Source organism: Streptomyces sp. NPDC088706 (genome assembly GCF_044752765.1).
Taxonomy (GTDB): domain Bacteria; phylum Actinomycetota; class Actinomycetes; order Streptomycetales; family Streptomycetaceae; genus Streptomyces.
Genome location: NZ_JBIVLW010000003.1, coordinates 226,386 through 282,311, shown reverse-complemented (window position 1 = coordinate 282,311; position 55,926 = coordinate 226,386). Strand labels below are relative to the sequence as shown.

The following is a 55,926-nucleotide window of genomic DNA, read 5'->3' as shown; positions in this document are numbered from 1 at the left end:
GGCCGACCGGGCCCTGCGCACGGCGCTCGGGCCACGGCGGGCCCTGGTCGGCTTCGTCCGCGTACCGGTCTTCCTCTCCGGGCTGCTCCTGCTGGTCTGGTTCCCGCTGATCACCCGGCGGACCGCACGGCGGTACGAGGCCGCCTCCGGCACCACCCCGGACGTCTACCTCTCCAACTGGCTGCTGATCACCGGCGTGCTGTTCGCGCTCTCCGCGCTCTGGCTGCTGGTCCGCGCGCTCCGCTCCCGTACGGGAGGTCGCGGGCGGCGCAGCGAGACGAAGGCGCGGCCCTCCACGCTCCACTGATCGGCCGGGGACCAGCCGCACGCGCGGGCGTACCGCAGCAGCGCCGGGGTGCCGATCCGGGCCCAGGGGAACGGCTGGGTCTCCTCCGGGCCGGGCGCGGCCTCCCGGGCCGGTGCGCCCCGGCCGTCGTCCAGGCGGACCTGGACGCGTTCGTCGATGTCGAGCGGTGAGGTCTCCGCGATCAGCAGTCCGCCGGTGGAGAGGAGGTCGGCCGCCCGGCCCAGCAGGGCGGCCGGGTCGCCGCCGATGCCGATATTGCCGTCGACGAGGAGCAGGGTGCCCCAGCGGCCCTCCTCCGGCAGCGGATCGAAGACGCTGCGGAGCAGGGCGGAGCCGCCGATCCGCCGGGTGCGGGCGACGGCGGCCTCGCTGACGTCGATACCGAGCGCCCGGTGGCCCAGCGCGGTCAGCTCCGCGACCAGCCGCCCCGGCCCGCATCCGATGTCCAGCACCGGCCCCTCGCACCGGTGCAGGGCCGACAGGTCGGCGGCGCCGGCCTCGGAGCACCAGCGTTCGACTTCCAGGGGCAGCAGCCAGCCGTCGCTGCGGCGCAGGAAGAGCGGGCCGCGGCCGTTGCGCAGGGCGTTGGCGTACGGGTCGGTGCCCCAGGGGGCGGTACGGGCTTCCGCGCCGCGGGCTTCGGTGGCTTCGCAGGACTGGGGGGCCTCGGTCGGCTCCCGGGATTCCCGCGCCGCGTCGGCGGTCTCCCGGCGGCTGCGCGTGGTGGTCCCGGACGACGACGGGGGCAGCGTCGTGCTCATCGCACCACCGCCCCGGTCAGCCGGCCGAGCGCCGCGGCGAACCGGCTCCCGGGGGCGTCGGACGCGACCCGGTGGGCGTCGGCCGCGGTGTCCACGTCGGGCAGGACCGGAAGGTCCCGTACCGCGAGATGGGCCGCCACCAGCCGGCGCCGCTGCACCGCGCCGGTCTCCGGGACGGACATGGGCACCCCGCGCAGCAGCGCGGGATCGGGGTGTGCGAGGCCCAGGGCCCAGAACCCGCCGTCCTCGGCGGGGCCGAACCAGGCGTCGCAGCGCTCCCAGGCGTCCGGGGCGAGCGCGGGGGCGAGCAGGGCGGGGGTGATCTGCGGGGTGTCCATGCCGACCAGGAGGGCCGGCCCGGTACACCTCCCGAAGGCCGCCGCGAGCCGTTCGTCCAGGCCGCCCGCGCACTGCGGGACCACCTCGAAGCCCGGCGGCACCCAGGGGCCGGGGACCCCGTCGAGGACGAGGACGCGGCGCCGGGCGGGGAGGGCGAGCACGGTCTGCAGGGTGTCCGCGAGGGCGGCGGCGGCGAGGGCGGCGGCCTCGGCGGGGGAGAAGGGCGGGCAGAGCCGGGTCTTGACCCGGCCGGGGACCGGCTCCTTGGCGATGACCAGCAACTCCGTGGGGCCGGTGGGCCCGTACGCGCTCATCGGGCGGCCTCCGTTCCGGTCGGCACGGCGGGCGGGGCCGCCGGGCGGTCCACCGGCGGCTCCCGCAGGACGCCGCGCATGTCGCGTACCGCGTGCCAGGTGCCGCGCCAGGTGCCGGTCACCTTCGACCTGCCCGTGCGCGGCCGGTAGGGGACGTCGCTCTCGGCGACCCGCAGCCCGGCGTCCGAGGCCCGGACCACCATCTGGAGCGGGTAGCCGCTGCGCCGGTCGGTGAGGTCCAGGGCCAGCAGGTCGCTGCGGCGGGCCGCCCGCAGCGGGCCGAGGTCGTGCAGGCGCAGGCCGGTGCGGCGGCGGAGCATCCGGGCGAGCGCGACGTTCCCGGCGCGCGCGTGCGGTGGCCAGGCACCGAGGCCCTCGGGGCGGCGGCGGCCCAGCAGCAGGTCGCACTCGCCGTCCGCGATCCGCCGGACGAAGCCGGCCAGCAGTGCGGGGTCCAGCGAGCCGTCGCAGTCGCAGAAGCAGACGAACTCGGCCTCCGAGGCGAGCAGTCCGGCATGGCAGGCCGCGCCGAACCCGCGCCGCTCCTCCGTGACGACGTGCGCGCCGAGGGAGCGGGCGAGCTCGGCCGAACCGTCGGTCGAGCCGTTGTCGACGACGATCGCGCGCCAGCCTTCGGGAACGCGGTCGAGCACCCAGGGCAGGGCGGCCGCCTCGTCCAGGCAGGGCAGGACGATGTCGGCCCTCGGGGCGGCTCCGCGGGCAGCGGTGTGCGGGGTGGTGGCTTCGGGAAGGGCGGCAGAGGAATCGTTCACGCGCCTTACCCTACGGAGACAACTCCGGCATTTCGGCCTATAGGTTCTTCTGAACCATCGGCGTCGGCCGGATGGCGGTGGGGTACGCCCGCGCCGCGCTGACGGGCTGGGGCGCCCCCACGGCCCTGGCCGACCCCGCGACCCGAGGGGTCTCCGCAAGGTGGGCCGCCCCCGCTCCCCGCAGCTCGGCCCGGGCGAACTCCGCCATCCCCGCCGCGAAGGCGACCCGGGGCCGCCAGCCCAGCTCCTCGCGCAGCCGCCGCGAGTCCGCCGTGACATGGCGTACGTCGCCGAGGCGGTACTCGCCGGTCACCACCGGGTCCGGCCCGCCGTGCGCGGCGGCCAGCGCGGTGGCCATCTCCCCGATGGTGTGCGGCTCCCCGCTGCCGGTGTTGTACGCGGCGAAGGAGGCGGCCCGGCGCTCGCGGACCGCCTCCAGGGCCACCGCGTTGGCCGCCGCGACATCGTGGACGTGGACGAAGTCCCGGCGCTGGCGCCCGTCCTCGTAGACCCGGGGCGCCTCGCCGCGCGCCAGGGCCGAACGGAAGAACGAGGCGACCCCGGCGTACGGGGTGTCGCGCGGCATCCCCGGCCCGTACACGTTGTGGTAGCGCAGCGACACCGCCCGGCCGCCCGTGGCCCGAGCCCACGCGGCGGCCAGGTGCTCCTGGGCCAGCTTGGTGGCCGCGTAGACGTTGCGCGGGTCGGCGGGCGCGTCCTCGGAGACCAGGCCCGGCACCAACTCCGTACCGCACTGCGGGCAGTGGGGCTCGAAGCTCCCCGCCCGCAGCCCGGCCTCCGGGCGCGGGCCGGGGCGGACCGCGCCGTGGTGCGGGCAGTCGTAGCGGCCCTCGCCGTAGACCACCATCGACCCGGCCAGCACCAGGTCCCGCACCCCGGCGGCGGCCATCTCGGCCAGCAGCACCGCCGTACCGAGGTCGTTGCACCCCACGTACAGCGGCGCGTCCGCGAAGTCCTTGCCCAGGCCCACCATCGCCGCCTGGTGGCACACCGCGTCGACCCCGGCGAGCGCCCCCGCCACCGCCTCCCGGTCCCGGACGTCCCCGACGACCAGCCGGTCGCCGGGGGCCTCGGGGGCCGTGGCGCCGGGGTGCGCCGAGGGCAGCAGGGCGTCGAGCACCACGCACTCGTGCCCGGCCGCGGTGAGCGCGGCGACGACATGTGACCCGATGAACCCGGCTCCGCCGGTGACCAGTACGCGCATGGCGGCCACGGTAGGGGCGGGGGGCCGGGCGGCGGGGGCACGCCGCACCGGCGGGGGACGAGGCCGTCCGAACGGGTGCCGGAGCCCCGGTGGCCGTGCGTCAGCCCCCGAACGCGTACGCCAGCGTCGTCGCCGCCCCCAGCGCCGCGCCCGCCACGGTCTGGGCGACCGTGTGGTAGCCGAGGGCCACCCGTGACCAGCAGACGGCCACCGTCAGCGCGTACGCGGCCAGCCACCAGGGGGAGTGCACGACCGCGAGCAGGGCCACCACCGCCGAGGCCACCGCCGAGTCGACCGAGATCTTCCACACCGTGTTGACGGCCAGCAGCCCGATCGTCATCACCCAGAGCGCGAGCATCGCCACCAGGATGCCGCCCGGCGCGTTCCCGAGGACCATCACCACCGAACCGGCCCCGATCGAACCGAGGATGACGAAGAAGATCGGGGCCCGCTTGGTGCGGTCCACGACATGGCGGTCGCCCCAGGTGCCGCGCCCGCGCTCCCACTCGATGTACCCGGCCGGGACCAGCCCGGCGCAGAGCGCCCCGAGGAACCCCCAGAGCAGCCCGGTCCAGTCGCCCGCGGCGGCGAGCCCGATGGCGAGCATCCCGGCCAGCAGGACGTTGCGGGGCTGGAGGACTTCGGTGACGGTGCGGGCGACGGAGGTGCGGGCGGTGGTCGCCGGGGCCGTGGAGGCCGCGTCCTCGGTGGTCGCCGGGGCCATGGAGGCCGCGTCCTCGGTGGTCGCCGGGGCCATGGAGGCCGCGTCCTCGGTGGTGCCGGTGCTCATGAGGTCTTCTCCGTCGTCCCGGCCGTCGTCCCGGCCGTCGTCCCGGCCGTCGTCGCCGCCGTCCTCGCCGCGGTCGCCGCCGCGAGGACGGCGCGGGCGCGCTCCCCCGTGACCGTCCGGTACGCGGCGGCTACCCGCTCCAGCCGGGCCACCTCGCCGTCCTGGTCGGCGGCCTGCTGGGCGGCCACCTCGGCGGCCCGGCCGGCGGGTGCGCCGGAGTCCTTGGCCAGCAGGGCGGCCCTGATCCAGTACGCGTCACCGAGTGCGGCAGCCCGGTGGGTGCCGGTGGTGTCCTGGGCGGCGGCGCGCTCCGAGGCGGCGACCAGCTCGTCGGGGACGTAGTGGCGCAGCTTCTCGACCGCGTCCGCGATGTCGGCGGCCCAGCGGTCGATCCGCAGGTCGGCCGGGGCGTTGAACCGGGTCAGCTCCCGGGTCAGGGAGGCGGGCGGGTCGAAGGGCTGGTCGGGGAAGGACGCCATCAGCTCGGACCACAGGGCGTGCAACCGGACCTGGGCCCGCCACAGTCGGACCCGGCGTGCGCCGGTGCTGAAGGCGGGGATGGACGCGCCGAGGGCGAAGAGGGCGAAGAGGACCAGTTGCGCGGCCTCGGTCACCTGGTCGAAGCGCAGGGCGAACGCCTCGCTCGACTCGTCCACCACGCTGACCCAGAGGAACAGCGTCCTGCTGACGGTGTAGCCGACGCCGATGAACATCGCCGACGTCATCATCCCGAGCCCGATGCGCAGATGGCGCCGCCGGGCGTCGGCGGTGGCCAGCGCCCACTGGAAGGCGCAGACGGCCGAGGCGGCGCCGAGGTAGAGGTAGAAGACGCTCATGTAGAGCGTGGCGCCCCACTCGCCGGCGTGGTCGGAGACGAAGCGGTCCGAGGGGACGGAGCGGTCGACCACGGTGAAGAACAGGACGGTCAGCAGGATCAGCGTCGCCACCGAGGCCTTCGCGGCGACCTGCTGGACGAGCCGGGCGAACCGTACGTGGCGGGGGACGGACCCCGCCTCCGGGTAGCAGCCGTAGATGGCCACGATGTAACTGAGGATGGCCAGAATCGCCACCGTCGCGGTGTAGTGCTTGATGAGTACGGCGAGGTCGGTGACGACGCTGTTGTTGAGCCCGGTGCGCACCGCCTCGGTCTTGGTCCACAGGGCGACCGCGAATCCGGCGTAACAGCCCCACAGGGCGCGCCGTCTGCGGTCCTCCTCATCCCCCCACAGGGCAGCGGGCATACGCCACAGGGCAACGGCTGTCATCAGGCCGGCTATCAGGTATCCGGCGAGATCGAGGGGGGTCACAGCGGTCTTCGTCCTCGGGTGTCGGGGGCGCGGGAAGGGCTCGCGGCGGTGAAGGTGATGGCACGTGTCAGCTGTGGTCCGCCACGTCGCCCCGCACGTCGTCCGGCCGCCTCCACGGGAACGGTCCGCGCCTGCGGTGGGCCACCGGGCGGGACAGGGAGTCGGTCAGCCGCCCCACCATGTCATCGGTGGTGAGGTCCCGCGCCATCCGGGGGATCAGGGAGGCACCGAATTCGGCCATGCGTTCGTCGTGGGTCGCGTACTGCGCGCGGGCCTGTACGGCGGCCGAGCCGGAGGCGAAGGACTCGGCCGCCTCGGGGGAGATCATCCGGGCGATCAGCGAGGTGTCGAACACCGGGAGCAGCGTGCGCAGTTGCTCCGCGTCGAGCGTCGTCCCGTGGTCGAACCACTCGTGGCAGAGCTCGTGCAGGATGACGTGCTCGGTCTGGTACGCGGTCGGCCTGCGGCGGTAGAGGACCAGGCTGGTGGAACCGGCTTTCAGGCGCAGCCCGCAGGCGGCGTTGACGCGGGCGAGCCGGTCGGGCATCTCATGCAGCCGGATGACGCGACCGCGCGCCGCCTCCATGTTGGCGACCAGGCCGGTCAGCGAGAACGGGGCCGGGATGGGCAGATCGGCGAGCTGTGCCTCGCACTCTTTGCGCAGCTTCCGCAGGGACATGACACCGACGCTACGCCTCCGGCGGGCTGTCCCGCGCGGCGTCCTCCAGCAGGGAGAGCGCGAACCGCAGCAGCTCCGGCGGCAGCCCCTCGTCGTCCAGACCCCGCCCTGCCACCCCGCTGATCTCCCCGGTCCGCCGCTTGACCAGGAACTGCAGTCCCGCGACGACGTCGTCGACGACCTCGGACTCCTCCTTGAAGAACCGCCAGTCCACGCCGAACCCCAGCCCGAGGGCCTTGAGGATCTCCTCCGAGGGCTGGGTGACCTTGCCGGCGAGGATGTTGGAGAAGTAGCTGTGCGAGAGGGAGCCGCCACGCTGCCGCACCAGCTCCGCGAAGACCCGGCCCGAGACCTTCTGGCCGGGGAAGGTCCTCTCGACCATGTACTCGACTTTTTCCCGCAGCGAATTCAGCGGAGGAGGACCGGTGGGTGCGGGTGGTTCGTTCTGGTCCGCACCGGTTTCGTCACCGTCGTCCATGGCCATCCGGGCCTCCACGCTCACCTCGGAGTCGGAACTGAGCTTGCGCAAACACTCTACGTCACTGTTAACTCGAAAAAACACGGTCAGGGGACCACGAGGGGAGTCCCCTGCCCGTGATGACCAGGGTGCCCGCACCTGCCCGGGCCGGCCCCACCGCGGCGCGCTTCCGGTGCCGGACAGGGGTGTAGCCCTTCACGACGGGGGATGCGTGAAGGGCTACGCGAGCATTATGGCCCCGCGGTCCGCCCCACGACAACTGACCAGTCGGTCAGTCCCACCGGCGCGTCGGCCACCGCCCCGCCGCCGGTGGCCGAAACCTGTTACGGCCGCGATAGACATGTCCTTCCCGGGCGATTAGGGTTTCTTGTGCAGTCAGCTGAAACAGCGGTACGCGGCAGAGGGGCACCCCGCAGGCGTACGGCGCCCCGGGCCCTCCGTCACGCGTGACAGAAGAGGTGCAGATGCCCCCGGAGACCCCCTCGCACGCCATCGACCGGCTCGACGACGACGACTACCCCGCCTACACGATGGGGCGCGCCGCCGAGATGATCGGGGCGACGCCGGGTTTCCTGCGGGCGATCGGTGAGGCCCGGCTGATCACCCCGCTGCGGTCCGAGGGCGGCCACCGCCGTTACTCCCGCTACCAGTTGCGCATCGCCGCCCGCGCCCGCGAGCTGGTCGACGCCGGCACGCCTGTCGAGGCCGCCTGCCGCATCGTCATCCTGGAGGACCAGCTCGAAGAGGCGCTCCGCCTCAACGATGAGCTGCGCGGCGGCACGGCCCCCTGACCGCGGCGGCCGGCGGCCGGCGGACGCCCGGGCGGCGCCCCGCCCGACGCCCGGGAACATATCTGCATTCGCCAGCACAGAATTTCACGCAAAGTGCGATGAGGCTTTTCCTTCCGCCGTTTTGTTCCGCCATGCCGAGTGATATTCCGTTCAGTCCCTCCCGGCGCTCCCGTGCTACTGTTGATCTCAGTTGCAGTTGTGGTTCCCAAAAACTTCAAGTGCATCAGCCGACTCGATGTCGGTGGATGCGCTTTTGTATTTCCGGTGTTCTTCCGGACGGGGTAATCATCGCGGCGACGTGGGGTCCGCACAGTGTGGGCCCGCGGGCACTGCCCCTCCCCTAAGGAGATATGACATGGCTACTGGCACTGTGAAGTGGTTCAACGCGGAAAAGGGCTTCGGCTTCATCGAGCAGGACGGCGGCGGCGCCGACGTCTTCGCCCACTACTCCAACATCGCCGCCTCCGGCTTCCGTGAGCTGCAGGAGGGCCAGAAGGTGAACTTCGACGTCACGCAGGGCCAGAAGGGCCCGCAGGCCGAGAACATCACCCCCGCCTGATCACTCAGGTAGTACTGCGCAGCTGGGGCCCGCACCTTGGGGTGCGGGCCCCAGCTCGTTGCTGTTTCCGGGGCCCGTTGAGCGGGCCCCCTGCCGAAGCCGCGTCCGGTGCCCTGATTCCCGGCGGCCGGGCTTCGCTCCCCTTTGTCATTTCATCGGCTCGTTCTTGCGATTCTGGGTGCCGTTCACGGCCGCTCCCCGAAAAAGAATCCCTCGATACGTGCCCCATCGAGGAAAGGTTCTGCATGAACCGCGAACGTACCCCCCGCTCGAACGACCGATTCGCCCGCAGCCGCTCCGGCGGCCCCTCCGGCGCCCGGAGCGGCGGCGCCACCCGCTACTCCGGCGGTGGTGAGCGCCGCGCCGCCGGGTTCGGTGGCGGACCCAAGCGCTCCGGCGGCGCCGCCCGTCGCAGCTCCGCGCTGAAGGGCGAGTTCGCCCTGCCGGTGACCATCACCCCGGCGCTGCCCGCCGCCGAGACCTTCGGCGAGCTGGAGATGCCCGCAACCCTCAAGGCGGCGCTCGTCGCCGAGGGCATGACCGTCCCGTTCCCGATCCAGGCGGCCACCCTGCCGAACTCGCTGGCCGGCCGGGACGTCCTTGGCCGCGGTCGCACCGGCTCGGGCAAGACCCTCGCCTTCGGCCTGGCGCTGCTGGCCCGCACCGAGGGCCGCCGCGCCGACGCCAAGCGTCCGCTCGCCCTGGTCCTCGTCCCCACCCGGGAGCTGGCCCAGCAGGTCACCGACGCGCTCACCCCGTACGCCCGGTCGCTCAAGCTGCGCATCGCCACCGTCGTGGGCGGCATGTCCATCGGCCGGCAGGCCAGCGCGCTGCGCGGCGGCGCCGAAGTCGTCGTCGCCACCCCGGGCCGGCTCAAGGACCTCATCGAGCGCGGCGACTGCCGGCTGGACCGGGTCACCATCACCGTCCTCGACGAGGCCGACCAGATGGCCGACATGGGCTTCATGCCGCAGGTCACCGAACTGCTCGACCAGGTGAACCCGGAGGGGCAGCGGATGCTCTTCTCGGCGACGCTCGACCGCAACGTCGACCTGCTGGTCAAGCGCTACCTCAACGACCCGGTCGTCCACTCCGTCGACCCGGCCGCCGGTGCCGTCACGACGATGGAGCACCACGTGCTCTACGTCCAGGGCGCCGACAAGTACGCCACCACCACGGAGATCGCCGCCCGCGACGGGCGCGTGATCATGTTCCTGGACACCAAGCACGCGGTGGACAAGCTCACCGACCACCTGCTGCACAGCGGGGTCCGGGCGGCGGCGCTGCACGGCGGCAAGTCCCAGCCCCAGCGCACCCGCACCCTGGAGCGGTTCAAGACCGGGCACGTCACGGTCCTCGTCGCCACCAACGTCGCGGCCCGCGGCATCCACGTGGACAACCTGGACCTCGTCGTCAACGTCGACCCGCCCAGCGACCACAAGGACTACCTGCACCGCGGCGGCCGTACCGCCCGGGCCGGGGAGTCCGGCAGCGTCGTCACGCTGGTGCTGCCGGGCCAGCGCCGTGAGATGACCCGCCTGATGGCGGACGCCGGGATCACCCCGCAGATCGCCCAGGTCCGCTCCGGCGAGGCCGAGCTGAGCCGGATCACCGGTGCCCAGGCGCCCTCGGGCGTCCCGGTGGTCATCACCGCCCCGCCCAAGGAGCGCTCCGGCCGCAGCGGTGGCGGCGCGTTCATGGGGCGCGGCACCAAGCGCGGCGGCGGGGCCCCGGCCCGTGGCCGCCGCCCGGGTGTGCCGACGCCGGAGGCGCGTGCGGCCGCCTCGCAGCGCCGGGCCAACCGCGCCGCGTAGCCCGCGCGGGGCGGCGGTGCGCCGCCGCCCTCCCCGTACGGCTCCGCCGTGCGGCCCTCCGAGCCACTCGACCCTGTTGAGGACCCATGCGCTGTGTCATCGCCCGCTTCCCCTTCGATCTGTTCAAGAACGAGGTGGAGGACTCGATGAAGGGCATCAAGCCCGAACCCGTCACCGGTGACGCGGTGGTCATCAGCCGCCGTGTCTATCCGGTCAAGCAGGTCGGCGAGGTGATCACCCGGCAGGAGCGGCGTGACTTCTCCTCCGCCGAGGTCGTCCGGGCGCTCTCCAAGCTCGGCTTCACCTGCCGTACGGCCGAGACGGCCGCCGCCCCGGCCGCCGCTGCCGCGCGCACCCCGCTGGAGACGGCCTCCGCGCTCCTGGGGACTCCGGCGGGCACCGAGGGACGCTCAGGCGACTCTCTGTAACAACTGACCGGGCGCCCGGCGTCGATCCCCGCCGTGGCGCCCGGAGCGGGCGAAGATCCCCAGCATGATGAGGAAGCTCACCGCGCTGGGCGTGACGGTGGCGGCGGCCGTGCTGCCCGCCGCCACCGCCCACGCCGACGAGACCCACACCGATGCCCACAACGGCCCGCAGGTGGCCCTGATCGCCACGGGCCAGGTCGACGATCCGCTGGAGGACGTCCTGGAGCACGTCACGGTCATCGGCCGGACCGTCGTGGTGGATCACTGACCCCCCTCGCCGCCCGGCCCTTCAGGGCGTCCGGGCGGCCGGCGGCCTCTGCCTGGCCCACTCCAGGCGCGGCTCGACCAGCGGGCGCAGCAGAGTCCGCACGTACGGGGTGCACAGCAGGGTCACCATGACCGCCGCGCCCACCGTGACGGCGACCGTGCCCGGCGTGGTCGTGAAGAACGGCCGGTCGTAGAAGCCCCCGTAGCGCAGGCCCCGGACGACGAAGCCCTGCAGCAGGTACCCGTACAGCGTGCACGTGCCGAGCGCCGTCATCCAGCTGCGGCCCCTGGGCACCCAGGCGAGGAAGCACGCACCGAGCACGACGGCCGCCCCGAACAGCAGGAGCGTCGCCGTCGGTCCGGTCCAGTCCGGCATGTCCAGCTCCTCGGCGCTGCTCTTCCGGAAGAACCACGAGGTGGAGGTCCGGGGCACCAGCCAGTACGCCACCAGCAGCCCGAGCGCGAAGACCGGTACCGAGACGACGCGTACCCATGTACGCCGGACGAACGCGAAGTGGTGCGGCCCCAGGCGCAGACCCAGGACGTAGAACGGCAGGAACTGCAGCGTCCGCTGGATGGGCAGGTACCCGTCGGCGGCCGGTGACAGCGTCGCCACCGCCGCGACGGCCAGGGAGACCAGCACCGGGGCGCGGACCGCCTGCCAGACCGGGGTGGAGAGCCGCCAGAAGAACAGGGCGGGCAGGAACCACAGCAGCCAGTAGGGAGAGAGCAGGGACAGGGGGTGGTCCGGGTGCTCCATGGCCCGCTGGAAGAGCGTGTAGAGGACCTCGAAGATGACGTAGGGCGCCAGCAGACCGGTGACCAGCTTCCACACTCGCTCCGGCCGCAGCTCGAGACCGCGGGAGAAGTAGCCCGCGATCAGGATGAACACCGGCATGTGGAAGGTGTAGATCAGGGTGTACGCGGCTTCCACCAGCCGGCCGCCACCGGGCAGCGGCTCCCACGCGTGTCCGATCGCCACCAGCACGATCGCCAGGTACTTCGCGTTGTCGAAGAAGTGGTCCCGGCCGCCCGCCGGCGGCTTGCCGGTCTCCGGGACGGTGGCGGCGGGGCGCGGCTGCTCCGAGGTGAGGGGGGAAGGCATCCTGACACCCTAGAGCGCGGAGGCGTTCCTTCCGGTCGCCGTGTCCCCCGTCACTCCGGTCCCCGGCTCGGCGCGGGAGAACCGGGGGCGGGCGACGGGTGCGTCCCGGAGGGCGGGTCCGGGGGGTGGCCCCACCCTCGTTCACCGGCCATCCGGATGGGCAGCTCAGTCCGGGTCGACCAGGCTTGTCGCATGACGCATTGGACCCGCAAGGCCCTCCCGCTCACCCTCTCCGCGACCGCCGTGGCGCTCACGCTGACCGCCGCCGTGACGCCCGCCGCCGTGACACCCGCCGCGCACAGCCGTCCGGTGGGCGCCGCCGCACCTCCGCTCGCCTGGCGCCCCTGCGAGCCGCCCGCCGGGACGCCGTTCCCCGCCGGGCAGGAGTGCGCGGAGCTGCGGGTCCCGCTGGACTACGCCGATCCCGGCGGCCGGACGGTCGAGGTGGCCGTCACCCGGCTGCGCACCGACCGGCCGGACGCCCGGCGGGGCACGCTGCTCGTGATCCCCGGCGGGCCCGGCTCCTCCGGGGTGCAGCGCCTGGCGCAGAAGGGTGCGGCGCTGCGGGCGGCGACCGCTGGGGCGTACGACCTGGTCAGTCTGGATCCACGCGGGGTCGGCGCCTCCACCCGGGCGAGCTGCCGGATCCCCGAGGCCGACCGGCACCTGGTGACGCTCCGGTCCTGGCCCGCGCCGGACGGCTCGATCGCGGCGAACACCGAGCGCTCCCGCCGCACCGCCGAGCTCTGCGCCCGCAACGGGGGTCCGGTGCTGCGGTCCTTCACCACGCGCAACGAGGTCCGTGACCTCGACCGGCTGCGCGGCGCACTGGGCGAGCGGAAGGTGTCCATCTGGGGTACGTCGTACGGGAGTTACGTCGGCGCGGTGTACGCGCAGGAGCACCCCGGCCGCGTCGACCGCCTGGTCCTGGACAGCACCGGCGATCCGGACCCGGGGCGGGTCGCGTACGGCTGGCTGGCGAACATGGCGCCGGGCGCCGCCGCGCGCTTCCCCGACTTCGCGGCCTGGGCGACGGACCCGGCCCGGGAGGACGAGGGGCTGCGGCTGGCCCGCCGCCCCGGGGACGTGCAGCCGCTGTTCCTGGCGCTGGCAGAGGAGTTGGACCGCGCCCCGAAGGCGTCGGACGTGCCGGGCACCCCGCTCACCGGGAACCGGCTGCGGCAGGCGCTCCAGAACGCCCTGTACAGCGATGCGGCGTTCGCCCAGCTGGCCCGGCTGGTGCAGGCCGCCCAGGATCCGCGGGGCCGCCCGGCGCTCAGCCCGGACCTCGCGCGGGCGATGCCGGACGAGGACGCGTCGATGATGCTCGCGGCGATCTGCAACGACGTGCGCTGGCCGGGTCCGGACACCGGGTACGCCCGCCGGGTCGCCGCCGACCGGGTGCGCCACCCGCTGACGGCCGGGATGCCCGCCAACATCACGCCGTGCGCCTTCTGGGAGTACGGCCAGGAGCCGGAGCCCACCCGGATAACCGACGAGGGCCCGTCGAACGTCCTGATGATCCAGAGCCTGCGCGACCCCGCCACCCCGTATGCCGGGGCTCTGAAGATGCGCTCCGCGCTCGGCGCGCGGGCCAGGATGGTCACCGTCGAGCAGGGCGGGCACGGGGTGTACCTGGGCAACGGCAACGCCTGCGGGGACCGGGTGGTGAGCCGCTTCCTCGTCACCGGGCAGCGGCCCGGCCAGGACACTCACTGCCCGGACGGCCCGGTGTCCCAGCAACGTCAAAGCGGGTGATTCCAGGGCGCGCTCCTTGCTGCACACGAGCGATGGAGCCCTCTGGGACCCCCGTCCTGATCATGGCCCCGGCTCCCCGGCTCCCCGGCTCCCCGGCTCCCCGGCTCCCCGGCTCCCCGGCTCCCCGGCTCCCCGGCTCCCCGGCTCCCCGGCTCCCCGGCTCCCCGGACCGCGGCGGAGAGCGACGAGGCGTGGTGAGGGAGGGGGGAGGGATAAGGCGTGGTGAGGGGGCGGGGGCCGGGCGGCTACGTTTCCTCGCCGTCCTCCGTCGGGACGCACAGCACCGGGATCGGGGACATGTGCAGGAGCTTGTGCGGGGTCGAGCCGAGGAGGGCTCCGCGCATCGGGCTCTCGCCCCAGGTGCCGACCACGATCACCCGTGCCCCGTGGCGCTCGGCGGCCTCCAGGAGGGCCTGCGCCGGATTCTCGTCGAGCACTTCCACGGTCGCCGGCACGCCCGCCTCCTCGGCCGCCGTGAGCGCGTGCTCCAGGCCGGTGCGGCCGGCCTGGCGGATCGCGTCGTAGTGGCTGCGGTACTCGGCCCCGTCGCGCAGGCCCGGGGCGGCGGCGCCGTAGACGAGGACCAGCTCCTCGCCGTACGCCGCCGCCACCTCGATGGCGATGCGCAGGGCGCGGGCGGCGCCGGGGGACTCGTCGTAACCGAGGACGACCGACATCTCAGCGCTCCTTACGGCCGGGGGCGTGCACCAGCTCCGGGTCGGCGACCGACGGCCGCTCCTGCCAGAACACCGCGTCCCGCAGCCGCCACACCACCATGAGGACCACGCCGACCAGGGAGATCACGATGCCGATGACGAGCGGTGGGCCGAGCCCGAACCACGAGGTGCCGCTGTAGGAGTTGGCCGGGTCGGACATGTCGATGACCGACCGCACCAGCAGCCAGGCCAGCAGCCCGGCGCCGACCACCGGGCCGAGCCCGATGAGGACGAAGTTGCGCACGCTCTCGGTGAGATGGCGCCGGTAGTAGACCGCGCACGCCACCCCGGTGAGCGCGTAGTAGAAGGCGATCAGCAGGGAGAGGGCGGTGAGCGAGTCGAAGAGGGCATTGGTGGAGATCTGGTTGACCACGACGTACCAGGCGATGGCGATCGCGGCGACCCACCACGTACTGACGTCCGGGGTACGGAACCGGGGACTGATGTGCCCGAAGTGCCGCGGCAGCGCCTGACGGCGGGCCATCGACAGGGCGGTCCGGGACGCGGGGATGATCGTGGTCTGGGTGGAGGCGATCGCGGAGGTGGCGACGGCGAGCAGCAGGATCCAGTCCCAGCCGCCCAGCACGTCCCCGGCGAGCTGCGCGAAGATGAACTCCTCCTCGCCCGCGTTCTCCGCCAGGAACCCCGTACCGGCGAACGCGACCACCGCGATGGCCACCGACAGATACGTCACCAGGAGCACCACCGTGGACCACAGGCCCGCCCGGCCGGGCGCGCTCGCCGAGTCCTGGGTCTCCTCCGTGAGGTTGACCGCCGACTCCCAGCCCCAGTAGATGAACACCCCGAGCAGCAGCCCGCCGGTCAGCGCGGCCCCGCCCGCCCCGAACGGGTCCAGCCAGCTCAGGGACGGCTCGATCGAGTCGGAGCCGGTGGTCCCGGCGTACACCCGGTAGAGCGCCACCACCACGAAGACCAGCAGGAACGCGACCTGCGCCAGGATCAGCGCGTTCTGGACCTTGGCCGACAGCTCGGTGCCGATCACGCAGAGCCCGGTCATCACGATGATCAGCAGCACGGTGAGCAGCTGCCGTACGAAGTCGTTGGCGACCCAGCCGTCCAGCCCCACCGCCAGCAGGGTGAAGCTCACCGCCACATCGGCCAGCGAACCGACCACCAGCACCCCGGTCATGGTGATCGCCCAGCCGCCGAGCCACCCGGCCCACGGGCCCATCGCCCGGGTCACCCAGGAGAACGTCGTGCCGCAGTCCTGGTCGACCTTGTTGAGGTAGTAGAACGCCGAGGCGATCAGCAGCATCGGGACGAAGGAGGCGAACATGACGCCCGGGGCGTAGATCCCCACCAGGGCCACGATCGGGCCGATCACCGCGGCCAGCGAGTAGGCGGGGGACGTGGCGTTGAGGCCGATGACGAGGGCGTCGACGAACCCGATGGCGTTCGGCTTCAGGCTGACCGCCGGGTCGTTCCGCCCGTCCTGCACACGGTCGTGAGCCATGGTTCCTCGATCCGGCCGGGCAGCCCGCCGAAAGCGGGCGATGATCCGGATCTCATCGATCCGGATCTCATCGTAAGAACACCCGCTCCGGTGCGCATTCCGGGCGAAACGCACCGCTGCCCACTCCGTCACCCGGTTGGCGCGCTCTCCTGCGAAGGCCGAGGTCAGGGCGCAGGGTGGAGTCCATGTGGTCCCGCCGAACCGTCCTGGGCGCCTTGCTGCTGCCTCTGGTCCTCCTGGTGTTCCGGGACGGCCCGGCGCTGCACGAGCAGCGGGAGGCGGCCACGGGCCCGAGGCCGCCGCGCGGACTGCCGCAGCCCGCCGTCGTCAGCCGCCAGGAGTGGCGGGCTGACGAGGGCCTGGTCCGGGAACACCCGCACTACACGGGCGCGGCGAAAGCGGTCTTCATCCACCACACCGGCAACCCCAACGACTACGACTGCGCGGACGCCCCCGAGCTGATCCGGGCCGTCCAGACCGATCACGTCGAGCAGGACGGCTGGGACGACATCGGCTACAACTTCCTCGTCGACCGCTGCGGCACCATCTACGAGGGCCGGGCGGGCGGCGTCGGGCGTTCGGTGCTCGGCGCCCACACCAAGGGGTTCAACGCCGACACGGTCGGCATCGCCGCGATCGGCACGTTCGGCGAGGGGACCGAGGTGCCGAAGCCGATGATGGACGCGCTGGTGGAGCTGGCCGCCTGGAAGCTGCGCCCCGGCGTCGACCCGCTCGCCACGGTCGAGCTGGTCTCCACGAACGCCGAGAGCCGCTTCGACGAGGGCCAGGTGGCCCGGCTGAACGTCATCGCGGGCCACCGCGACAGCTACGAGACCCGCTGCCCGGGCGATGTGCTGTACGGGCTGCTGCCCGAGCTGCGGGAGCGGGTGGCCAGGATGCGGGACTCCACCCCGGGCCACGCGGCGGCCTCGCGGCTGCGGCCGTACTTCTGAGGTCCTCCCGGGCCGGGCACCGCGCCGCGACCGGCGTCGTCCGGGCCGGGCCGGGCTCAGAGCGGGACGACGGTCACCTCGGTCGCCTTCACGCCCGTCCAGACCTCCGTGCCGTCCGCGATGGACAGCTCGGCCGCCGCCTGCGGGGTGATCTCCGCGACCAGGTCGGGGGCCCGGTCGGAGGTGATGAGCAGCCGCAGCCGGCTACCGCCCGAGGTGATCTCGCGGACCGTGCCGGGCCAGACGTTGCGGGGGGAGCCGGTGGGCCTCTCGCGGTGTACGGAGACGGCTTCGGGGGCGATGACCGCGAGGGCCTCCGTGCCCGGCGTGAGGGGCTCGGCGACCACGAGGTGGCCGTCACCCGGCAGGGCCAGGCCGTCGGCGGTGGCGGTGCCGGGCCAGGCGTTGCGGCCGAGCATCCGGGCCACCCAGGGCGAGCGGGGGTGGCGGGTCACCTCGGCGGGCGGCTCGTCCTGGAGGACCCGGCCGCCGTCCAGGACGAGGACCCGGTCGGCCAGCGAGAGGGCCTCGACCGGGTCGTGCGTGACGATCAGACAGACCCCGCCGAACTCCGCGAGGTGCCGGCGCAGGGTGTGCCGGACGTGGGCCCGGGTCGTCTGGTCGAGGGCGGCGAGCGGTTCGTCCAGCAGCAGCAGGCGCGGCCGGGCCGCCAGCGCGCGGGCGAGGGCTACGCGTTGGGCCTGGCCACCCGAGAGCTGGCCGGGCTTGCGGTGGGCCAGGTGCCCGACGCCGAGCCGGTCCAGCCAGGACTGCGCCTCGCGCCGGGCCTCCGCCCGGGGGACGCCATGGGTGCGGAGCCCGTACGCCGTGTTGGTCAGGGCGCTCAGGTGCGGGAAGAGCGCCCCGTCCTGGGGGACCCAGGCGACGCCCCGGCGGTGCGGGGGAAGGGCCGTCACGTCGCTGTCGCCCAGGCGCAGTTGGGCGTGGGCGCGGGGGGTGAGACCGAGGAGGGCGCGCAGCAGGGTGGTCTTGCCCGCGCCGTTGGGGCCGACGACCGCGACGGTGGTGCCGGGGTCCGCGTCCAGGGTGAGGCGGGTGAAGCCGGTGACGTCGGCGTGCAGGGGCCAGCGGTCCTGGGGTGCCTTATCCCGTACGTACGCGGGCGGTTCGGGCAGGAGGACGTCCGGTGCGGCGCCCGTCGGCTCCTCCGGGCGCCGGGCGGACCGCTCGCGGTGGTCGCCCGGGGTGCCGGTCCAGCGGCCGCGCAGCGCGATGAGCACGACCATGGCGATGGCCAGGAGCAGCAGCGACACGGAGGTGGCGGCCTCCGGCGACTCCTGGAGCAGCAGATAGACCTGGAGCGGCAGGGTCTGGGTGGTGCCGGGGAGGTTCCCGGCGAAGGTGATGGTGGCGCCGAACTCACCGAGCGCCCGCGCCCAGGTGAGGGCCGCTCCGGCGATCAGCCCGGGAGCGACCATCGGCAGGGTCACGGTGAGGAACACCCGTACCGGCGAGGCTCCGAGCGAGGCGGCGGTCTCCTCGTACCGGGGGCGCAGCCCGCCGAGCGCGCCCTCCAGCGAGATGACCAGGAACGGCATGGCGACGAACGTCGCCGCCAGGACCGCCCCGGAGGTGTGGAAGGGCAGCGTGATGCCGAAGGTGTCCTCCAGCCACGGGCCGAGCAGGCCGCGCCGCCCGAAGGCCAGCAGCAGCGCGACCCCGCCGACCGTGGGCGGCAGCACCATCGGCAGCAGCACCAGCGAGCGGACGAACGCCTTGCCGGGGAAAGGCACCCGGGCCAGCAGCCAGGCCAGCGGCACCCCGAACAGCAGGGAGAGCCCGAGCGACCAGAGCGAGACCAGCAGGGAGAGCCGGAGCGCCTGGGTGGTGGGTGCGGCGGTGAGGTGCGCGCCGAGGTCGCCCCAGGAGGTACGGGCCAGGATGCCGACGAGCGGCAGCATCAGGAACGCCACCGCCAGCAGCGCGGGCACCGTCAGCAGGAGCGGGGCGCGGCCCCCTCGCGTACGGCGGGGTGCTGGACGTTTCATGGGCGACCTCGTCGGGCTGCGGGAAGTGCGGTGCCCGGCGGGCCCGTCGGACGGTACGGGCCTGCCGGGACGTGCGGGATGTCCTACGGCTGCTGGAAGCCGGCGCCCTGGAGGATCTGCTGCGCGGCGGGCGTGGAGAGCCAGGCCACGAACGCGGCGGCGGCCTCGCTGTGCTTCGACGTCTTCAGCGTGGCGGCCGGGTAGGAGGCGATGGCGTTCTGCGCGTCCGGGATCTCGATCGCGTCGACCTTGTCGGGGGCGGTCTCGGCGTCGGTCTTGTAGACGAGCCCCGCGTCCGCCTCGCCGAGCTCGACCTTGCTGAGGACCGCGCGGACGTTGGGCTCCTGGGAGACCGGCTTCACCTCGGTCTTCTGCGCGTCGAGGACCTGCTTGCTGTAGCGGCCCACCGGCACCTCGGGGGCGGCCAGGACGACCTTCAGCTCGGTGTCGGCGAGGTCCTTGAGGTTTTCGACCTTCTCCGGGTTGCCCTCGCCGACGGCGATGACGAGGCGGTTCTTGGCGATGACCTTCGGGGCGCCGGTCTCGCCGATGAGGCCGTCCATCGTCTTGGTGTCGGCGGTGACCAGGGCGTCGGCCGGGGCGCCCTGCTTGACCTGGGCGGCCAGCTCCTGGGAGCCCGCGAAGGAGAACGTGACCTTCGTGCCCGGGTTCTCCTTCTCGTACGCCGCTCCCGCCTCCTTGAAGACATCGGTCAGTGAGGAGGCGGCCAGCACGGTCAGGTCCGCCTTCGGGGCGCCCGACGCGGAGGCGGACAACTTCGCGCTGCTGCCGCTGCCCTTGTCCGTCCCGGAGTCGTCGTTGCCGCAGGCGGCGAGCGGGACGAGCAGAGCGGTCGTCAGGACGGCGGCCGCGGTGCGGCGGCGGGTGATCAGGAGAGACACGAGGGCGGGACTCCTTGGGCTGCGAGCCCGTTCGGCGGGTGCCGTCCGGGCGGGAAGAGGGCGCGCGGGGCGCGTGGCAGTGGTGCGGGGCGCGGGGCAGTGGTGCGCGCAGCACTCGCCGCCCGGCCGTCGCCGGGCGTCGGCCGGGCTAGGTGCGGTCGATGTGCACGCTGGTCGACTTCACGCGGGCGGTCGCCTGCATGCCGACCTCCAGGCCCAGCTCCTCGACCGCCTCCCGGGTCAGGAGCGAGACGAGCCGGTGCGGGCCTGCCTGGATCTCGACCTGGGCCGCGACATCGCCGAGCTTCACGGCGGTGACGATGCCCGGGAAGGCGTTGCGCGCCGAGGTGTAGGGGGTCTCCTCCTCGCCTGCGGCGCTCTGGCCGACCTCGATCGAGAAGGCGGCCAGCGCACGGCCGTCGATCAGCCGTCGGCCGGCCTCGTCGCGGTGGGTCGCGACCCGGCCGGCGTCCGCCCACCGTCGGGCGGTGTCGGGGCTGACGCCGAGAAGTCGTGCTGCCTGACCGATTGTGTAGGACTGCATGCGCGACACGCTAGGCCAATCAGGCTCGCATTTACCATTGTCCGGACGATCGACCACCGCAGATGCGAGGCTCTCGGAGCATCGTACGGATGGGGGCCGCGCTCAGGCCCGGTGCGCGGCCCGGGTCGCCGCTCAAGCCCGGTGCGCGACCGGGGTCGCCGCTCAAGCCCGGTGCGCGACCGGGGGCGCCGCTCAGGCCGGGCTCGTCGACGGCATCTCGCCCTCGGTCCTGGTCACGTCGATCACCGAGAACGACGCGCCCTGCGGGTCGGAGAGCGCCGCGAACCGGCCGAAGGGGGTGTCCATCGGGCCGAACCGCAGGATCCCGCCGCGCTCGGTCGCCGTCGCCACCGCCGTGTCGCAGTCCGGGACGGTGAAGTACACGTTCAGGAACGCGCCCATGTCGGCCGGGAAGTCCTCGCCCATCGCCATCCGGCCCAGCACCGTCTCGCCCTGGACGTCGTACATCGTGAAGTCCATCGACTCGTCGTCGAACTTCCGCACCGTGTACGGGAAGACGGCGGGGAAGAAGGTGTCCGCCGCCTTCGGGTCCCGGGTGAAGACCTCGCCCCAGCAGTAGCCGCCGGGTTCGCCCATCTCCGTCTCGAACCCCTCGTGGACACCCGCCTGCCACACTCCGAAGACCGCTCCGCCGGGGTCGCGGGCCAGCAGCATCGTGCCGAACTCGCCGACCCGCATGGGCTCCATGAGCACCGTGCCGCCGTTCGTGACGATCTTCTCGCCGGTGGCGGCGGCGTCCGGTGAGGCCAGATACAGGCACCACGCGGACGGGGCGTCCGTGCCCGGCATCGGCGGGACCACGGCCGCCGCCGGCTTTCCGTTCGCGTACGCCGTCGTGTAGTTGCCGAACTCCGACGCGCTCTCGCCGAACGTCCAGCCGAGCACATCACCGTAGAAGCTCTTGGCGCCTTCGAGATCGGCGAACATGGCGTCCGCCCAACACGGGGTGCCTTCGGGTTGTACAGCCATGGCACTGCCCTCTTCCGGTCCTGGTCCTGCTCCTGGCCGCCGGGGTCCGTCCTCGCCCGGCGGCGTACCGCACCACCCCCTCCAGCAACGCTAGCCAGCCCGGGGCCCGCCCGCGCGCCGGGGAGTTGCCGAAGGTCTTGCGGCGCTGGATCTCGGAGGGGACGGGGTGCTTGCAGGTCGGGCACATGAAGGCGGCCCGCTGCTGGTTCTCACGCTCTTTGCTGGCCATTTACCTACGATAGGCCGGGCGCCGCGATGGGAAAAGTTTTCCCTCCGCTTTGCCCGGCCATTGCCCGCAGGATTACTCGGCGGGTTTACCGTCAGAGGGCTTCGAAGCACTCTCTCCGGCATTCGCATCGGGCGGTGGACGCCGAATGCTGAGCACGACCGAGACCGTCAGGATGACCACGATCACCGCCAGGCTGATCGGCGAGGGAATCTCCGGGATGGAGGAGTCGATCATCTTGTGCGATGCCTGGAGAACGAGCTTGACCGCGATGAACGCGAGGATGATCGCCAAGCCGTTGCTCAGGTAGTGGAAGCGGTCCAGCAGCCCCGCCAGCAGGAAGTAGAGCGCGCGCAGCCCCAGGATGGCGAACGCGTTGCTGGTGTAGACGATGAAGGCGTCGTCGCTGACCGCCAGCACGGCGGGCACGCTGTCGACGGCGAAGAGCAGGTCGGCCGCCTCGATCGCGGCGACCACCGCGAGCAGTGGCGTGGCGACCCGCTTGCCCTCCTCCTTGATGACGAAGTGCGTTCCCGCGTACTCGTCGCGGACCGGCATGATCTTCCGCAGCAGCCGCACCGCGAAACTCTTGCCGGGGTCGAAGCTGTCGTCCTCGCCCTTGAGGATTTTGTAGGCGCTGTAGAAAAGGATCGCCGCGAAGAGGAACAGTACGAAGGTGAAGCGGTTCACCACCGCGACGCCGAGCGTCAGGAAGATCGCGCGAAACACCAGAGCGCCGATGACGCCGAAGAAGAGCACCCGGTGCTGATATTCCCGGGGCACCTTGAAATAGGCGAAGATCAGCGCGAAGACGAAGAGGTTGTCGACCGACAGACTCTTCTCCAGCAGCCAGGCGGTCGTGTATTCCGTCCCCGCGGTCGTCCCCAGGACGGCGAAGACGACCCCGCCGAAGATGAGCGCGAGGCTCACCCACAGCACGCTCCACCAGGCCGCCTCCTTGAAGCCGATGACATGCGCGTTGCGGTGGGCAAGCAAGTCCACTGCGAGGGAGACGATCACCGTTGCGGCGAACGCCCCCCAAAGCCATACCGGTACATCCACGCCCGAGACCTCCCCAGTTGATTGTTACGAGTGTGACGTGTCGGGTCCAGGAGTGCGAGGGGATGTGCGCCGACCGGTTGCCGCGACCGCCGCCATCAGCTCCGCGTCCAGGAACGAGGGGTCCGCCATCCGGGTGGCGGCCGCATAGGAGTTGAGCAGGGCTTTCGTCACCGGCAGGGCAGCCTCGGGGCGGCGCGCGACGGGCTTCGCCCAGGCCTGCACCGCCTGATCCAGTTCGTTTTCCGGAACGACCCGCTGGAGCACCGAGAGCGCGTGGGCCTCGGCGGCGTCGAAGGCCCGGCCGGTCAGGATCAGCTCGCGGACCCGGGCCGCGCCGACCTCGTGGATCAGCCGGGGCAGCAGCCCGCCCCACGCGGTCGGCTGCCCGAGCGCCGGCTCCGGCAGCCGGAAGCCGGCGGTGTCCGCGCCGACCCGCAGATCGCAGGCGAGGGCGAGCGCGAGGCCCGCGCCGATCGCCTTGCCCTGGACCCGGGCGATGGTGACGGCCCGGTTGCCGGAGATCGCCTCGCAGACCCGGCGGGCCTTCTCCCCGGCGACCCGGATGCCCCGGCCGGTCGGGTCCTCCGCCAGCCGGTCGGCGAACTCGGTGCGGTCGCCGCCCAGGCAGAAGTCGTCCCCGGCCCCGCTGAGCACCAGCACCCGCACCTCGGGGTCCGGGGCGCCGACGACGTCCAGCAGCTCGTCTCGCATCGCCTCGGTGACCGCGTTGCCGGTCTCCGGGGAGTTCAGCTCCACGTGCAGGACCGGGCCCTCGCGCCGGGTGCGTACCGTCGCGGGAGGCTCGTACGGGGAGGAGGTCAGGAAGTCGGGCAGCGAGAGCTCCACAGCGCCACCCCCATCGGGGTGATGCGTCTGAAGACCATCCGGGGGGCGTACACCGGCGGGGAGGCCGTCCGCAGGGTGGGGGAAACGATCCAGCATGCCGGCCAGCAGCGTCCGCGCCTCCAGCTTGGCGAGAGCGGCGCCCAGGCAGTAGTGCACCCCGCCGCCGCAGGTGAGCATGGTGAGCCGGTAGAGGATCTCGTCCGCCCGCTCCCGGTCCGGCTCCATCGCGTCCCAGGTGTGGATCCAGCCGGTCAGCACGTCCTGGCGGGGCTCGGCGCGGCGGCGACCAGGGCGGTGAAGTAGGCGCGCAGCTGGACGGTGGCCTCGGCGGAGATCGCCAGCTGGCTCCTGGTGGGCAGCAACTCCTGGGCGTACACCTGGTTGTGGGTGATCTCCAGGATGTGCGGGTGGTCCTCGGGCGGGAGGCCCAGTCAGGAGCCGACGGTGGTGATCGGCAGCTGCTCGCTCACCGTGGAGACGAAGTCCGCCTCGCCCCAGCGGAGCTTGTCGGCCAGCTCGTCCAGGAGCCGGCCGACGTCGCGCTCGACGTCGGGGGTGAGGCGTTCGATGGTGGAGCGGTCGAAGAGGTTGCCCAGCGAGCGGCGCCGGCAGGTGTGCTCGGCGTTGAGCCGGGCGAGCGTGCCGGTCATCTCCCGGGTCGCCACCGCGTCCCACCGCTTGGCGTCGTCCTGCCGCTCCTGCCAGGCGAAGTCGGGGGCGAGCCAGTTGCGGCCGCGCAGCACCTGGTTGCAGGTGTCGAACCCGGTGACGAACCAACCGTTCCAAGGAGCGCGGACGACGTCACCCATCGTCCGCGGCTCCGCGAGTATTCCGTACGGATCGGCCGGTCCCTCGGGTGAACTGAGCCTTCGGAGCGGGCCGATGACCGCGCGCCGTCCGTCGGGAGTCCTGGTGGTACCGCCGGTGGTGCTCACGCAGAGTTCCTTGGCCTAGGCCCATGGTTACCGACCAGAACCTACCCTCCCGGATCACTGCGCCAAGCATCGATCGATGGTGCCCCCGTCACATGCAATCGTCGGGAATGCCCGATGTCATAGGCGAATGGTCGGCCCGTGAGTCATACGCGACCGGCGGTGCGTCAGACCCGGAAGACGTCCAGGAACGAACTCCACCAGCCCTTCGCCTTCTTGGCCGGCTCCGCGGCGTGACGACCGGTGGCGGCCGGCTGGGGTGCCGCGTTGCGGTACGGGTCGGGCAGCTGCGCCGAGGTCGGTGCCGGCGGCTGGGTGCCGGGTGCGGTGCGGCGGGCGGCGGTCGGGGTGAACCGGACGGGCAGCGCGACCAGGGCCCGGTGGAAGGGGCCGGGACGCCAGGCGACCCCCGACGCCGGGACGGCCAGCGAGAGGTCGGGCACGGTGTTGAGGATCTTCTCGATCGCGGTCAGCGCGATGAGCGTGGCGGGCGACTTCGCCGGGCAGACGTGCGGACCCGCGCCCCACGCCAGGTGGGCCCCCTTGCTCAGGGTCTGGCGGGCGTCGGTGAGGGACGGGTCGCTGTTCGCGGCGGCGAAGCTGATCAGGACCGGGGTCTCCGCCTTCAGCGTCACCCCGTCCAGCTCGATGTCCCGCACCGGGTAGTGCGTCGCGTAGTTGGCGATCGGCGGGTTGTTCCACAGGACGTCGTCCAGCGCGTCCTCGACGAGCATCCCCGATCCGCGCCGCTCGGGCCCGCCCGGCTGGTCGCCGGAGAGCATCAGCAGCAGCGCGTTGGCGATGAGGTTGCGCTCCGGCTCCACGCCGGCGCCCATCAGCATCACCAGCTGGTCCTTCAGCTCCTCGTCCCGCAGCCCCGCCGGGTGCTGGATTAGCCAGGAGGTGATGTCCTCACCGGGCTGGCGCCGCTTGAGCGCGACCAGCTCCATCAGGCACTCCGTCAGCTCCGCGTTGGCGCGCAGCACGTCCTCGCCGTCGAAGATGGCGGACATCGAGCGGGTCAGCCGGTCCCCGATGTCACCGGGGCAGCCGAAAAGCTGGTTGAACAGCAGCAACGGCAGGAGCTTGGCGTACTCGTTGAGCAGGTCGGCGGTGCCGCGCTCGATGAACTGGTCGATCAGGTAGTCGGCGATCCGCTCGACGTCCCGGCTCAGCCTGCTGCTGTTGAGCCGCGCCAGCGACTCGGTGACCGCCTTGCGCAGCCGCAGGTGCTCGGCGCCGTCGGTGAACAGGCAGTTGGGCCGGTACATCATCATCGGCAGCACCGGGCTGTCCATCGGTACGGCGCCCTCGCGCAGCGCCGCCCAGCGCCGGGAGTCCCGCGCGAACAGCGCCGGGTTCTGGAGCACCCGCAGCGCCGCCTCGTGCTGCACGATCAGCGTGGCGTCCACCCCGGGTGCCAGCTCGATCGGGGCTGCGGGGCCGTGCGTCCGGAACGTGTCGTACACGCGGTGCGGGTCGGCGGCGAACTCCGGTCCGTACAGCGACGTCTGCTGCTGGTGCATGGGGCACCCGGCGGGGGCGCTGTACGGGGTGGCTCCCGGCGACGGGTCCATGTCGGCTTCCTCGGTGTGATCGCGGGGCCCGGTCGGCCCCGGCTTCGGGATACGGGTGGGATGTCTCGGGCCGCGTGCGTCAGGCCGCGTGCGAGAGAAGGTGCCGGACCAGGGTGATCAGGGCCTGCGCGGACGACTTCTGGTCCCGGGCGTCGCAGTGGACGACCGGGGTGTCCGGCAGCAGGTCGAGCGCCTCGCGCAGTTCGTCCTCGGCATGCTGCGAGTACGGGTCGAAGCTGTTGACGGCGACCGCGTACTCCAGGCCGTACGTCTCGATCAGGTCGATCACCGGGAAGGTGTCGGCCAGCCGCGCCGGGTCGACCAGGAGCAGCGCGCCGAGCGAGCCGCGCGCCATGTCCTCCCACAGCTCCACGAACCGCTGCTGCCCCGGCGTACCGAACAGGTAGAGCACCAGTTCGTCGCTGAGGGTCAGGCGGCCGAAGTCCAGGGCGACCGTGGTCGTCTTCTTGTCGGGTGCCCCGCGCAGGTCGTCGACCTGGGCCGCGGCCTGGGTCATCCGCTCCTCGGTGCGCAGCGGGGTGATCTCGGAGAGCGTGCCGATCAGGGTCGTCTTGCCCACGGCGAAGTGCCCGACGACGAGGATCTTCGCCGCGCGCTGGACCGCGTCCGGCACATAGATGCTCTCAGCCGAACCGGACTTGGAGTCCATGCAACACCTCTTCGAGGATCTTTCTGTCGACGAGCTGGGCGGGCGGCGGCGCCTTGCGGCGGAGCAGATGTCCCTGCTGGTGTAAGTCCTGGAGCAGCAGCCGGGCCACGCCGACCGGCAGGCCGAGATGCCCGGCGACCTCGGCCACCGAGAGGTAGCCGCCGGCACACAGCTCCCAGATCGCCTTGACCTCGGGGCTCGGGTTGGGCGGCGGCTGCCGGTCGGGGGCGAGGGTGACCAGCGTGACGAGGGAGAGGTCCTCCGCGTCGGGCAGCCCCCGTCCCCCGGTGATGACGTAGGACCGGACGAAACCGCTGCTGACGCTGGACTCCTCGCCCGGTGCGCTCATATCTCGCTGTCCGCGTGTCGGCGGGGCGGCGTGGTCATCGCCTTCCCCAGCGCGGTGACCTGCTGCTGCATCCGGAAGGACATCGCCTCCATGTCCACATCGGCGGCGGCGGTGGCGGCGAGGTAGGCGCCGGTGCCGGCGGCGATGAGGAAGATCCAGCCGTCCTCGTACTCCAGGAGCGTCTGCCGCCAGCGGCCCGGGCTGCGGGTGCCGATGAAGGGGGCGACGGCCCGGCTGAGGGACTGCATGGAGCTCATGGCCGCGGCGACGGTCTCCGCGTCGTCCCGGCCGATCTCACTGGAGTTGGCGAGCAGCAGCCCGTCGGCGGACACCAGGATCGCGTGCCGGGCTCCGGGTACCTGGAGCACATCGTTGAGTACCCAGGACAGATCGGGGTTCACTGGATCTCGGATCCTTCCGTGGTCGTCGTGGACCGCCCGGAGCGGGTGCCGCGCTGGAACGCGCCGAGGCGGGAGGCGGTCTCCTCGTTGCTGCGCACCGGCTGCGGCTCCGCCGGAGGCACCGCGGAGACCGGGCTCTTGCGACGACGCTTCGGCAGCCCGCCGGAGGTGGTGGTGATCTGGGCGAGCGGCTGCGTGGCGGTGTCCGGACGCTGAGCCGCCGGCGGGAAGAGCGGGGTGGGCGCCGGGGCGGGCGCCTGCTGCCAGGGGTCCGGGTGCGGGACCTGCGGCTGCTGCCGGGTTCCGTACGCCTCGTACGCCTCCGGCGCCTCGGCGGGTGCGGCGGGCTGCGGTATCTCCGTGGTGAGCAGCTCGTCGGGGATCAGTACCACCGCGCGTACGCCTCCATAGGGGGAAACGGAGTCCACCGAGACCCGGAACCCGTAGCGGGCGGCGAGCATCCCGGAGACGGCGAACCCGAACTGCGGCGGGATGCCCAGGCTGGAGACGCTGATCGCCGCCTGGGGGGTCAGGAGAGCCGCCGCGCGGTCCTTCTCCTCCTGGCCCATGCCGAGACCGGCGTCGTCGACGATGAGGCAGACGCCCGTCGGAACGGCCTGGATGTTGATCTCCACCGGGGTGCCCGGGGCGGAGTAGTTGGTGGCGTTGGCGAGCAGCTCGGCGAGGACCACCGCGACCGGTTCGACGGCCCGGCTGACGACCGAGAAGTTCACCTGGCCGTTGACCCGGACCCGGTCGAAGTGGCGGATACGGCCCTGGGCGCTGCGGGCCACGTCGAAGACGGAGGCCACGGTCTCGCGCCGGCCGAGCCAGCCGCCGCAGAGCACCGCGATGCCCTGGGCGCGCCGCCCGAACTGGCTGTTGGCGTGGTCCATGGCCATCAGGTCGGCGAGGATCCCGGGGTCGTCGCCGTACTTGCGCTGGGCCTTCTCGATCACGACCTGCTGCTCGTCGGCGAGGCCCTGGAGCGTGCGGACGGCCGCCTTGAGGACTGCCTTGGTCTCCTCCTCGGCGTCCTTGCGGACCTCGGCGAGCTCGGAGGCCTGCCGCTGGAGGAACCCGTTGTGGACGCCATGGAGCTCGTCCCGCTGACGCAGGAGCGTGTCGCGCTCCGCGCTCAGCTCGGCGTTGCGTCTGCGCAGTTTGACGTTGGTCGCGCGAGCCCGCAGGACGGCACCCACGGCGACCAGTGCTACGACAACCAGCGCCCAGACGACGGGGCCCTGTGGAAATGTCATGAGACTCACTTCAAGTGCCATGGCTGGAACCGGCTTGACACCCCGTCATGCGACACGCAGCCAGGGCTCGTTCGCCACGACCGTGCGCCGCTTCGGGAGGTGCCCCTCCGAAGGTGGGGCCGAGGAATTCATCCCTCCCGGAATGCCCCCATACGCCATCAGCCCACTGGAAGTATGATGATCTTATCATCGGCCGCACGGTGAATTGTCAGGCTCGCCAAGCCAGTTGCCACTCGACGCAGAACGTTCACATTACGGAGACGTGGAGGAGGGGGCTCCGGTCCGACTCCCTTCATGGGGTGGGGTGTTGGGGCCGTACCACGGTCGCCCTCGCCATCGGCGGCGATGCCGTGCCGGACGCCCGTGAAGGAGCCGCGCCGGACGTCCCCGATGCGCCCTGCCGTGCCGCGCGGAGGCCCTGGCGCCTGATCGCATACAACGCAAGCCCAGGGAACCGTAAGTGATGCGCGGTCAGGTGGCCGGGACGGTCGAGGCGCGGGTCTCCAGCGACCAGGCGTGGCGGCGGACCGTGTCGGGGGCGGCGCGGCCCGCGAGGATGTCGCAGAGCAGCTCGGCGCAGGCGCGCCCGTACGCGGCGGGGCGCAGGTCGACCGCCGTGACGGGCGGGTCCGCGGAGCGGGTGGCGGTGCCGTCCACGCAGGAGGCGACAAGGAGGGGGGCAGGGGTGCTTTCCGTGCCGGGGGCGCGCGGGGTGCTCTCCGCGTCGGGGCCGGCGGGGCGGCCGGCCTCCCCGACCGTGCGGCCCAGCGTGGCCGCCGCCCGCAGGACGCCCGGAGCCGCGCCGTCCGGGGCGCAGATCACCGCGTCCACCGCCGGGGCCGAGCGCAGCAGCGCCAGCGTGGTCTCCTCCGCCTCGCCCGGGGTGGCCGCGAAGGGCACGGTCCGCAACGCGACCTCCACCCCGCGCTCCCGCGCCCAGGAGGCGGCGGTGGCCCGCAGGGCGGTGGCCCAGGCGGAGGTGCCGGCGGGGGCCAGGACGGCGGGGTGGCGGGAGCCGCGCTCCGTCACATGGTCCAGGAGTGCGGTGAGCGAGGCGGCGTTGTCGCAGACCACGGCACCGCTGGGGGCGGCGGCCGCGCCGAGGTAGCGCTCCCCGGTCACCACCGGAACGCCCGCGTCCAGCAGCCCGGGGACGGCGCTGTCGTCCACCTCGGGGTCGATCACCAGCAGCCCGTCGACCCGCGAGGCGACCGGCCCGCTCGCGGTGCCGGCGGAGCCCGCCCCGCTCGCGGGGGCGAGCAGCACCACGTCGAGCCCCTCCTCCTGGGCGCGTGCCACGGCCCCGAAGGCGAGGTTCATGTAGTAGTCCAGCCGGTTCGCGGTCTGCGGCAGGTGCAGCCCGATGGCCCCGGTGCTGGAGCGGCGCAGCCGCCGGGCCGCGCTGTTGGGCCGGTAGCCGAGCTCCTGTGCCACCGCCCGCACCCGGTCCCGGGTGGTCCGCGCGACGCGGCCGGAGCCCTGGAGGGCGTCGGAGACGGTGCTCTTGGAGACCCCGGCGGCGCGGGCCACGTCGAGCAGGGTCACGGTCCGGGAGGTCACGGGGGTGAAGTCTAGACGTTCGGGAGGGCGCGGGACGAGAGGTTGCCGGAACGTTCCGGCAAGGTTAGATTCGGTCTGTGCCGGAACGTTCCGGCACGCACCCGCCCCGCCGCCGCACCCCTGGAACTGGTCATGCGTCTGATCACCGCGTACAACCCGCCCGCCTCCCCGACCCGGGCCCGCCCCGCCGAGCGCGCCCCCCTGCGCGTCGCGGCCGTCCAGCAGCGGTGGCACCGCGACCCCACCGAGCACCGCGCGGCGCTGCTGGAGGGCATCCGGCTCGCCGCCGCCGAAGGGGCGCGGGTGGTCTGCCTCCAGGAGCTGACGCTCTCGCCGTACTTCGCGGTCGTCCGCCGCGCCGACCACCCCGCGCCGGCCGAGCCGGAGGAGCTGCTGACCGGCCCCACCTTCACCCTCGCCGCCGAGGCCGCCCGCGAGCACGGTCTCCACGTGCACGCCTCCCTGTACGAGAAGGCCCCGGGCCCCTCCGGTGACGACGGCCTCGGCTACAACACCGCGATCCTCGTCGCCCCGGACGGCACCCTCGCCCAGCGCACCCGCAAGACCCACATCCCGGTCACCGAGGGGTATCACGAGGACGACTGGTTCCGCCCGGGCCCGGCGGGCGACGACGCCTTCCCGCTGGTCACGGTCGACGAGGCCCGCTTCGGTCTGCCGACCTGCTGGGACCAGTGGTTCCCGGAGCTGGCGCGCGCCTACTCGCTCGCCGGTGCCGACGTCCTCGTCTACCCGACCGCCATCGGGTCCGAGCCCGGCTTCCCCGGCTTCGACTCCCAGCCCCTGTGGCAGAAGGTGATCACCGGCAACGCCGTCGCCAACGCCACCTTCATGATCGTGCCCAACCGCATCGGTGCCGAGAACGGGCTCACCTTCTACGGCAGCTCCTTCATCGTCGACCCCTACGGCCGCGTTCTGGCCCAGGCCCCGCGCGACGAGCCCGCCGTCCTGGTCGCGGACCTCGACCTCGACGCCCGCCGCGACTGGCTGGAGCTGTTCCCGTTCCTGACCACCCGCCGCCCGGACGCGTACGGTCCGCTCACCGTGACGGACTGAGCGGGGGCCCTGCGGCGGTCCGAGGGCGAGCTGGAGCTGTGGGAGGGCCTGCACCGGAGCGCCGTGGCCGGCCGGCCCCTCGTCACGCGGGCGGGGAGGTTACGGGTCACAGGGCGACGGGCTCCCCCGACGGCAGCCGTGCGCACCGGCGGCAGGCCCGGGCCGGCCCGGCGACGACGGCGTGGGAGACGGCGGCCAGTGCGCGGGCCGCCGCCGTCAGCGGCCAGTTCTCGGCGAGCACCGACGCGGTGGCGAGGGCCAGGGTGGCCACGGCCATGGACACGCTCGCGGTGGTGCCCGTCCAGGCGACCGTGCGCGGCAGCCGGTGGGGGACGGGGAGCCGGCGGCCCAGGGCGCCCGTGGCGGCCAGGGTCGCGGCGGCGAGGAGGACCGTCGCGCCCGCGACCGTGGCCAGGTGGGTCGCCAGCAGATGCGCGGCGCGGGGCACCGCCGCGTCCTGCGGGCCGCCCGTGCTCCGCACCAGGTACCAGCACGCCAGCAGGAAGGGGGCGCTGAGGGCGATGGCACGGGCGGTGTGCCGGGCCTGAGCGATGGTCGGTTCGCGCTGGAAGCTCTCGGCCAGCTCCCGTGCCGAACCGAACTCCGCCACCGCGCGGCGGACCGCCCGCTCGTACGGACGGCCCTCGCGGGTGTGGGCGGCCACGGTCTCGGTGAACCTGTCGCGCGCCTCCTCGATCAGGCGGGACGTGGCCCGGGCTGGGCCGCGCAGGAGGGCGTCCAGCTCGGTGACGTACTCCGCGACGAGGTCGTCGGCACCGCGCGGAGGGCTGCCGGTCATGCGCCACAACCTGCTCTGGGCGACGGTCGTGGTGCTGATGATCGTCCGGCCTGGATCGACGACGGGGGCCTGACCGGGGACCTGACGGTGCCGGTCCAGGGCCGGGCCCCCGATCGCTCCCGCCGCGCGTCAACCCGCCTTCGCGTAGCGGCTGGTGGGCCGGGACAGGCCCAAGTGGCCGCGCAGGGTGGTGGATGCGTAGGCCGTACGGAACACCCCGCGCCGTTGCAGCTCCGGGACCAAGCCCCGGGTGATCGCCGCGAGGTCGTGCGGCAGAGTGCCCGGGCGGAGGCGGAAGCCGTCCAGGCCGGTGGAGCGCCGGTCGAGGAGGAGGTCGGCCAGTTCGGCGGATGTGCCGGTGAAGATCTCGGCGTCCGAGGCGAGTTCGGCTCCGGCCGCCTCGTCCAGGCGGGCCTTCCGCCGGGCTGCGGCGCCCGGTTCGTCGTCCAGGAAGACGATGAGGTCCGCGAAGGTCCGCAACGGGCGTTCCCGCACGTCCCGGCCGGTGCGCTCCACCGCCTCGGCGACCTGGGCGAGGATGGCCGCCGTACCCGGCCGGTCGTGCGGGGTGATGGCGACGACGTCGGAGCTGAGGGCGGCGAACTCGTACGGCGTGGTGGCGTGCGCGAGGCTCACCACCAGCGGTTGGCCCTGGGGGGTACGCGGGGTGATCGACGGGCCCTTGACGCTGAAGTTCGTGCCCTGGAAGTCGATGGGGTGGACCTTGTCGCGGTCCAGGAAGCGGCCCGTCGCCGCGTCCCGTATCTCCGCGTCGTCCTCCCAGCTGTCCCAGAGCCGCCGTGCCACCTCGACCACCTCGGCGCCCTCCGCGAACAGTTCGCGCAGCGGCTGGGAGACCGACTCCGAGTCGGTCACGTCGTCCTCGGTGAGCTGGGGCGTGGTGCGGCGGCCGAAGTGGGCCGCGTCGGCCGCGCGGGACGATATCTGCGGGCGCCAGCCGGCCCGGCCCCGGCTCGCGTGGTCGAGCGTGGCGATGCCGATGGCGAGGTGGAACGGTTCGGTGTGGGTGACGTTGGTGGTCGGGACCAGGCCGATGCGCGTGGTGAGCGGGGCGAGGTGGGCCGCGAGCAGCACCGCGTCGATGCTGCCCCTGACTTGGTCGGTGCGGTCGTCGGGCAGGTGGAAGGCGGCGGACTGGAGGCCGAGCGCGTCCTCGAAGGTGACGAAGTCGAGCAGGCCCCGCTCGGCCTCGGCGACCAGGTCCGCCCAGTAGGCGGCGTCGAGCAGTTCGCCGGGACGGGCGCCCTCCTCGCGCCAGGCGGCCGGGTGCCAGCCCGCGCCGTCGAGCGCGACGGCCAGGTGCAGGGGGGCGCCGGAGCCGCTGGGGGCGCCGGAGCCGCTGGGGGCACCGGCGCCACTGGGACCGCTGAGGCCGTCCGTCGCGCCGGGGCCACCGGGACCGCCTGTCGCGGCGTTGGCGTCCGTCGCGCCGGGGTCACCGGCGTCACCGGCGTCACCGGCGTCACCGGGGTCACCGGGGTCACCGGGGTCACCGGGGTCACCGGGGCCGCCGGGGTCACCGGGGTCACCGGGGCCGCCGGGGTCACCGGGGCCGCCGGGGTCACCGGGGCCGCCGGGGTCACCGGGGCCGCCGGAGCCGCCGGGGTCACCGGGGCCGCCGGGGCCGCCTGTCGCGCCGGGACCGCCCGGCGCATCGGTGGCGCCCATCGGGTCGGGCGTGCCGGTCGGGTCGGGGGCGCCGGTCGTGGCGGTCATGCGGAGGTCTCCTTCTGGTCGCGCACGGTCGGGCCGCCCCACCCCGCCGGGCGGGGTGCGGCGGACAGGCCCAGGTGGTCCCGGAGCGTGGTGCCGGTGTAGTCGTCGCGGTGCACGCCCTTCTCCTGGAGGATCGGCACCACCCGGTCCACGAAGTCGTCCAGACCGCCCGGGGTGAGGTGGGGGACGAGGACGAAGCCGTCGGCGCCCTCGGTCTGCACGTAGTCGTCGATGGCGTCGGCGACCGTCCGAGGGTTGCCGACGAACGTCTGGCGCCCGCCGACCTCGATGACCAGCTCCCGGATGGAGAGGTTCCGCTCCGCCGCGAGCTCGCGCCACCGCCGTGCCGTCTCCGCCCGGCCCGTGCGGAAGACGGAGTGCCCCTTCAGGAAGTGGGCGTCGTCCTCGGGCTCGATGTCGGGCAACGGCCCGTCCGGGTCGTACGCGGACAGGTCGCGGCCCCAGACCGCCTCCAGGTGGGCGATCGCGGTCTGCGGGCTGACCAGCTCCCGGCTGATCTCCTCCGCGTACGCGGCGGCCTCCTCGTCGGTGTCGGCGACGACCGCGTTGGCGGTGGGGAGGATCAGCAGGTCCTCGGGGCTCCGGCCGTAGCCGGCCAGGCGCCGCTTCACGTCCCGGTAGAAGTCCCGGGCCACGTCGATCCGGTTGTGCTTGCTGAAGATGACCTCGGCGTCGGAGGCGGCGAACTCCCGGCCCGCGTCGGACTCGCCGGACTGGATGATCACCGGATGGCCCTGCGGGCCGGGCGGGGTGGTGAACCGGCCGGAGATGTCGAAGTGCTGCCCCCGGTGGGCGAAGCGGCCGGCTCCGGCGGCGACGAACTCGCCCGTCGCCGCGTCGGCCTTCAGGTCGCCCCGCCCCCAGCTGTCCCACAACTCCCGGGCGGTGGTCAGGAATTCGGCGGCCCGGGTGTAGCGGTCCGCCTCGGGGAGGAAGCCGCCCCGCCGGAAGTTCTCGCCGGTGAACGCGTCGTAACTGGTCACCACGTTCCAGGCGGCCCGCCCGCCGCTGAGCCGGTCCAGGGTGGCGAACCGGCGCGCCACCTCGTACGGCTCGTTGAAGGTGGCGTTGACCGTGGCGGCGAGGCCCAGGTGCGTGGTGGCGGCGGCCAGGGCGCTCAGCACGGTCAGGTTCTCCGGACGTCCCGCGATGTCCAGGTCGTAGACCTGCCCCTTGTGCTCGCGCAGCCGCAGCCCTTCGGCGAGGAAGAAGAAGTCGAACTTGCCGCGTTCGACGGTCTGCGCGAGCCGGATGAAGGAGTCGATGGATATCTGGCTCTCGGAGCGCGGGTCCGACCAGACGGTCACGTTGTGGATGCCGGGCAGCTGCGCTGCGAGATGCACCTGTTTCCTGGCGGTGGCGGGCACGGTGCGGTCTCCTCCTGCGAAGTCCGGCGACGGGACGGTGGGTGGAAAAGGGAGATGGGGGGTGGATGGTGGGTGGTGACCCTCAGAGCGTGCCTGTGCCGGATGGCATCTGCACAGGTCAACCAGTCCTGCTTCACGAGGTGTTCATGCCGTGGCGACAGGCTCCGGAGCCTCGGTGGCGCCGGGCGCCGGGGTGGTGGACGGGGTGGGGGAGACGTACCGCACCCGGTTCTCGAAGGTGACCCCGTGGCTCTTCACGTCGATGGCGATCCGGTCGCCGTCGGCGATCCGGAACCCGTCGTGGAAGCTCGCCTCGTCGGCGCCCAGCAGGACGTAGTTGACCAGCCCGGGGCGTCGTACCGCCGGGAAGGTGAACAGGTGGTCCGCCATGTCCCCCACCCGGTAGTAGAGGGCGTCGTCGCCGCAGTCGAACGGGCCCTCCCAGGCCGTCGCGCCGTCCCGCACGATGGTGACGCGCCCGGTCACCGTGCGCGGCGGCGGGCCGAGGAAGAGCCAAGGGGTGAGGGCGGTGTCGCAGAGCTTGCAGTACGGGTTGTAGCCCGGGTCCTGGCGGTGCAGGCCGATGTCGCACAGGTCGTTGCCGAAGGTGTAGCCGGCGTAGTGGGGGGTGCCGTCGGTGTCGTTGACGTAGACCAGGGCGACCTCCGGCTCCTCGATGAGGGCGACCGGCCGCGCGGGCACGTCGAGGTCCTCACCCGGCAGCCTCACCCAGTCGCCGAACCCTTTGAAGAACCACTTGGGCGGGGTGGACTCGCCGTCCTCCGGTGCTGTTTCGCCACCCCACTTCTTCTTGTGCGTGCCCATGAAACCGCTCAGCAGGGCGTTGCCGGTGGCCTGCGGAAGCAGGGGTGGCAGCAGCCGCAGCCCCGGGTCCCCGGCGGTGACGACGACGCTCGCCGCACCCTCGGTGAGGGCGGCCCGCAGGGCCTCCTCCGAGCCGTCGGTGGCGATGAAGGCGGCGGCGGCCTGGCCGTCCTCCACCCGGTACAGGGTCTGCCGCACGCCGTCCTGGAGGCGGCCGAAGCCGACGTGGCGTGCGCCGTCGTACAGGGCCTCGAAGAGGACGGGGAGGTGGGAGTGGGGCATCGGTGGCTCCTTCGGTACGTGGGTGAGGTGGGGTGACATCAGGGGTGCGGGGCGAGCGCGGGAACCGGGGCCCCCGCGAGGTCGGCCAGGACCTCGCCGACCCGGTCGACCGATTCCCGTATCCACGGCAGGGCGAGCGGGTCCGCCGCCTGGAGCGACGCCGTGCGCCGCTCGTCGCCCTCGCCGTAGAAGTGGCTGGTCGCCGCGCGGATGCGCAGGGGGCGGCCGGGCTCCCCGAACGCGCTCGCGGGCAGGACGCCGACCCCGTACCGCTCGGAGAGCAGCGCGGCCAGCCCGTCGCCGTCGTGCACGCCGTGCGCGGCGGCCAGCTGCTCCCGCAGGGGCTCGAAGTCCGGGTAGAGGTAGCAGGTCGCGGCGGTGGGGGCCAGCTCCGCGCCCACGGCTGTGAAGCGGGCGGCGACCGCGCGCACCACCCGCTCGTGCAGCCGACGGCTCGCCGCGATCCGCTCGATGACTTCCGGCGGCTCCTCGAAGGCGTACGCGGCCGCCGTCTGCACCGGCGCGGGCGGGCTGGACCAGATCTGGCTGGCCACCGCCGTGAGCCGGGTGTGCAGGGCGCGCCCCCGCTCGCTGTCGGGCAGCCGGGCCACACCGGTGCGCCAGCCGCCGAGTGCCAGGTTCTTGGTCAGCCCGGTGGTGACGACGGTCCGCTCGGGGGCGTGCAGGGCCGGGGAGACGGCCGGCTCCGAGCTGTCGTAGACCAGGTCGCGGTAGATCTCGTCGGAGACGATGACCAGGTCCAGTTCGCGGGCCGCCTGCGCCAGCCGCCCTACGGTGGCGGCCGAGGCGACCGTCCCGGTCGGGTTGTCCGGCACGGTCACGACCACGGCCCGGGGGTGCTGCCCGGCGGCCCGCGCGTCGGCGACCGCCTCGCGCAGCCGGTCCGGGTCGGGCACCCCGCCCTGGCCCGGCAGGATCGGTACGGGGATGGGCCGCGCCCCGGCCAGCCGGGCCTGGGCCGCGTAACTCACCCAGCTCGGCACCGGCACGATCACGTCCCCGCCGATGGCCAGGACCAACGCGAACAGCAGCGACTTGCTGCCGGGACCCGCCACCACGAGCCCCGGGTCGGTCGCCAGGCCGCGCCGCTCCCAGTACCCGGCGACGGCGGTGCGCAGGGCGGGGCTCCCGGCGACGGAGCCGTACGCGTTCTCGTCGGCCGCCGCCGCGAGCCGGTCCCGGAGCGCGGGCAGGACGGGCAGGCCGATCTCCCCGCTCGCCATCGACAGGACCCGCTCCCCGGCCCGCCGCCGGCGGGCCAGCGCCTCGTCGGCGGCGAGGGTCGCCGACATGGTGACCGGCGTCGGTTCGGGCATGACAACTCCAGTGCTCGATGGGGGTACGGGGGTCAGGCGGGGGCCCAGGTCAGGCGGGGGTCCCCGGCGCGTACCGCTCGCGCAGCTGCGCCTTGCGGATCTTGCCCGTCAGGGTCTTGGGGAGGGCGGGCACGATCTCCACCCGGTCCGGCAGGAAGCGGGCGTCGAGGCCCGCCTCCGTGACCCGGGCCCGGACCTCCTCCAGCGTCGGACCCCGCCCGCCGCGCGGCACGACGACGGCGACGATCACGTCGCCGGACCCGCTCCCGTCGGACCCGCTCCCGTCGGATCTGCTCCCGTCGGATCTGCTCCCGCCGGACGGCTTCAGCCCCACCAGTGCGGCCTCGACCGCCTTCGGGTGGCTGCCGATCACCGCCTCCAGTTCCGTCATCGGCGCCACCCGCCCGTCCCGCAGGACCGCGTCCCCGGCCCGGCCGATGATGCGGATGCCGCCCCGCCCGTCGTCCCGGGCGAGGTCGCCGGTGTCGAACCAGCCGTCCTCGTCCAGCTCGGCCGCGAACGCTTCCGGCCGCCGGTGGTAACCGAGCGCCAGCGAGGCGCCGCGCACCTTCAGCCGGCCCACGGCTCCCCCGGCCCCCGGAGCCCCGTACGCCTCGGACGTCTCGATCCGGGTCTCCATGGCGTCGATCGGGCTGCCGTTGCTCCGCGCCGCCCAGCCCTCGGGGTCCTCGGGCCGGGTGGTGGTCACGGGGCCGTTCTCCGACATGCCCCACAGCGAGTGGACGCGGGCCCCCAGCGTCGCGTGGACCTCGTCGGCCAGCTCCCGCAGGACCGGCGCCGAGCCGATCACCACATGCCGCAGCGTGCTGGTGTCCCGCCGCTCGGCGCGCTGGGAGGCGGCCACATCGGCGAGGGTGGCGGGCGGCCCGTACAGGAGGGTCGCGCCGTACCGCTCCACCAGGTCGAGCAGCGCCTCGTTGCGGCGGACGTCCTGGAAGGCCACGGTCCCGCCCAGCATGACGCCCGCCAGGACGCCCTGCGCGAACCCCGAGTAGTGGACCAGCGGCGTGGAGACCGCCGCCACCCAGCCGCCCTCGCCCTCGCCCGCCCCGAACGCGTCGACGTACCCGCGTACGGCCGAGTGGACCGTGTTCTGGCTGTGCAGCACCCCCTTGGACAGGCCGGTGGTGCCGGAGGTGAACAGCACCACGAACGGGTCGTCCGCACCGAGCGCCAGACCCTCCAGCCGGGCGGTGGCGCCTTCCCGCTCCTCCCGCTCCCGCGCCACGAAGTGCTCATGGAAGGCGAGCGCACCTTCGGGCAGCGGTCCGTCGACCACCAACACGTGTTCCAGGGAGGGGAGTTCCCTCCGCAGGCGGGTGGCGATCTCCGCCAGCGGGGTGCCCGACCACTCGGGCAGGGTGATGCACACCCGTGCCTCGGTGAGGCCGAGGCGGTGGCGCAGCTCCTCCTCGGTGCAGATGGGGGAGATCGGGACGATGACCGCGCCGACCCGGATGGAGGCGAAGATCAGCGGCACCATCTCCCACCGGTTGGGCATCTGTACGGCGACGAAGTCGCCTCGCTGAACGCCCAGTTCGAGCAGGGCGAGCGCGAACCGGTCCGTCAGCCGGTTCAGTTCGGCGTAGTCGAGCGTGTCGGTACGGGACTCCGCGACGCGCCGGCCCGCGACGGCCGGTCGGCGCGGGTGCTTCCGGGCCTGGCGGTGCAGGTCGTCGAGGAAGGTCTCCCTCCGCCACCAGCCGCGGCGGCGGTACTCGGCTGCGCGCTCCTCGGAGGTGGTCCCCGCAGCGGCGGCCGGCCGTTCCTTCGCCGCCGTACTCATCAGCGCTCCTTCCGGCGGGCGGCGAGCAGCTCGGGCAGCGGGTCGCCCGCCCGGGAGGCCGCGATCTCCAGCAGGTCCCGGGTGTTCCGTCGGACCCGGTCGCCGACCCAGTCGAAGACCCACGCCTTGCGCGCGTCGGCAGCCAGGTCGAAGGGGACGACCCGGGTGACGGCCAGGGCGGCCGAGGCCGCGCCGCCGATGTTGGCGATCACGCCCGGGACCAGCCCGGCCCCCGAGGCGGCCACCTTCTCCTTGGCCGCCGCGCTGGAAGCGAGGTTGGCGCCCTCCACCACCAGGCCGGCCCGCAGGCGGTGGGCGTTCTCGGCGTTGATCGCGTACTTCTGCGCGGCCAGGATCAGGATGTCCGCGTCCACCTCCAGCCAGGCGTCCGGCTCGCCGGAGAGCGTCACGCCCTGCGGCAGCCGGGTGCGGTCGATGGCTCCGAACTGGTCGGTGATGGCGACCAGTTCGGCGACCGGCAGCCGGTCCGCGCTGATCGTGCCCTGGATGTCCGCGATGCCCACGACGATGTGCCCGCGGTCCTCCAGGAACCGGGCCACCGCCCGGCCCACCGCACCGAACCCCTGCACCACGACCCGGGCGGGCCCGGTGCGGCCGCTCGCCTCCAGGGCGGTGATCGCGGCGACGCCGACCCCGTGGCCGGTGGCGTCGATCAGGGGCTCGTAGTACGTACGCCAGTCGATCGGCATGTCCGGGGCGCCGAGCCGGTAGCGGGGGTCGTACGTCGCCTCCTCGAAGAAGACCGCCCGGTCGGCGGGGGTGACGCCCATGTCGATGCCGAGGTGGATGCCGCCGTGCAGCAGCGGCTTCACCGTGCGGCCGAAGGTGCGGAAGGTCTCCGCACGGTTCGCGCCGTGGGAGTTCGTGGCGTCGGCGACGATCCCGGCCTTGGCCCCGCCGATGCGCAGCCCGGCCAGGGTGAACTTCTCGGTCATGTCCCGGGCCAGGCCCGCGACTTCCTCCTCGGTGACCCCGGGGGTCATCCGGGTGCCGCCCATCGCCAGGCCGTCGACGAGCGTGTCGATGACCACCCATCCCCTGATGGCGCCGCCGCTGCCGTTGAGGTGGACGGTGAGGGCGGGGTCCTGCGGTTCTTCCGATGCTGCTGCGCTCATGGCGAAGTCCTTGTTCTGTCCGAGGGTGTGAGGGTTTGGGGGCCGGGTCACTGGTAGAGCCGCGCGAAGCCCCGCAGGATCTCCAGGCCGTCCTTGCGGAACTCCAGGTGGGCCTGGGCGCCGTGGATGCGGCCGTCGTCGGAGCGCAGGAACTCCACGGGCGCGTGCTCGGAGCGGCCGATGGAGCGGTAGCCCGCCGGGGCCTCCTGGAGGTAGAGGGTGTGCCGGTGGAAGACGGTGACCGTGGGCTTCACGTAGCCGAAGAGCGGCTCCTCCGTGTCCACCCGCACCTGGTAACCGCCGACCCGCTGCGGCCCCTCCGCGAGGCGTCCGCCGGCCGCGACGGCGAGGATCTGCATCCCGCCGCAGATGCCGAAGACCGGCACGTCCGCGGTCGTGACCAGGTCGATCAGGGGCTGGTAGAACGCGCTGTCGTACGCGCGCACCTTGGTGCCGCTGAGCACGATCGCCTGGTAGCGGCCGTCCACCCGGGCGGGTACGGACGTGGCGTCGACCGCCTCGGTGTCCGAGCCCAGCTCCTCGAAGCGGGCGCGGAGTTGCTTGAGGGAGAGCGTGCCGTTGTTGACGACCAGCACTCGGGACCTGCTCATGCGCTCGCTCCTCCTGTCGCGGTGCGGGCATCGGTGATGAGCGTGCCGGTGGAGCCGTCCAGCAGCTCGGTGACGGCGGCGCTGCCGATGACGACGCGCTCGACGCCGTGTTCCAGGGCCTCGCCCGCGGCCCGCAGCTTCTTGCGCATGCCGCCCTTGGCGCCCTTGTCGCGGAAGGCGGCCGCGTCCTCGGTGCTGATCCGGCGTACCGGCTCGCCGTCGATGAGCAGATGGCCGACGTCGGTGACCAGGACCAGGTCCCGGGCGCCGGTGGCCCCGGCGAGCGCGGCGGCGGCCCGGTCGGCGTCGGTGTTGACCTCCTGGCCCGCCGCGTTCCGGGCGAGCGGGGTGACCAGGTAGGCGTGGCCCGGCTGGAGGTTCTTCAGCGGGGCCGGGTCGACGCCGGTGATCGGACCTACCAGGTTCTCCAGTTCGACGAGCTGCTTCTCCCGCCACCACCAGCGCTCGCCCTCGCCCGCGCTGACCAGCCCCTCGCTGCCGAGCAGCCGCTCGGCGGTGATGCCCCGGCGCTCCAGCCGGGTAAGGACGTCCTCGGCCAGTACGGCGCTGACGGTCTTGATGTCGTCGATGACCTCGGGGGTGGTCCACCGGCTCTGGTTGCCGTACCGGTCGCGCAGGATCGCCGACGGCTCGCTGTAGCGGGCGTCGAGTCTCTTCAGCGGCTTGGACCAGCCGTGGACGAGGACCAGCGGGCGGCCCCGGCCGTGCCGGGCCAGGTCGTCCCACCAGACGCCGTCGAGGTCGTCCAGGCAGCTGCCGCCGAGCTTGACCACCGTAGGGGTGGCGGGGGATGCGCTCACGCCGGCATCACCGGCTGCTGCGTCAACCCCGTCTCCTCCGGCAGGCCGAACCGCAGGTTCGTCACCTGCACCGCCTGACCCGCCGCTCCCTTGACCAGGTTGTCGAGCGCGGCGAGCACCACGATCCGGCCGCCCTCCTCGTCCAGCAGGACCGTCACGTCGGCGTAGTTGGAGCCGAGCACGACCTGCGGGTCCGGCACCGGGATCAGCGTCTCGTCGTGCCGCCGCACCCGGACGAACGGGCGCCCCTTGTAGAAGCGCAGGAAGGCCCGGTTCAGCTCGCGCCGGTCCACCTTCTCGTCGGTGAACACATACGAACTGGTCAGCAGTCCCCGTACGTTGGGGACGCCGTACGCCGACATGGACAGGTTCCCGATGGTGCCGGGCTTGCTCCGCTCCAGGAAGTCCCCGACCTCGGCGGCGTGCCGGTGCCCGGTCGGGGAGTACGGGGCGATGGCTCCGGCCCGGAACGGGTGCAGGTCGGAGGTGCGCAGTTGGACGCCGCCGCCGCTGGACCCGCTCTTGCCGTCCACCACCACCGTCTTGAGGTCGAGCCCTAGGCCGAGGGTGAGCGGGGCCAGGCCCAGGGTGATCGCGGTGGCGTAGCAGCCGGGCAGCGAGATCAGCGCCGCGTCCTTGAGCTGGTCGCCGATCAGCTCCGGTACGCCGTAGACGAAGCGGTCCGCCAGGTCGGTGCGCCGCTTGACCTTCGGGTACCAGCGGTCGTGGAGCTCCGGCGTGCGGATGCGGAAGGCGCCGCTGAGGTCGACGATCGCCGGGATGCGGTCGGCGAGCAGCGCGGACAGCTCGGCCGAGACCGGCGCCGGGGTGGCCAGGAACAGGACGTCGACCAGGTCCACGACGTCCTCGGTGACGGGTTGGATGGTCAGCCCGTGGTCGAGGCGGAGGCCCGGGTGGAGCTCGGAGGGGCGGCGGCCGATGTTGGAGGAGCCGCCCAGGAAGGTGAGTTCCAGGTCGGGGTGCTGGGTGATGAGGCGGATGAGTTCGCCGCCGGCGAGCCCGGAGGCGCCGACGACTCCTGCACGGATCATGCGAGTAGCTCCTGCACATGACGGCCGATGGCCGAGGGGATGTCCGCTCCGGTGGCGGCGGCCACGGCCCGGAAGCCGGGGGCGTGGTTGACCTCGTTGACGACGTAGCCGTCGGGGGTGGCGAAGAGGTCGACCCCGTAGACGCCGGGCCCGAGCACATCGACCACACCGTCGACGATCTTGACGACGTCGGGGTCGTGGGCGACCGCGCGGTTCTTGTTGCCGAGGGCCGCGTTGTTGCGCCAGTCGCTGCCGCCGCTCTCGAACTCCGCGGCCCCGATCAGCTCCCGCCCGACGACCAGGCACCGCACCGAGCTGCCGCCGAGGTACGGCTCGACCACGCCTGCCTGCTCGAAGGCGTGGGCCAGGTCCTCGATGTAGTCGTACACGGAGTGGGCCGTGTCGGCGTGCCGGATCAGGGTGACCCGCTTGCCCATCCCGCCGAAGACGGGCTTGAGGACGAGGGGCAGGGGGAGGTCGGCCAGCGCCTTGTCGAAGTCCTTGCGGGAGAGCACGAGCCGGTGGTCGGGGACGGGCACGCCCGCGGTCCGCAGGAGGGCGCGCAGTGCGGCCTTGTTCTCGCAGGCGTGGATGGCCCGGGCGGTGTTCAGCGTGGGGACGCCGGCCGCCTCGGCCAGGGTGGCGATCAGCCCGCCGCGGGTGTAGCTGCGGCTGCGGACGAGGAGGGTGTCGTACCCCCTGATCGCCGGGGCGTCCGGGTGGCCGAGGGAGAGGGACTCGTCGTTGACCCAGTCGATACGGAGGCCGAACCCCGGGGCCGCCGCGATGAGCAGGCGTTCCTCCCAGGCGATGCGGTCCGCGACGAGGGCGACGGGACGGGGAGCGCCCATCTCACTGGCCCCAGTCGCGCAGCTGCACCTCGACCATCTCCAGCGTCAGCCGGCCGTCCTCGACGGCCTCGACGCGGAGGGTCAGGACGCACTCGGGGCAGGAGAGCGTCTCGCCCCGGGTGACCGGGGGGACGGTCAGGTCGGTCTCGCACTCGGGGCATACGCCGGTCAGGGTGGCGGTGGACATCGTGAACTCCGTTGATCCGTAGAGAGGGGTGCGGGGTGGATGAGGGGGTGTCCGCCTATGCGGCGGGGCGGAAGTCGATGGCGGCCTTGCGGATCGTGTCCCGGTCCAGCAGCGGGCGGCCGTCGCGCTCCTGCCGCTCGGCCAGCCACGGGGTGAAGGCGTCGACGTCCACCTCCAGACCCGAGTCGGCCAGGGCCCAGCGGACCAGGGCGGTGGTGAGCCTGCTGCGGACGCGCAACTCACGTCTGTTGCCGACGAGTTCTGCGGGCAGCGTCTCGTACGCGTGCGGGTGGCTGAGCTGGCCCGGCAGCTCGTACGCGAAGGCGTGCGGGGTGGTCGGCCCGGACTGGAAGGCTTCCCCCAGGCCGGCGCCCCGCAGGGCGATCCGGGACAGCTCGGTGAGATGGGTCAGGTCGAACCGGGTGTCGCCGTGGATGACCCGCAGCGAGGTGAGCAGCTCGGCCAGCGGGGCGTTGCCGCCGCGCTCCCCGATCCCGCCGACGGTCGCGGAGATCCACCGGGCGCCCGCCCGGACGGCGGCCAGCGAGTTGGCGACGGCCATGCCCAGCATGTTGTGCGAGTGGATCTCGATCTCGGAGCCGTCGATCGCGGTGATGTCCGCGATGACCTCCTCCATCTGCCAGGGCGAGAGGTACGCGACGGTCTCCGCGAGCCGGAACCGGTCGGCCCCCGCCGCGAACCCCGCCTCCACATAGGGGACGAGCCGCTCCCGGGGCGTACGGGCGCCGTCCTCGCCGCTGAACGTGACGTGGAAACCGCGCTCCTTGGCCTGGGTGATCGCCGAACGGGCCAGCGCCTGGAGGAACTTCGGGCTCGCCGAGTCGAGCTTCAGCTGTGCGTGCTGCTCGGAGGTGGGGATGGAGTACATGATGTGGCGCACGCCCAGGCGCTCGGCCTCGTCCAGCGCACGGGCGACCTGACGCCGGTCCCGTACGACCAGGAGCGTCATGCTGCGCTCGGGGGTGATCGCCTCGTGGGTGGCGAGGACGAGGCCGGCGTCCTTGGAGTCGGGGCCGGAGACCATGCCCACCTCGACGAGCTCGACGCCCGTGCGTACCAGCAGGTCCGCGATGGCGGCGGCGTCCTGGGGTCCGAACTCGACACCCGCCATGTGCGCGGAGTCCCGCAGTGTCGCATCGGATATGCGAGGCGGCCTCTCCAGTTTCTCGGGCCCTTCTGCTGCCATTTCCTCTGCTCCTCTTTCCCGGAAAGGGTCTCGAACAAGGGGCTGTGTATTTCGGTCCTGCATTCGCTGATCCATATCCTTCGGCGCGTGGCTGGAAAGGGCAATGTCTGGCGTGTCAGGGCTGTGTTGCGGAGTGTCAAGGAATGTCAGGAACGAAAGGGAGTGAAAGGGTGGTGTGTGGACGTGCCAAATGACGGAGGAAGGGGACCCGTTGTGGTGAAACGCGCCCTACGGTGCGTCCATGGATCTCTTCTCGCTGCCCCGGCTAGGGGTCGTCGTGCCGCCGGAGAACCCCACGGCGGAACCCGAGTTCAACCATCTGCTCGGTGCCGGAATGAATGTGTACACCTCCCGTTTCCCGGTGACGCCCGGGGCCGGGCTGCGGGCGATGCTGGAGACGTACAACGAGGTGCTGCCCGAGCTGCTCGGCAGCTTCGGCGCGCTGCGCCTGGACGCCACCGTGGTGGCGTGCAGCGCCTCGCACTACCTGCTGGAGCCGGCGGGCGACCGGGCCTTCTGCGACGAGCTGTCCGAGCGGGCCGGCTATCCCGTGCAGTCCTCCACACAGGCGATCCTCGCGGCCTGCGAGGCGCTGGGGGTGAGCCGTCTGACGCTCGTCTCCCCGTACGAGCCGTGGCTCACCGACACCTCCCGCGCCTTCTGGGAGCGGGCCGGCCTCACGGTCGAGGGGGTGGTGCGGGTCCCGGCGGAGGAGGCCACGAGCCCGGGCGGGAACGCGCACTTCGACCCGTACGCGGTGACGACGGAGGCGGTCCTGCGCCGGATACGGGAGCGGGAGCTGCCCGCCGACACGGCCCTGCTGTGCACGGGGACGGGTATGGGCACGCTCGCCGCCCTCGACGAGCTGGCCCGGCGCGAGCCGCACCGCACGCTGCTGACCTCGAACCTGGCGTCGGCCTGGTGGGCGCGGCGGACGGTGGAGGAGAAGGGCGAGGCACACCACCCGCTGCTGCGGCGGCTGGAGGGCGCGGCGGCATGACGGCGAGGGCTTGCGGCGAGGGCCCGGCGGTCTGACGGCGAGGGCCCGGCGGTCTGACGGCGAGGGCCCGGCGGTCCGACGGCGGGGCCCCGGCGAGGGGCGTGCGTGGCCCGGGGCCCGTGCCATCGGTGGGTGCGCTCAGCCGGCGGACGTCTCCGGCATCCGCCAGGCGTGCCCCATGCGGTAGCCCACGCCCCGGACGGTGATGATCCAGCCGCTGGAGCCGAGTTTCGCCCGGAGGCTGCTCACATGCGTGTCGATCGTGCGGCTGGTGTGCCCCCAGTTGCTGCCCCAGACCCGGGCCATCAGCTCTTTCCGCGTCACCACCGTCTCCGGGGTGGCGGCCAGCGTGTAGAGCAGCTCGAATTCCTTCGAGGTGACCCCGACGAGCCGGCCCCGCAGCCGCACTTCCCGCAGGCGCGGATCGATGTGGAGATCGCGCAGGGAAATGGCGGACGGAAGGATCTGACGGGGCTGGGCCCGGCGCAGTACCGCCTCGATTCTGGCCCCGACTTCCCGAAATCCCCAGGTTTTCACCACACAGTCGTCCGCGCCCGCATGCAGAGCGAGGACCCGTTCCAGTTCGGCGTCGGCGTCGGTGACCGCGATGAGCGCTGTGTCTCCACCGGTCCGCAGGGACCGGCACAATTCCAGTCCGTCGATATCGGGCAGTTCCAGGGAGAACAGCACCAGATCCGCGTCGCCGTACACCCGCAGGGCCCGCTCCCCGGTGGAGACGCTGCGGGCGGTGAACCCCTGGCGCTTCAGATCGCCCACCATGGCCGCCGCGGCGGAGGTGTCCTGCTCCACTACGAGTACCTGTCTCACGTGCCCGCCCTTCTCCTCGGCCTCACGTCAGTCGGGGGTGGCGGCCAGCGCGACGGCCGGGGCGCGGGGCGGCGCGCCCGGCGGAGCGGCGGTGGTCCCGCCGGACGTGCCGGACAGGCGCTGGTAGACGTAGGCGGCCGAGGCCATGGTCATGTGGTGGTGCCAGCCGGGGAAGGAGCGGCCCTCGAAGTCGAGGACCCCGTACCGCCGGCCGAGCGTGGTCACCGCCGAGAGGCCGGCGGTGTGGCTGCGCGCCAGCCGGAGGACCTCGTCCACCCGCAGGTCGGTGAGCGTGGTGAGCCAGTACCGGGGCGGCTGCCGGCCGTCCGGGTCGGGCCGCTCCAGGATGCGGTACGGGCGTGCGCCCGCGTCGTCGCCGGGGCCGGGGCGCGGGGACGTCACCGTGCCCGCGTAGGTATGGACCGGTACGGCCCGGACCCGGCCGTCGGGGGTCTGCCGGAGCAGGACGTGGGTCTGGCGGGCGTGCCGCACCTCCATGAGCGCGCTCACCGTGGCCACGACGGGCGTGTGCTGCCCGGTGAGGAGCACCGGGTGGTCCGGCGGAACCTCGCACACCACGTCGGCCCGCAGCCGGGCGAGCCCCGCGAGGACCCCCGCGGCGGCGTCGCACCGGGTCAGGTCCAGCACCCAGGGCAGCCGGGGGAGGTGGGGCTGCGCGGCGGCCTCGGCGGCGTACCCGATGACATGGTCGGCGGGGGTGCGCCCGGCCTCGTACCCGGGGATGCGCGCACGGCGCCTGCGCTCCCGGTCGGAGTCCCACGTCCCGCCGAGCACGAGGCTCCAGTCCACGGGGAAGCACTGGGTGCCCGAGGCGAGGAAGAGGACCAGCGCGCGCTGGCAGTTGACGGCGCGTCCGGTGGCGGTGTCGACGCGCCGGTGCACGCCCACCGAGTGCTCGCCGCGCTTGGGGATGATGAGTTCGGCGACGGTCCAGGCGTGCGGTGTCGTCCGCGCGGCGACCCGCCGGGCGAGCCGGTGGCGTACCGGGGTCCAGTCCCACGGGCTGGCGTTGATGAACTGGTGGAGACCGTGTGCCGCGGCCGGAGGTAAGGGCTTCGCCAGCGCCATGCGGCGGGGTGTCTTCTTGCCGGACACATGGATCAGGGCCCACAGATACGCCTGCGCCCAACGACGCTGCTCCGGCCGCTGGAACGCCCGGAAGACCTCGTCCATGAACGTCTGCATGCCCGTGCCGTCGCCCGGCACCGCCGCCCGTACCTCACTTGACGACATGTAACGCTACGCCCCCTCGATACCCGCCATCGCTCGCACCCGAGTGGAAACATGGCACATCAGTACGAGGTGAAAGTACCGTCCGGGGCGGAGTTTGCCCGGGTCGGCCGCCTATTTTGCAAGTTCGCGGCCTGACCTGCGCAAACGCCTCTCGGCGAAGGGCGTGCGGGGGGCGTGCGGGCCGGGAGGACCCGGCTCCACCAGTGGTGGAGCCGGGTCCCGGAGCCGCTCGGTGAAGTGTCAACAAATCATGAACATGACCCGGGAGCGGTGCTGTCAGGCCGCCGCGACCGGGGCCTCCCCGGCCTCGGCCACCGGCCGGTAGGCAGGGAAGCCGGCCCGGCGGGCGTAGAGCACGACCGCGATCACCGGCAGCAGGAGCAGCAGCACCGTCCAGGGGAAGGACTCGCTGCCGAGCGTGTCGAGCAGGATGCCGCCGACGATGCCGCCGCCCGCCATGGCGACGTTCCAGAGCGTGACGAGCATCGCCTGCGCCGCGTCGGCCGACTCGCCGCCCGCGTCACCCACCGCGGTCTGCAGCAGGGTCGGCACACCGCCCCAGCCCAGCCCCCACAGCACCGCGGCGGCATGGACGAGGGCGGTGGAGTCGGACAGGACCGCCAGGATCAGGGCGGCGACGGCGACCAGCAGGGCACCGCCCACGGTGAGGCCGCGCAGCCGGCGGTTGATCTGCGCCCCGACGATCCAGATGCTCGCCAGCGAGGCGGCGCCGAAGACCAGCAGGATCAGACCGGTGGAGCCGCCGAGGCCCAGGTCTTCGAGGTACGTGGCGATGTACGCGTACAGGATGGTGTGCGCCAGCACGAAGACCAGCGTCACGAACAGCACCGGGGAGACCCCCGGGATGGTCAGCGTCCGCAGCAGCTTCGGCCGCTCGCCCCGCTGCTGGCCGGGGAAGTCCGGCACGCCCACGGCGATCCACACCAGGAGCACCACCGTGAGCACGGTCATCGACAGGAATGCCACGCGCCAGCCGAGCCAGTCGCCGAGGAAGGTGCCGGCGGGCACGCCGAGGGAGAGCGCGACGGGGATACCGGCCATGGCGACGGCCATCGCCTTGCCCTGGAGGTGTACGGGGGCCAGGCGGCGGGCGTACCCGGCGAGCAGCGCCCAGGCGACACCGGCCGCGACACCGGCGACGAACCGGGCCACCATCGTCAGCTCGTAGACGGATGACACGGCTGTCACGGTGTTGGCGAGGGCGAACCCGCCCATGGCCGTGAGCAGCAGCTTCCTGCGGCGCCACCCGGCGGTGGCCGCGGTGAGCGGGATCGCGGTCAGGGCGGTGCCGATCGCGTAGACCGTCACCGTCTGGCCGGTCGCGGACTCGCTCACCCGCAGGTCCTGGCTCATCGCGGGCAGCAGGCCGGCGGGCAGGGTCTCGGTGAGGCTGGTGATGAAGACGGCGGTGGCGAGGGCCAGCAGCGCGAAGAGCGGAAGCTTCCGCTGATCCTCGCCCCCGCCCTTCGAATTCGGCGCCGCGGCGGCGGGCGCCGTGTCGGGTGTGGTGCTCATGGGGTGTGCTCCAGGTTTCCGGAAGGGAGGTTCGGGGTGCGGGGACGGAGAGGGGACGGCGGTGGGCGGGCGGCGGTGGCGCGGGCGGCGGTGGGCCGGTGCGGCCGGTTCACGGGCGGCCGGTTCACGGGCGGCCGAGGCCGCCGTCGACGGGGAGCCGGGCCCCCGTGGTGAACGTCGCCTCCGTGGCCAGGAAGAGCGCGGCGCGGGCCACCTCCTCGGCGGCGCCGAGGCGCCCCAGTGGGGGCAGGGGTACGGCGCCGGAGTCCGGCGCCTCGATACAGCCCGGCGCCACCGCGTTGACGCGGATGCCCCGGGAGGCGAGTTCGGCGGCGAGGGCCCGCACGGCGTCGGGGCACGGGGTGGGGGCGGTCAGCACGACCGCGCCGCCGTCCGTGAGGTGCGGCAGCAGGGGGCGAGCGGTGGGGATGGCGTCGGCGAAGAGGAGATCGACGCCCCCGAAGACGGGGGGACCGTCTCCGGTGAGGGCGGCCTTCACGTCGTCTCCGGGGAGGGCGGCCTCCGCGTCGTCTCCGGGGAGGGCGGCCTCCGCGTCGTCTCCGGCGAGGGCGGCCTCCACGGCGGACGGCGTGACGACGCGGGCGGCGGAGCCGAGTTCGGCGACCGCGTGCGCGCGCTCGTCGTCGGTGCGGGCGGTCAGCACGACCGACGCCCCGCCCTCCACCAGACGCTTGGCGATGGCCAGGCCGATACCGGTGGCCTCACCGACGACCACGGCCTTCCTGCGCGCGTACTTGGTCATGGTTGCCGCTCCCTCCAGGGATGCTTGTCTCGCCGGTGCCGCGGTGCCGCGGTGCCACCCGCGGGTCGACTCTGCGGCCGGGCACTTCGGGGAACCTTCGGAAAACCTTCGGGGCGGCTGACGGCCGGACCGGTGGTGTCCGGAGCCCCGGGGGCCGGTGCCCCGGGCCTGTACGGTGGCGCCTATGCGGTTTGGGGTGCTCGGGCCACTGGCGGTGTGGGACGGCGAGGGGCGGGAAGTCAGGGTCCCCGAGGCCAAGGTCCGGGCACTGCTGGCGGACCTGCTGGCGAACGACGGGGGGCCGGTCTCCGCCGACCGCCTCATCGACGACCTGTGGGGCGACGCGCCGCCGGGCAGGCCTGCGGGCGCCCTCCAGGCCAAGGTCTCCCAGCTGCGCCGGGCCATCGGCCGCGACCGCGTGGTGCGCCGGCCCCCCGGTTACCTGCTGCGGCTCGACCCCGCCGACGACGAGGTGGACGCCGTACGGTTCCGCGCCCTGGTGACCGGAGCCCGCCCCGTGCGGGACCCGCGCGCCCGGGCCGCGCTGCTCACCGAGGCCCTGGGGCTGTGGCGCGGACCGGCGTACGCGGACTTCGCGGACGCCCTCTTCGTACGGGGGGCGGCCCAGCGCCTCGCGGAGCAGCGGCTCTCCGTGCTGGAGGAGCAGGCGGAGGCGCGCCTGGAGGCGGGTGACCACGCGCTCCTCACGGGGGAGCTCGCCGACCTCGTGGCGCTCCACCCGCTGCGGGAGCGCCTGCGCGCCGTCCAGATGAGGGCCCTGTACGCGGCGGGGCTCCAGAGCGAGGCGCTCATGTCGTACGAGGACCTGCGCGCCCGGCTGGCGGGGGAGCTGGGGGTCGACCCGGGCCCCGAACTCGCGGCGCTGCACGGGGCGGTGCTGCGGCAGGAGCCGGGGCTGAGTGCGGGAGCGTACGCGTACGGGGCTGCGGAACACGACCCGGCGGGGTCAGCGGCCCCCGCGCCCGCGCGGGCCGTGCCGCCGGCCCCCGCCCCCGTGCCGCGAAACCCCGCACCCGTGCCGCCGGACCTCGCACCCGTACGGGCCACGGCACCCGCCGCATCCGTACCGGCCACGGCACCCGCCGCATCCGTACCGGCCACGGCACCCGCCGCATCCGTACCGGCCACGGCACCCGCCGCACCCGTACCGGCCACGGCACCCGCCGCGGCTGCGGCCGACGCGCACGCGGCAGGCGTTCCGACCGCCGCCACCGCCACCGCCGCCTCCCCCGCCCCTCCCGCCGTCCACTCCAACCTGCCCGCCCCCCTCACCCCCCTCGTCGGCCGCCGGCAGGCCCTCGCGGACCTCTCCCAGCTCCTCGCGGAGACACGGCTGGTGACCCTGACCGGTCCCGGCGGCGTCGGCAAGACCCGGCTGGCCGTGGCGGCGGCCACCGCCGAGCGGGACGGCGCTCGGGCCGGTGAACTGGCCGACGGCATATGGCTCGTGGAGTTCTCCGGCATCCGGGCCGGTACCCCCGCCGACCTGGCCCAGGTCGTCGCCGCCACCCTCGGCATCCGGGACGACGCCCCCCGCTCACTGCCGGGCACCGGCACCGGAACGCCCTCCCTGCCGCACCGTCTCGCCGCCGCCCTGCGTGACCGCCGCACCCTGCTCGTGCTGGACAACTGCGAGCACGTCGTCGACGCCGCCGCCGAACTCACCGGCCTCCTCCTGCGCACCGCCCCCGGCCTGCGGGTCCTCGCCACCGGGCAGGAGCCGCTCGGCCTGGCGGGCGAGGCGATGTTCCTGGTCGAGCCGCTGGAGCCCGCCGACGCGGTCCGGATGTTCATGGAGCGCGCCGCCGCCGCGACCCCCGGCTTCCCGCGCGACCCGGAAGCGCCGGAGGAGCCCGAACGCCGGGCCGTCGCCGAGATCTGCCGCCGCCTCGACGGCATCCCGCTCGCCTTGGAGCTCGCCGCCACTCGCGTACGGGCCCTGGGCGTTAGGGAGTTGGCGGCGCGGCTCAACGACCGCTTCCGGGTGCTGACCTTCGGGCAGCGCGGCGCCCCGGCCCGCCAGCAGACGCTGCGGGCGGTGATCGACTGGAGCTGGGAACTGCTCAGCGCACCCGAACGCATCGTCCTGCGCCGCCTCGCCGCCCACAGCGACGGCTGCGACCTGGCCGCCGCCGAGGCGGTCTGCGCGGGGGACGGCGTCACCGGGGACGAGGTGCTCGACCTGGTCACCCGGCTGGTCGACCGGTCCCTGGTGGTCGTGATGGCCGGGCCGACCGGCCCCCGCTACCGGCTGCTGGAGTCCGTCGCCGCGTACGCGACCGAGCGGCTCCACGAGATGGAGGACCTCACCGCCGTACGGGACCGCCATCTGCGCCACTACCGGGCCCTGGCCGAACACGCCGAGCCCCAGCTGCGCGGCGCCGGGCAGCGGCCCTGGCTGGCCCGGCTGGACGCGGAGGCCGGCAACCTGCGCGCGGCGCTCGACGAGGCGGTGCGCCGGGCGGGGGCGACGGAGCCGGAGGAAGCGGTCCGGCTGGCCACCGCGCTGGCCTGGTGGTGGCTGCTGCGCGGCCGTCTCACCGAGGCCCGTCGCAGCCTGGGCGCGGTACTGGACGTGACGGACGGCCCGCCTGAACTCGTGCTGCTGCACGCCGCGTTCGCGCGCCTCACCGGAGATGCCGGAGCAGCGGCCGACCCGGCGGACGGCCGTGGGCCCGCCTCCACCGCCGACGCCGTCCCCGACCCCGTACGCCGGGCCCGTGCGCTCTGGCTCTGCGCGTACGGCCTGTTCAGCGCGGGCGACACGGCCGGGAGCGGCGAGCTGAACGCGCGCGCCCTCGCCCTGTTCACCACCGCGGCGGACCGGTGGGGCATCGCCGCCGCACTCGGCCTGCGCGCGACGCTCGCACTGGTCCGCGGCGACCTCAGCGGGCTCGGCCGCGACGGAACGCGCAGCGCCCTGACCTTCCGCGAACTGGGAGACCGGTGGGGCGAGTTGCAGACGGTCTCCGCGCTGGCCGCGCTCGCCGAGATCAAGGGCGCGTACGAGGACGCGGAGTACCGTCAGCACGAAGGGCTGAAGATGGCCCGCGAGTTGGGGCTCAAGGCCGAGGTGTCCGCGCGGCTCTCCGGGCTCGGCCGGCTCGCGCTGCTCGCCCGCGACTTCGGCCGCGCCCGCGACCTGCACGAACAGGCGCGCCGGATCGCCGCCGAACAGGGCTACAAGTACGGCGAGATCCACTCCGAGATGGGGATCGCCCTCGGCGCCCGCCGCTCGGGCGACCTCGACGCGGCCGAGGCGCATCTGCACCACATCCGCGACGGCTACGCCGACGTCTCCTCGCAGGCGGGCGACCACCTGCTCCTGGCCGAGCTGGGCTTCGTCGCCGAGCTGCGGGGCGACGCGCACGGGGCGGCGGCCCACCACCTTCAGGGCCTGGAGATCGCCCGCGCCCTCGCCGAGCCCCGCGCCCTGGCCCTCTCCCTGGAGGGTCTCGCCGGTGCTGCCGCCCTCCTCGGCCCGGGGCCCGCCACCACCCGTGCGGCCGCCCTGCTGGGCGCGGCGGCGGCCGCCCGCCGCCGGGCCGGGGCCCCGCTGCCGCCCGCCGAACGCGCCGACGTCGACCGGGTCACCGCGGCGGCGCGGGGCGCGCTGGGGGCGGAGGCGTTCTCGGAGGCGTACGAGAGGGGGGCCCGACTGGCCCCGGAGGAGGCGGCCGACCTGGCTCGTACCGCATGCTTCCCGGAGCGCTGACAGGCCCTAGCGACCGTCGGGCGGGCAGATCCGGTCCGGCAGCCAGACGGGGAAGCCCCGGCGTTCGTCCTCGGACAGGTCGCGGCCGAGGGTGTCGCACAGTTCCCTCTTCCAGAGCTTCGGGTCGAGTTGGAGGATGTTCAGCACGTCTCCCTCGATGCGCCGGAGCAGCGTCCTGCCGTCGTGGGACGCCCCCAGGAACTCCTGTTCCTCCGCGAACACGTAGGAGTCGCCGCGGTCCTCGGGGTTCGCCACGTCCTGGAACCGGATGGAGTTCCCGTTGGCCAGGAAGTACTCCGAGCTGTCCGCCCGGAAGCCGTGCTGGAAGCCGCCGAACCGGTCCAGCGGCCCGACCGGACCGAGCACCCTGCGCGGGGACTGCCCCTCCCGCCGCACCGACCACACCTCCAGCATGAACCCCTTGGTCTGCACGACGGCGAAATCACCGCTCCGGTCGAGCACGGCGGTGCTGACGCCGGGTCCCAGCCTGACCTGGAGCGTCCTGTTCTCCCTGCCCGTGCGCAGCGAGACGGCACGGACGACCGGATCACCGGCGATCAGGAGCTGTACGTGTCCCGGCTCGGGGTGGAAGGAGGCGGTGAACGGACCGCGGCCCTTCCCGGCGAACCCCAGGTCGCGGACGTCGAGCGGCTTCGACAGTCGTCGGCCGTCCCGGGCGTTCCAGTGCTCGATGACGCTGCCGGAGACGGTCAGCAGCTCCTCGCCCGGGCCGAAGAAGACCCGCACCATCGTGTCCTTGGGAGGCGGCTCGGTCACGATGTCGGTGGCCGTCCGCAGGGAGGGAAGCTCCCAGACCCGGACCTTGTCCGTTCCGACGAGGTCGGCGGTCAGCGTCGCGTTCCGGCCGGTCCTCACCGCCGGCGGACCCTGTCCGAACTCCGACCATGCCTTCCTCGATGGCCGTTTCACCTCCTTGACGACGGTCGGCCCCTCCGCGTCCATGCGCACGATGCCCAGGCTGTCGCCGTCCTCCCCGAGCCGGACCACCGTCTCACCCCCCTGGCCCCAGGCCGCACCGCTGATCAGCGCCGGCGGGCTGTCGGCCTCGACGGTCCTCCAGCCCAGGGGGCGACCGGTCACCGAGGTCTCGTCCCGGACGATCAGCACGGGCTCCTCCGGATCGCCCACGAGGGACAGGTCCTCGTCCTGGCGTTCGGGCAGGTTCGTGGGCCCCAGGGCCTCCCGGACCTTGCTCCCCGGCCGCGTCCTGACGACATGCCAGGTGGCCCCCACCGTGCGGACCGCGAAGTGGTCCCCCGTACCGTCGGCCGCGATGCTCTTGCACGAGCTGGAGAGCTCTCCGGTCGGGTGCCGGGTGAGCACCCGCCCGTCCGCCACGCGGACGGCCTCGTACCCGACGCCGGCCCCCGAACGCCCCTCCCGGCAGACGGTCAGCACCGCGCCGTTGCCCGACAGGGCGAAAGCGGGGACCGTCGACGCACGGACGCCCGCCGCCAGCTCCCGCGTCTCTCCCGTGCCGGTGTCCACCGCCACCAGTGAGGCGGTCCC

At 73.4% G+C, this 55,926-nt stretch carries 51 protein-coding genes and 1 pseudogene (1 of these 52 cut by a window edge); 10 read left to right on the top strand and 42 right to left on the bottom strand.

The window, feature by feature from the left end; genetic code table 11:
• Positions 1–165: 165 nt before the first annotated feature.
• The 8 genes from ACIQAK_RS10755 to ACIQAK_RS10720 form a co-directional block, all read right to left on the bottom strand.
• Entirely contained in the window at positions 166–1,068 is a 903-nt protein-coding gene (locus ACIQAK_RS10755; RefSeq protein WP_366388753.1) for a class I SAM-dependent methyltransferase, read from the bottom strand.
• Complete coding sequence (locus ACIQAK_RS10750; RefSeq protein ID WP_366388754.1) at positions 1,065–1,721, bottom strand: DUF2064 domain-containing protein; 657 nt, start codon at positions 1,719–1,721, stop codon at positions 1,065–1,067. The genes ACIQAK_RS10755 and ACIQAK_RS10750 overlap by 4 nt, the downstream gene beginning before the upstream one ends.
• Complete coding sequence (locus tag ACIQAK_RS10745) at positions 1,718–2,494, bottom strand: glycosyltransferase family 2 protein (RefSeq protein WP_366388755.1); 777 nt, start codon at positions 2,492–2,494, stop codon at positions 1,718–1,720. Before ACIQAK_RS10745 ends, ACIQAK_RS10750 begins: the two co-directional genes overlap by 4 nt.
• A 37-nt stretch (positions 2,495–2,531) precedes the next feature.
• Positions 2,532–3,719 (bottom strand): NAD-dependent epimerase/dehydratase family protein, encoded by a 1,188-nt coding sequence (locus tag ACIQAK_RS10740; protein ID WP_366388756.1) that lies wholly within the window; start codon positions 3,717–3,719, stop codon positions 2,532–2,534.
• 100 nt (positions 3,720–3,819) lie between these two features.
• Positions 3,820–4,443 (bottom strand): hypothetical protein, encoded by a 624-nt coding sequence (locus ACIQAK_RS10735; RefSeq protein WP_366388973.1) that lies wholly within the window; start codon positions 4,441–4,443, stop codon positions 3,820–3,822.
• A gap of 62 nt (positions 4,444–4,505) precedes the next feature.
• Positions 4,506–5,816 carry an MAB_1171c family putative transporter gene (locus tag ACIQAK_RS10730; protein WP_366388757.1) on the bottom strand — a complete coding sequence of 437 codons (1,311 nt, stop codon included), beginning with the start codon at positions 5,814–5,816 and terminating at the stop codon, positions 4,506–4,508.
• Between the two features lie 67 nt (positions 5,817–5,883).
• The gene (locus ACIQAK_RS10725; protein WP_366388758.1) at positions 5,884–6,495 is read right to left on the bottom strand and encodes a toxin; all 612 of its coding nucleotides are present in this window, start codon (positions 6,493–6,495) and stop codon (positions 5,884–5,886) included.
• 10 nt (positions 6,496–6,505) lie between these two features.
• Positions 6,506–7,024: a hypothetical protein gene (locus tag ACIQAK_RS10720; RefSeq protein WP_366388759.1), complete on the bottom strand. Its 519-nt coding sequence runs from the start codon at positions 7,022–7,024 to the stop codon at positions 6,506–6,508.
• Between the two features lie 413 nt (positions 7,025–7,437).
• On the opposite strand from ACIQAK_RS10720, the gene ACIQAK_RS10715 reads away from it, so the two are divergent.
• The 5 genes from ACIQAK_RS10715 (at position 7,438) to ACIQAK_RS10695 (ending at position 10,833) form a co-directional block, all read left to right on the top strand.
• Positions 7,438–7,764, top strand: coding sequence for a MerR family transcriptional regulator (locus tag ACIQAK_RS10715; protein ID WP_366388760.1), 327 nt, complete (start codon positions 7,438–7,440; stop codon positions 7,762–7,764).
• 355 nt (positions 7,765–8,119) lie between these two features.
• The gene (locus ACIQAK_RS10710) at positions 8,120–8,323 is read left to right on the top strand and encodes a cold-shock protein (RefSeq protein WP_015609674.1); all 204 of its coding nucleotides are present in this window, start codon (positions 8,120–8,122) and stop codon (positions 8,321–8,323) included.
• Between the two features lie 245 nt (positions 8,324–8,568).
• The gene (locus ACIQAK_RS10705) at positions 8,569–10,137 is read left to right on the top strand and encodes a DEAD/DEAH box helicase (RefSeq protein ID WP_366388761.1); all 1,569 of its coding nucleotides are present in this window, start codon (positions 8,569–8,571) and stop codon (positions 10,135–10,137) included.
• An 86-nt stretch (positions 10,138–10,223) separates the two neighbouring features.
• The gene (locus tag ACIQAK_RS10700; RefSeq protein ID WP_366388762.1) at positions 10,224–10,565 is read left to right on the top strand and encodes an SCO5918 family protein; all 342 of its coding nucleotides are present in this window, start codon (positions 10,224–10,226) and stop codon (positions 10,563–10,565) included.
• A gap of 64 nt (positions 10,566–10,629) precedes the next feature.
• Positions 10,630–10,833: a hypothetical protein gene (locus ACIQAK_RS10695; RefSeq protein ID WP_366388763.1), complete on the top strand. Its 204-nt coding sequence runs from the start codon at positions 10,630–10,632 to the stop codon at positions 10,831–10,833.
• A gap of 21 nt (positions 10,834–10,854) precedes the next feature.
• Here ACIQAK_RS10695 and ACIQAK_RS10690 read toward each other — a convergent pair whose 3' ends face one another.
• Positions 10,855–11,937 carry an acyltransferase family protein gene (locus tag ACIQAK_RS10690; RefSeq protein WP_366388764.1) on the bottom strand — a complete coding sequence of 361 codons (1,083 nt, stop codon included), beginning with the start codon at positions 11,935–11,937 and terminating at the stop codon, positions 10,855–10,857.
• A gap of 192 nt (positions 11,938–12,129) precedes the next feature.
• On the opposite strand from ACIQAK_RS10690, the gene ACIQAK_RS10685 reads away from it, so the two are divergent.
• A complete protein-coding gene (locus tag ACIQAK_RS10685; protein WP_366388765.1) occupies positions 12,130–13,695 on the top strand; it encodes an alpha/beta hydrolase in 1,566 nt (521 codons plus the stop codon).
• Positions 13,696–13,940: 245 nt separating this feature from the next.
• Here the strand turns inward: ACIQAK_RS10685 and ACIQAK_RS10680 are convergent, their stop codons facing one another.
• Positions 13,941–14,372 (bottom strand): universal stress protein, encoded by a 432-nt coding sequence (locus ACIQAK_RS10680; protein WP_366388766.1) that lies wholly within the window; start codon positions 14,370–14,372, stop codon positions 13,941–13,943.
• A gap of 1 nt (position 14,373) precedes the next feature.
• The gene (locus tag ACIQAK_RS10675) at positions 14,374–15,885 is read right to left on the bottom strand and encodes an APC family permease (protein ID WP_366388767.1); all 1,512 of its coding nucleotides are present in this window, start codon (positions 15,883–15,885) and stop codon (positions 14,374–14,376) included.
• A gap of 185 nt (positions 15,886–16,070) precedes the next feature.
• Here ACIQAK_RS10675 and ACIQAK_RS10670 point away from each other — a divergent pair, with 185 nt between their 5' ends.
• A complete protein-coding gene (locus ACIQAK_RS10670; protein ID WP_366388768.1) occupies positions 16,071–16,838 on the top strand; it encodes a peptidoglycan recognition protein in 768 nt (255 codons plus the stop codon).
• 56 nt (positions 16,839–16,894) lie between these two features.
• On the opposite strand, the gene ACIQAK_RS10665 is transcribed toward ACIQAK_RS10670, so the two are convergent.
• The 13 genes and pseudogenes from ACIQAK_RS10665 to ACIQAK_RS10605 all read right to left on the bottom strand — a co-directional run bounded on the left by ACIQAK_RS10665 (position 16,895) and on the right by ACIQAK_RS10605 (position 30,165).
• Positions 16,895–18,847 (bottom strand): ABC transporter permease, encoded by a 1,953-nt coding sequence (locus ACIQAK_RS10665; protein WP_366388769.1) that lies wholly within the window; start codon positions 18,845–18,847, stop codon positions 16,895–16,897.
• Between the two features lie 83 nt (positions 18,848–18,930).
• Complete coding sequence (modA, locus tag ACIQAK_RS10660) at positions 18,931–19,749, bottom strand: molybdate ABC transporter substrate-binding protein (RefSeq protein ID WP_366388770.1); 819 nt, start codon at positions 19,747–19,749, stop codon at positions 18,931–18,933.
• A 148-nt stretch (positions 19,750–19,897) separates the two neighbouring features.
• Positions 19,898–20,293 carry a helix-turn-helix transcriptional regulator gene (locus ACIQAK_RS10655; protein ID WP_366388771.1) on the bottom strand — a complete coding sequence of 132 codons (396 nt, stop codon included), beginning with the start codon at positions 20,291–20,293 and terminating at the stop codon, positions 19,898–19,900.
• A gap of 192 nt (positions 20,294–20,485) precedes the next feature.
• The gene (locus ACIQAK_RS10650; RefSeq protein WP_366388772.1) at positions 20,486–21,283 is read right to left on the bottom strand and encodes a VOC family protein; all 798 of its coding nucleotides are present in this window, start codon (positions 21,281–21,283) and stop codon (positions 20,486–20,488) included.
• Positions 21,284–21,584: 301 nt separating this feature from the next.
• Entirely contained in the window at positions 21,585–22,571 is a 987-nt protein-coding gene (locus ACIQAK_RS10645; protein ID WP_366388773.1) for a TerC family protein, read from the bottom strand.
• Positions 22,572–22,595: 24 nt separating this feature from the next.
• Positions 22,596–23,417, bottom strand: coding sequence for an enoyl-CoA hydratase/isomerase family protein (locus ACIQAK_RS10640; RefSeq protein ID WP_366388774.1), 822 nt, complete (start codon positions 23,415–23,417; stop codon positions 22,596–22,598).
• Positions 23,390–24,226, bottom strand: a pseudogene (locus tag ACIQAK_RS10635) (hypothetical protein). Before ACIQAK_RS10635 ends, ACIQAK_RS10640 begins: the two are co-directional and overlap by 28 nt.
• Positions 24,227–24,516: 290 nt before the next feature.
• Positions 24,517–25,926 (bottom strand): cytochrome P450, encoded by a 1,410-nt coding sequence (locus ACIQAK_RS10630; protein ID WP_366388775.1) that lies wholly within the window; start codon positions 25,924–25,926, stop codon positions 24,517–24,519.
• 79 nt (positions 25,927–26,005) lie between these two features.
• Positions 26,006–26,596, bottom strand: coding sequence for an ATP/GTP-binding protein (locus ACIQAK_RS10625; protein ID WP_366388776.1), 591 nt, complete (start codon positions 26,594–26,596; stop codon positions 26,006–26,008).
• A complete protein-coding gene (locus ACIQAK_RS10620) occupies positions 26,571–26,945 on the bottom strand; it encodes a DUF742 domain-containing protein (RefSeq protein WP_366388777.1) in 375 nt (124 codons plus the stop codon). The genes ACIQAK_RS10625 and ACIQAK_RS10620 overlap by 26 nt, the downstream gene beginning before the upstream one ends.
• Positions 26,942–27,346, bottom strand: a complete 405-nt coding sequence (locus ACIQAK_RS10615; RefSeq protein ID WP_365091802.1) for a roadblock/LC7 domain-containing protein — start codon at positions 27,344–27,346, stop codon at positions 26,942–26,944. Before ACIQAK_RS10615 ends, ACIQAK_RS10620 begins: the two co-directional genes overlap by 4 nt.
• Positions 27,343–28,605 carry an ATP-binding protein gene (locus ACIQAK_RS10610; RefSeq protein ID WP_366388778.1) on the bottom strand — a complete coding sequence of 421 codons (1,263 nt, stop codon included), beginning with the start codon at positions 28,603–28,605 and terminating at the stop codon, positions 27,343–27,345. The genes ACIQAK_RS10615 and ACIQAK_RS10610 overlap by 4 nt, the downstream gene beginning before the upstream one ends.
• A 471-nt stretch (positions 28,606–29,076) precedes the next feature.
• Positions 29,077–30,165: a LacI family DNA-binding transcriptional regulator gene (locus ACIQAK_RS10605; RefSeq protein ID WP_366388779.1), complete on the bottom strand. Its 1,089-nt coding sequence runs from the start codon at positions 30,163–30,165 to the stop codon at positions 29,077–29,079.
• 132 nt (positions 30,166–30,297) lie between these two features.
• Here ACIQAK_RS10605 and ACIQAK_RS10600 point away from each other — a divergent pair, with 132 nt between their 5' ends.
• Complete coding sequence (locus ACIQAK_RS10600) at positions 30,298–31,239, top strand: carbon-nitrogen hydrolase (protein ID WP_366388780.1); 942 nt, start codon at positions 30,298–30,300, stop codon at positions 31,237–31,239.
• A gap of 106 nt (positions 31,240–31,345) precedes the next feature.
• On the opposite strand, the gene ACIQAK_RS10595 is transcribed toward ACIQAK_RS10600, so the two are convergent.
• The 13 genes from ACIQAK_RS10595 to ACIQAK_RS10535 all read right to left on the bottom strand — a co-directional run bounded on the left by ACIQAK_RS10595 (position 31,346) and on the right by ACIQAK_RS10535 (position 45,279).
• A complete protein-coding gene (locus ACIQAK_RS10595; protein WP_366388781.1) occupies positions 31,346–32,038 on the bottom strand; it encodes a permease prefix domain 1-containing protein in 693 nt (230 codons plus the stop codon).
• Between the two features lie 129 nt (positions 32,039–32,167).
• Positions 32,168–33,364, bottom strand: a complete 1,197-nt coding sequence (locus tag ACIQAK_RS10590; protein WP_366388974.1) for an LLM class flavin-dependent oxidoreductase — start codon at positions 33,362–33,364, stop codon at positions 32,168–32,170.
• A gap of 407 nt (positions 33,365–33,771) precedes the next feature.
• On the bottom strand, positions 33,772–35,163 hold the full coding sequence (locus ACIQAK_RS10585) for an NtaA/DmoA family FMN-dependent monooxygenase (RefSeq protein ID WP_366388782.1): 1,392 nt from the start codon (positions 35,161–35,163) through the stop codon (positions 33,772–33,774).
• A gap of 144 nt (positions 35,164–35,307) precedes the next feature.
• Positions 35,308–36,270 carry a fumarylacetoacetate (FAA) hydrolase gene (locus tag ACIQAK_RS10580; protein ID WP_366388783.1) on the bottom strand — a complete coding sequence of 321 codons (963 nt, stop codon included), beginning with the start codon at positions 36,268–36,270 and terminating at the stop codon, positions 35,308–35,310.
• Between the two features lie 38 nt (positions 36,271–36,308).
• Positions 36,309–37,607 (bottom strand): pyridoxal phosphate-dependent aminotransferase, encoded by a 1,299-nt coding sequence (locus tag ACIQAK_RS10575; RefSeq protein WP_366388784.1) that lies wholly within the window; start codon positions 37,605–37,607, stop codon positions 36,309–36,311.
• Between the two features lie 49 nt (positions 37,608–37,656).
• Positions 37,657–39,414, bottom strand: a complete 1,758-nt coding sequence (locus ACIQAK_RS10570; protein WP_366388785.1) for an AMP-binding protein — start codon at positions 39,412–39,414, stop codon at positions 37,657–37,659.
• A complete protein-coding gene (locus tag ACIQAK_RS10565) occupies positions 39,414–40,550 on the bottom strand; it encodes a Glu/Leu/Phe/Val dehydrogenase dimerization domain-containing protein (protein ID WP_366388786.1) in 1,137 nt (378 codons plus the stop codon). Before ACIQAK_RS10565 ends, ACIQAK_RS10570 begins: the two co-directional genes overlap by 1 nt.
• 47 nt (positions 40,551–40,597) lie before the next feature.
• Complete coding sequence (locus ACIQAK_RS10560) at positions 40,598–41,161, bottom strand: glutamine amidotransferase-related protein (protein ID WP_366388787.1); 564 nt, start codon at positions 41,159–41,161, stop codon at positions 40,598–40,600.
• Positions 41,158–41,982, bottom strand: coding sequence for an acetylglutamate kinase (locus ACIQAK_RS10555; protein ID WP_366388788.1), 825 nt, complete (start codon positions 41,980–41,982; stop codon positions 41,158–41,160). The genes ACIQAK_RS10560 and ACIQAK_RS10555 overlap by 4 nt, the downstream gene beginning before the upstream one ends.
• Entirely contained in the window at positions 41,979–43,034 is a 1,056-nt protein-coding gene (gene argC / locus ACIQAK_RS10550; protein WP_366388789.1) for an N-acetyl-gamma-glutamyl-phosphate reductase, read from the bottom strand. Before argC ends, ACIQAK_RS10555 begins: the two co-directional genes overlap by 4 nt.
• Positions 43,031–43,885, bottom strand: a complete 855-nt coding sequence (locus ACIQAK_RS10545) for a RimK family alpha-L-glutamate ligase (RefSeq protein WP_366388790.1) — start codon at positions 43,883–43,885, stop codon at positions 43,031–43,033. Before ACIQAK_RS10545 ends, argC begins: the two co-directional genes overlap by 4 nt.
• Before the next feature lies 1 nt (position 43,886).
• Positions 43,887–44,072, bottom strand: coding sequence for a lysine biosynthesis protein LysW (locus tag ACIQAK_RS10540; RefSeq protein ID WP_366388791.1), 186 nt, complete (start codon positions 44,070–44,072; stop codon positions 43,887–43,889).
• 55 nt (positions 44,073–44,127) lie between these two features.
• Positions 44,128–45,279: a LeuA family protein gene (locus tag ACIQAK_RS10535; protein ID WP_366388792.1), complete on the bottom strand. Its 1,152-nt coding sequence runs from the start codon at positions 45,277–45,279 to the stop codon at positions 44,128–44,130.
• A 241-nt stretch (positions 45,280–45,520) separates the two neighbouring features.
• Between ACIQAK_RS10535 and ACIQAK_RS10530 the strand changes: the two genes are divergently transcribed.
• The gene (locus ACIQAK_RS10530; protein ID WP_366388793.1) at positions 45,521–46,279 is read left to right on the top strand and encodes an arylmalonate decarboxylase; all 759 of its coding nucleotides are present in this window, start codon (positions 45,521–45,523) and stop codon (positions 46,277–46,279) included.
• A 138-nt stretch (positions 46,280–46,417) separates the two neighbouring features.
• Here ACIQAK_RS10530 and ACIQAK_RS10525 read toward each other — a convergent pair whose 3' ends face one another.
• The 4 genes from ACIQAK_RS10525 to ACIQAK_RS10510 form a co-directional block, all read right to left on the bottom strand.
• Entirely contained in the window at positions 46,418–47,059 is a 642-nt protein-coding gene (locus ACIQAK_RS10525) for a response regulator transcription factor (RefSeq protein ID WP_401847992.1), read from the bottom strand.
• A gap of 75 nt (positions 47,060–47,134) precedes the next feature.
• Entirely contained in the window at positions 47,135–48,361 is a 1,227-nt protein-coding gene (locus ACIQAK_RS10520; RefSeq protein ID WP_366388795.1) for a transposase, read from the bottom strand.
• A gap of 276 nt (positions 48,362–48,637) precedes the next feature.
• Positions 48,638–49,897, bottom strand: coding sequence for an MFS transporter (locus ACIQAK_RS10515; RefSeq protein ID WP_366388796.1), 1,260 nt, complete (start codon positions 49,895–49,897; stop codon positions 48,638–48,640).
• 124 nt (positions 49,898–50,021) lie between these two features.
• Entirely contained in the window at positions 50,022–50,660 is a 639-nt protein-coding gene (locus tag ACIQAK_RS10510; protein WP_366388797.1) for an SDR family oxidoreductase, read from the bottom strand.
• Positions 50,661–50,844: 184 nt separating this feature from the next.
• On the opposite strand from ACIQAK_RS10510, the gene ACIQAK_RS10505 reads away from it, so the two are divergent.
• Complete coding sequence (locus ACIQAK_RS10505; RefSeq protein WP_366388798.1) at positions 50,845–54,396, top strand: BTAD domain-containing putative transcriptional regulator; 3,552 nt, start codon at positions 50,845–50,847, stop codon at positions 54,394–54,396.
• Positions 54,397–54,402: 6 nt separating this feature from the next.
• On the opposite strand, the gene ACIQAK_RS10500 is transcribed toward ACIQAK_RS10505, so the two are convergent.
• Positions 54,403–55,926: the end of a serine protease gene (locus ACIQAK_RS10500; RefSeq protein ID WP_366388799.1), read on the bottom strand. Its footprint extends 2,868 nt past the window's final position; 1,524 of the gene's 4,392 nt are visible here — the last part of the coding sequence; its start codon lies beyond the right edge, outside the window; it ends in the stop codon at positions 54,403–54,405.

Coding starts and splice junctions, on each gene's coding strand:
- ACIQAK_RS10705 (WP_366388761.1), top strand. CDS start 8,569: ATGAACCGCGAACGTACCCCCCGCTCGAACGACCGATTCGCCCGCAGC.
- ACIQAK_RS10565 (WP_366388786.1), bottom strand. CDS start 40,550: ATGAGCGCAGCAGCATCGGAAGAACCGCAGGACCCCGCCCTCACCGTC.
- ACIQAK_RS10505 (WP_366388798.1), top strand. CDS start 50,845: ATGCGGTTTGGGGTGCTCGGGCCACTGGCGGTGTGGGACGGCGAGGGG.
- ACIQAK_RS10655 (WP_366388771.1), bottom strand. CDS start 20,293: ATGCAGTCCTACACAATCGGTCAGGCAGCACGACTTCTCGGCGTCAGC.
- ACIQAK_RS10595 (WP_366388781.1), bottom strand. CDS start 32,038: ATGACCGGCAGCCCTCCGCGCGGTGCCGACGACCTCGTCGCGGAGTAC.
- ACIQAK_RS10620 (WP_366388777.1), bottom strand. CDS start 26,945: ATGAGCGCACCGGGCGAGGAGTCCAGCGTCAGCAGCGGTTTCGTCCGG.
- ACIQAK_RS10560 (WP_366388787.1), bottom strand. CDS start 41,161: ATGAGCAGGTCCCGAGTGCTGGTCGTCAACAACGGCACGCTCTCCCTC.
- ACIQAK_RS10755 (WP_366388753.1), bottom strand. CDS start 1,068: ATGAGCACGACGCTGCCCCCGTCGTCGTCCGGGACCACCACGCGCAGC.
- ACIQAK_RS10535 (WP_366388792.1), bottom strand. CDS start 45,279: ATGGCAGCAGAAGGGCCCGAGAAACTGGAGAGGCCGCCTCGCATATCC.
- ACIQAK_RS10610 (WP_366388778.1), bottom strand. CDS start 28,605: ATGACATTTCCACAGGGCCCCGTCGTCTGGGCGCTGGTTGTCGTAGCA.
- ACIQAK_RS10515 (WP_366388796.1), bottom strand. CDS start 49,897: ATGAGCACCACACCCGACACGGCGCCCGCCGCCGCGGCGCCGAATTCG.
- ACIQAK_RS10700 (WP_366388762.1), top strand. CDS start 10,224: ATGCGCTGTGTCATCGCCCGCTTCCCCTTCGATCTGTTCAAGAACGAG.
- ACIQAK_RS10695 (WP_366388763.1), top strand. CDS start 10,630: ATGATGAGGAAGCTCACCGCGCTGGGCGTGACGGTGGCGGCGGCCGTG.
- ACIQAK_RS10625 (WP_366388776.1), bottom strand. CDS start 26,596: ATGGACTCCAAGTCCGGTTCGGCTGAGAGCATCTATGTGCCGGACGCG.
- ACIQAK_RS10710 (WP_015609674.1), top strand. CDS start 8,120: ATGGCTACTGGCACTGTGAAGTGGTTCAACGCGGAAAAGGGCTTCGGC.
- ACIQAK_RS10690 (WP_366388764.1), bottom strand. CDS start 11,937: ATGCCTTCCCCCCTCACCTCGGAGCAGCCGCGCCCCGCCGCCACCGTC.
- ACIQAK_RS10670 (WP_366388768.1), top strand. CDS start 16,071: ATGTGGTCCCGCCGAACCGTCCTGGGCGCCTTGCTGCTGCCTCTGGTC.
- ACIQAK_RS10740 (WP_366388756.1), bottom strand. CDS start 3,719: ATGCGCGTACTGGTCACCGGCGGAGCCGGGTTCATCGGGTCACATGTC.
- ACIQAK_RS10580 (WP_366388783.1), bottom strand. CDS start 36,270: ATGCCCCACTCCCACCTCCCCGTCCTCTTCGAGGCCCTGTACGACGGC.
- ACIQAK_RS10600 (WP_366388780.1), top strand. CDS start 30,298: ATGCGTCTGATCACCGCGTACAACCCGCCCGCCTCCCCGACCCGGGCC.
- ACIQAK_RS10630 (WP_366388775.1), bottom strand. CDS start 25,926: ATGGACCCGTCGCCGGGAGCCACCCCGTACAGCGCCCCCGCCGGGTGC.
- ACIQAK_RS10570 (WP_366388785.1), bottom strand. CDS start 39,414: ATGAGTACGGCGGCGAAGGAACGGCCGGCCGCCGCTGCGGGGACCACC.
- ACIQAK_RS10650 (WP_366388772.1), bottom strand. CDS start 21,283: ATGGCTGTACAACCCGAAGGCACCCCGTGTTGGGCGGACGCCATGTTC.
- ACIQAK_RS10530 (WP_366388793.1), top strand. CDS start 45,521: ATGGATCTCTTCTCGCTGCCCCGGCTAGGGGTCGTCGTGCCGCCGGAG.
- ACIQAK_RS10675 (WP_366388767.1), bottom strand. CDS start 15,885: ATGGCTCACGACCGTGTGCAGGACGGGCGGAACGACCCGGCGGTCAGC.
- ACIQAK_RS10680 (WP_366388766.1), bottom strand. CDS start 14,372: ATGTCGGTCGTCCTCGGTTACGACGAGTCCCCCGGCGCCGCCCGCGCC.
- ACIQAK_RS10540 (WP_366388791.1), bottom strand. CDS start 44,072: ATGTCCACCGCCACCCTGACCGGCGTATGCCCCGAGTGCGAGACCGAC.
- ACIQAK_RS10520 (WP_366388795.1), bottom strand. CDS start 48,361: ATGTCGTCAAGTGAGGTACGGGCGGCGGTGCCGGGCGACGGCACGGGC.
- ACIQAK_RS10525 (WP_401847992.1), bottom strand. CDS start 47,059: ATGGTGGGCGATCTGAAGCGCCAGGGGTTCACCGCCCGCAGCGTCTCC.
- ACIQAK_RS10735 (WP_366388973.1), bottom strand. CDS start 4,443: ATGGCCCCGGCGACCACCGAGGACGCGGCCTCCACGGCCCCGGCGACC.
- ACIQAK_RS10750 (WP_366388754.1), bottom strand. CDS start 1,721: ATGAGCGCGTACGGGCCCACCGGCCCCACGGAGTTGCTGGTCATCGCC.
- ACIQAK_RS10575 (WP_366388784.1), bottom strand. CDS start 37,607: ATGCCCGAACCGACGCCGGTCACCATGTCGGCGACCCTCGCCGCCGAC.
- ACIQAK_RS10715 (WP_366388760.1), top strand. CDS start 7,438: ATGCCCCCGGAGACCCCCTCGCACGCCATCGACCGGCTCGACGACGAC.
- ACIQAK_RS10725 (WP_366388758.1), bottom strand. CDS start 6,495: ATGTCCCTGCGGAAGCTGCGCAAAGAGTGCGAGGCACAGCTCGCCGAT.
- ACIQAK_RS10665 (WP_366388769.1), bottom strand. CDS start 18,847: ATGAAACGTCCAGCACCCCGCCGTACGCGAGGGGGCCGCGCCCCGCTC.
- ACIQAK_RS10545 (WP_366388790.1), bottom strand. CDS start 43,885: ATGGGCGCTCCCCGTCCCGTCGCCCTCGTCGCGGACCGCATCGCCTGG.
- ACIQAK_RS10685 (WP_366388765.1), top strand. CDS start 12,130: ATGACGCATTGGACCCGCAAGGCCCTCCCGCTCACCCTCTCCGCGACC.
- ACIQAK_RS10510 (WP_366388797.1), bottom strand. CDS start 50,660: ATGACCAAGTACGCGCGCAGGAAGGCCGTGGTCGTCGGTGAGGCCACC.
- argC (WP_366388789.1), bottom strand. CDS start 43,034: ATGATCCGTGCAGGAGTCGTCGGCGCCTCCGGGCTCGCCGGCGGCGAA.